The sequence below is a fragment of the Streptomyces silaceus genome (assembly GCF_001419745.1).
GTDB classification, from domain to species: domain Bacteria; phylum Actinomycetota; class Actinomycetes; order Streptomycetales; family Streptomycetaceae; genus Streptomyces; species Streptomyces silaceus.
In genome coordinates, this window is record NZ_LIRJ01000101.1 from 1 (window position 1) to 56,171 (window position 56,171).

Genomic DNA, 56,171 nt, shown 5'->3' on the forward strand with positions numbered 1-56,171 from the left:
GCCCCTGCCCTCAATGACCCCGCGCCGCCCCGGCGCCCGGCGATCCCGCCGGAAGTCCCGCTCGTGCACGCGCTTGCCGCGCGGAGTCCTCCCGCGCGGCCTGCTCGGGGTGGCGGCGCCGCCAGTAGGGGTTGTCGTGGGGCAGCTTGCTGGAGACCCGTCCGTACATGCCGAACGTCAGGATCATCAGCCCCATCACGAAGCTGAACACGACGTTGGACATGCCGAAGTCCAGGAAGTTCGCCGGACGGTCCAGGGTGAACACGTGATAGAAGCCGCTGATCAGGAACAGCGTCCCCACGGTCATGTTCAGGTTCGAGGCGAAGCCTCCTCCCACGATTCCCCCGACCACGAGGGCCGCCCCTACGGCCAGCGAAATGATGCTCAGGGCCGTGTTGGTGGTCAGGCCGGCGACGCTCCCGCTGGTGCTGAACGGCGTCAGCGCGTCAGCCAGGCCGAGGCAGCCGAAGATGATGAGCACCACGCCACAGAAGGCGGCGCCGTAGCGGTACACGCCTGCGAGGTGGTGATCAACGGGAAGTTCCTCCTGCAGCTTCATCTCGGTCTCCTTCCGCCGGCCGCCCGGCTGGTAGCGAAGGGCTGTGGCGGCATGGGACCCGCATCGGGCCTGCCACCACCCGCGCACACTGGTCCGCAATGTGCGTCATGACCGTTTCCGGCGGATCTGGCTCAGCGGATGCACGGCCGCCCGAAATCCTGGACGGCCGCCTGCGCCGTCTCGGCTGCGGCCCCGCGGTCAGGCCTGCGCGGTGGGGCGGACGACGATCTCGCTGACGTCGACGCCCTCGGGCTGTTCGATCGCGTAGCCGATGGCGGAGGCGACCGCGCAGGGCGGCATGGCGATCGCATCGCGCTGCTCGGTCAACGCGGCCGCGACCTCGGGGCCGGCTCCCTTGCCGACGCCCTCGGTGTTGGTGAAGCCGGGCGAGACGAGGGTGACGCGCAGGTCGGGCCCCGATTCCTGCCGGAGGCCCTCGGTGAGCACCTTCACCGCCGCCTTGGTGGCCGCGTAGACCCCTTGGGGGGACTTGACGACGTAGGCCGCGGTGGAGGCGACGTTGACGAACTGGCCGGAGCCCTGTCGGCGGAAGACGGGCAGGGCCGCCCCGATGCCGTTCAGCAAGCCGGTGATGTGGGTGGCGACCATGGCGTCCCAGTCGTCCTGGCGCAGCTCGTCGAACGGCGAGACGGCCATCGTGCCCGCATTGGACACGAGGACGTCGAGCCGGCCGTACTGACTCAGGGCAGTACGCGTCAGGCGCTGGAGGTCCTCACGACGTGTGACATCGACGACCAGGCCGGTGGCGGTGCCTCCCTTGGCCGTGATGCTGTCCACGACAGCGTTCAGCCGGCCCTCGCGCCGGGCTCCGAGCACGAGCCGGGCACCCTTCTCGGCGAGGTAGACCGCGGTCGCCTCGCCGATGCCGCTGCTGGCACCTGTGATCGCGATGACCTTGCCGTGGATACCCGACATCATCAGCTTCCTTTCGCGGGGCGACGGGGCCGCGGGATTGCGCGATTCCCGGATTGCGGGATTCCCGAGTTGCGGGATTCCGGGATTGCCGAGTGTGCGCGGGCCCCGTGCGGTGACCTACAGTGCAAGTGGGGGTGCCCCCACTTGACTCGATGCTAAGTGGGGGCTCCTCCGCTTAACAAGGCGAGGATCTCCGCACAGGAAGGCGAGCACGGATGACTGACGGAGGGCTTCGCCCGTTGCGGGCCGACGCACGGCGCAACCGAGAGAAGATCCTCACGGCTGCCGTACGCGTGTTCACGACGGAGGGGTTGGACGCGCACCTGGAGCGCATCGCCAAGGAGGCGGGCGTAGGGAGTGCCACTCTCTATCGCAACTTCCCCACGCGAGAGGTCCTGATCGAGGCGGTGTACCGCAACGAGGTCGCCCACCTGTGCGACGCGGCCCCCGCCCTGCTCGCGCAGAAGCCACCTGTAGAGGCCCTGCGCGCGTGGACCCGCCTCTTCCTGGACTACGTCACCGCCAAGTACGGCATGATCGACGCCCTGCGCGCCATCGCCGCGACGGGCAGCAATCCCTATGGTCACAGCCGGGAGATGATCCAGGCCGCCATCACCTCGCTCATGGACGCCTGCACGGCCGCCGGCGCGATCCGTACCGATATCCGGCCCACCGACATCAGCGCCGCACTGGAGGGCATCGCTCTCACCTCGGCGGGCGCCGAACACCGACAGCAAGCAGAGCGCCTGCTCGACCTCACGTTGGATGGCCTCACGATCCGCCCATGAGGACACACCTGTGCGGTGCTGAACGGCGCAATCTCCACCAGGCGTGAGTGCAGTGCGCGACGCGTCGCTACCGTGGGCGACACCACCGCCGCTCAGCCCGGGTGGGCCTACTCCACCGCCCTGACCGGTACATACCTGTTCGCCAGTTGGGGCCTTTCAGTCTCCGCTACCTCCAGTCAGCCGCTCGCCTTCGCCGGTTCCGAACGCTGCGACGGCTCCGGCCCTCGGAAAGGGATCTCGCCCCCCAGCCTCAACGGCACGATTACCCGTGACAGTTCGTTTACCGGGACCCGCACCATCGCCAAGAACTGCACCGGCACCCTCACCGTCGGCGCCTCCCTCCACTTCGATCTCTACATCGCGCCCAGCGGAGACTCCTTCGCCTACGTCCAGACCGACCCCGGTTCCGTCAGCGCCACCACCGAACAGCGCGCCACCCGCGTCTGAAACGCAGACGGATGGAAGGGCACGTCCGCTGAACGGACGTGCCCTGGCGCACGTCAAGGAGAGGGTCGGCGGCTCGCAGCAGGCGACTCCTTTCCCGATCGGCTATCGGCTATCGGCTATCGGCCAGGCCGCTTCGGCCGTACGAAGGGAGGCAGCGCGTCCACTCGGCACAGTGCCGCCGGTGCGCCGTCGCGGCAGATGCCCTCGTCGGCCAGGGCCGCCCACTCCGGGCGCCAGGCGGGCGCCCGGGCAGCCATCTCGGCCCGGACCGTGCCCGGCAGGGCCGCGACCAGACTCCGCGTGGCAGGCCACCAGTGCGGCAGGCAGTCGTAGGCCCGCTCCACCGTGCTGCCGTCCTCGGTCACCGTCACCCGCATGTACAACCAGCGACCGCTCTCCTGGTCGGCCTCCGCCTCCCGCACCGCGGTCAGCAGCTCCAGTACCTCACCGAACAGGCGTCGGCGCAGCACGTCCTGGAACCCGTCCTGTCCCTGCCCGTAGTGCGGGTCCCTGCTGTCGACGAAGGCCGCCGCCAGGACCGTGCGCCCCTCTTCCGGTACGCCGTGGTCCCGTACCCATTCCACCAACCGCTCCCGCTGCGCCGCGCCGCCCGGCGGCTCCGCGCGATCCCGCTCGGCAGCGCCCCTCATTCCCGCAGCGAGGACCGCGGCGTGCTGCTCCGGCAGATCGCACGGCACCCTCCGGTCCGACGGCTCCCCCTGGCCCGCCGGCAGCACCGGCCGATCGGCGAACGAGGCGGCAGCCGCACGGCCGTGCGCCGCCCTGCTGTCGGCCACCCGAGCCGGATCGGCACCGTCGTCCACCAGAGCCGCGCAGACCTGCTCGACCGGATCGTCGTCCACCGGCACGATGCTGCCCACGCCGTCGTCGTGCGCTTCCGGAGGGTACGGTGCGTGCGCCCATGCGCCGCCGTCCCACCAGTACACGAAGCCGACGACTTCCGTGGTGATGAGGCGTTCCAACCACGGCCACGGCAGCCAGGCCGGGCCGCCTGCCAACAGGTCCAGGGGCGGGCTCAGGCTGATCGTGTCGCTGTAGTCGTTGTCCAGGCCGTACATGACGGCTCGTCCGCCCTCGACCCAGGACAGGGCCCACCAACCGTTGCCCACGTCCTCGGAGCGCACTCCCACGCTGTCGACGGCGTAGTTGTGCTCGGGCAGCACCTGTTCCGTGCCCCAGGCGGCGAGGGTGGCCGCACGGTGCCACAGCACCTCGGGCGAAGGCAGTTCCGCCGCACGGTCGTTGCTCATCGTGCACCACCCACGGCGGACACGGTCATGGGGCCGGAAAGCCTGGTTGTACGCATCGCAGCAGCGTACGCAGACACGCTGGGGCTCCGTGCTCCGGCTCCCGGCCCACGCGGGCACACCAGACGCCGATGCCAGGGGCTCCCCGGGCGTGGACACCACAGCTGGGGCAGGCCGGGTCGTCCCTCGCCATCACGGCATTCTCTGGCGCGCCGTGATGGCGGGCCCGCCTCACTCCGCGAATTCACTGGTCGACGACTATGCGTCTACGGTGGTCGACCGGGGCGACGGAGGGCTGCACATGATCGGCGCCGCCTCCTCGATGACCGGGGAGTGGGAGGCCGACTACCGCGTCCGGATACGCGGGCTGCCGGTGCACACCGCGGTGGACGATCTGCACCACGCGATACGTGAAGCCGCCGCTGCGTACGGATGCCTGCACGCTGCGCGGACCCTGCGCCAGAAGCTGCCGGCGCTGTCGCCCGCGCAGGCCATCGAGTACGCGCAAGGCTTGGCGGACGGGGAGGCCCCGGCGCACCTCGTGGCCGTCGCCACCGAAGAGCTCGTGAAGCCTCTCAACCCGGTGAGGGCCGTAGAGACCGTCCGGCACGGCACGCCGCCCAGCCCGCCCGACTGACCTTGGGCCGACGGGCCGACGGGCCGACGGGCCGACGGGCCGGGGAAAGCATCGGGACTCCCGAGCGGGCATCTCCACCCTCGATTCCACCCATGGGTCCAGGTGTCGCGAGCCGCATCGCAGCAGTCTGGGGGCATGACAGCAACCGAGTGGATCGCCGACATCGCCCTCATCCTGATCGTCTTCCGGCAGCTGCGGGAGGACCGTCTCGACCACAAGACCTTCCTGCTCCCGCTGGGGATCGTGGCCTTCGTGGCGTACTCGTACCTGGACTCCGTCCCCACCGCGGGCAACGACCTCGTCCTGATCGCGGCCCTGATGGCCGTGGGCGCCGCGCTCGGCATCGCCGGCGGCATCTACACCCGGATCCGCGCCCTCGACGGGCACCTCCTGATCAAGGCCGGTGCCGTGTCGGCGATCCTCTGGGTCGTGGGCATGGGAGCGCGGATGGGCTTCCAGATGTGGGTCGAGCACGACGGCGGCGCCGACGACGTCGCCCGTTTCAGCCTCGCGCACCACATCACCAGCCAGCAGGCATGGGTCTCTGCCTTCGTACTGATGGCTCTCACCGAAGTCGTCACTCGGGTGGCCACGATCTTCGTACGCAGCCGGGCCCTCAAGGCGACCCGCCCCGTGGCCGTCCTCGACCGTACGGCCTGACCGTGCAGTATGTTCGGCCCGTGCCCGCAGACCAGAGCGCCCCGCCCCTCAGCAAGGACACCGGCCAGGGGGCGGGACCGCGGCCCGTCCCCGGCCAGGACCCGCGCGTGCAGTGGGTGGTGACCCTCGCGGTCGTCGTCGTGGGCATGCTGACGATCCGGCCCATGGGTTTCAGCGGCCGGGGGCTGGCCGTGGCCGTCCTCTTCGTGGTCAACGCCGTGGCGCTGCTGGCCCGGCGCCTGCCCGAGCACAAGGTCTCCGCGCGCCTCGCCCTGATCTGGCTGACGCTCGGCATCGTCGCGGCGGCCGCCCTGATCGGCGTCAGCAGGAGCGGAACGAGTTACCTCTTCGCCTTCTTCCTCGCCGGTCACATCGGATACCGGCTGGAGACCAAGCCGGCACTCGTTCTCGCGGGATTCTGCAGTGTGCTCTGCGGCGCCGTCCTGTACTTCCGGCTCGGCCCGGGACACGACGTGTTGCCGTGGACGCTGGGGCTCACCGCCGGCGCCCCGGTCCTGGTCGGCATCGTCAACCGCACGCAGCGCCAGGCCGTACGGGCCGCGATCGAGGCGGCGGAGTCGGCCGAACGCGCCGCCCGGGCCGAGGCCCGCACCGCCGTGCTGACCGAGCGCAGCCGGATCGCCCGGGACGTGCACGACGTACTGGCGCACTCGCTCGCCGGGATCAACATGCAGCTGGAACTGGCCGACGCGCTGATCGACACCGGTGATCTGGAGAAGGTCCGGGAGGCCCACGGCAAGGCGCACGGCCTGGTCAAGGAGAGCCTGAAGCAGGCGCAGTGGACCGTGCACACGCTGCGTGAGGACGCGCTGCCGCTGCTGGAGACCCTGACCGCGATGGTGGAATCCTCGGGTCACCGCGACGTTCTCACCGTCACCGGCACCGTACGCGACGTGCCGGCCCGGGCGGCCCAGTGTCTGCTGCGGATCGCCCAGGAGGCCCTCACCAACGCGGCTCGGCACGCTCCCGGGGGCGCCGTCGACGTCGAGCTGACGTTCGCCGTGGCATCGACCACACTGAGTATTCGCAACCGCCCCGCCACTCGTGAAGTGACCGCCGGTGTCGGCAGCGGGATGGGACTGATCGGTATGCGCGAACGCGTCGCCCTGTTGGGCGGAACGGTCACCGCCGGCCCGGTCACCGAAGGGCCGCACCAGGGCGGCTGGCAAGTGGAGGCAGTGATCCCGGGATGAGTGAACAGCCGGAGAAGCAGCAGCAGTTGCGGGTGGTCGTCGCCGACGACCAGGCCGCCGTCCGGGAGCCCCTCGCCGCGGTGCTCGCCCTGGTCGAGGACATCGACGTCGTCGCGGCCGCCGCGAACGGCGGCGAGGTGCTGACGGCTGTCGCCGCAGGGCCGGTGGACGTGGTGCTGATGGACCTGAGAATGCCCGTGATGGACGGGATCGAGACGACACGCCGACTGGCCGAGGAACACCCGCAGGTGGCGGTGGTCGTCCTGACCACCTTCGCCGACGACGACTCGATCCTGGGCGCGCTGGCCGCGGGAGCCCGCGGATACCTGACCAAGAACGCGGGACGCCAGGACATCACCCGCGCGATCCGGGCCGCGGCCGCCGGTCAGTCCGTACTCGACCGCGAGGTCCAGGACCGCCTGCTCGCCACCGTCAGGACCAAGGCACCCGCGCCGGGGCAGACCGCCCTGCCCCAGGACCTCACACCCCGCGAACGCGAAGTGCTCGCGCTCATCGGGCAGGGCCTGCCCAACCGGGGCATCGCCGAGAAGCTCTTCATCAGCGAGGCCACGGTCAAGACGCACATCAACAACCTGTTCGCCAAGGCGGACATCCGCGACCGCGCGGACGCCGTCCGCCGGGCCATCGCAGCGGGCCTCGCGTGACCGGCAGCCCGGCAGCGGACAGCCCCGCAGAGGCAGACCGGGAGCAGCTGATCGCCGCGGCGGCCATCGGGCTTCAGGACCGTGCCGCTCTCTGGAGCACGGGCGAGACCGGCGCAGCCGACGTCGTCGCTGCCGCCTGTGATGCGCTCGTTGCCGGGCTGGACAGTCCTGCGCTGCGGATCTTGGCGGCGTGCACGCGCGCGGAGGCGGATTACGACGTACCCGATCTCCTGCCCCCGGCACTCGACGAACTGGGCCTCACCCTCCACACAGGGGACAGCGTCGACGGGCGGGAGGCGGCCGTACGAGCGCTTGCCGCCCGGATGTTGGCCGGCGAGCTGACGGCACGCGAGCTGGTCTGGCGGATCCACCAACACTTCGGGCACGAACTGCCTCTGGCCGGACGACTGGTCGAGCTGGACGACGAGTACGACGCCCTCGAATACAGCGACGGGACACCGGCGCAGATCGACGCCGAGGTCACGGCCGAAGCTCGGCGGCTGGTCCGGCGTCCTCGCGCTCCGGCCGAACCCAGGGATGAGCCGTGCTGAGGCAAGCCGGTGGCCCCGGGAGCAGGCTGAAGAACCTTGGGGCCGCCGCCAGAGGCAGCCGTCTACCCTCTCGTCATGCAGCGCATCGATGTCAACCGGGACGACGGCACGTGGGTGGGCCTGTCCCTGGACATCCGGGACCGTAGCCAGCCGGGGCTGTGCGTGTTCGCTGCCGGGCCGCGGCTCCTCCTCTCCCAGCTGTCGCGGCCCGTGCTGCTCGCTGTCGTCGACGCGCACCTCCACGGCGTGGACTTCTGGCGCACCGACGCGTATCGCTCATGCGTCCCGCCGTTGCGCGCCGACACGGCGCGCGCCCTGGCGGGCAGCCCGCGACGGTGGGCCCACCGGTTCGCCCAGAGCCTCACCGACGCACCGGGCAGCCCGTTGTACGAGGGTCGATGGCTGCTTTCGTGCGAGAGTCCGATCCAGCGCTGGCGCCATTCCGACACCTCGCATGCCGAGTACTGGAATGCGGTGCTCGTCGAGGGCCAGCCCGACGGATTCATCGACTGGTTCATCCATTCCGGTTCGTGGGAGGTCCTGCCGCTGCGGCCGATGCCCGGTGCTGACGACGGCCGGGTCAAGGCGTACCGCAAGCAGGCGCGTGACGGGACCCTCCCGCCCGTGCTGCTGTGGTGGGTCAGTGGCCTGGACTGCCATCTGATCCTGGACGGTCACGCGCGGCTCGCCGCGGCGATCGCCGAGTCCGTCGAGCCTCCGCTGCTGCAGTTGCACCGCACGCTGCCGCGCGACGACGTGGCCGCGCGCACTGATGAGGCCGTGGGCTTCTACGCATACGAACTGGCCCGCTTCGCACAGCTCCGCGCCGTCCACGGCCCCACCGTCCCGGACGGAGCCGCCACGGCCGGGCCTCAGCTCGCGCGCCTCCTCCACGACCTGAACACCGCGCAACAGCCCACCTGGGCCTGGCCGCTGCCCGGTGGGGACGATCAGTGGCGTCGTGTCGCACGCGAGGTGACAGCCCGCCAGGACTGGCCCCGTATCTGACTCCTGCCGACCCTCTCCCCCGCCGGCCCTCGCGTCCGGGCGCACCGCCCGGGCCGAACCGCCGGTTGGTGGTCGCTCAGGGTGATCGAGGAGTCGATGCTAACCGCCTGGCTGCCGTTTCGGCGGGGTGCCACTTCGCCTGTCACCCTGGCCGCAGGCAGTTCAAGCCAGGTTGTCGGGCCCCGGAATCCGGGCCGTGACGCCGTCGTTCAAGAATCCTTTCTTCTGGCTTACCCGCAGGTCATCGGCTCACACCTACGCGGATCCGAGCTGCCGCACAACCGTCTCGGGTTGTCCGGATCATGGTGCGGTCCGCCGCGGATTGTCAGTGGCGTGGGCGAGGGTTCCGTCCGCAGATCACTCACCCCGCACCGGCCTTCTGATCAGGTGCGCCGGTCGAGTGCTGTGACCGTTTCCCGCTCCCGAGGAGGATCCGTGAATCCCGTCCGCGTGCTCGCCGCTCTTCACCCCGTGTTCGAGAACCCTCCTGCGCAGGCCCCTCGGGCCCTCGCGTTCCGACGCCCCGTCGACCTGCGCCGCGTCCTCGCCTGCGCATCACGACCGTCATCGGGGTGGGGAGCATGACCGACCCGCACACGCCCGCCCCGCCCGCTGCGGACCTGCTCGCGGGGGTCGGCCGGGCCCTCGGCGCCCGATCGACCGTCCGGGACGCCGTCCCTGCGCGGAAGGACTCCCACGTCTGGCGCCTCGCTCTCCCCAACGACGTCCACTTCTACCTGAAGGTCTGTCGGCACCCGCTGGCGTATGAGGGCGAGACGTTCGCCCTGCGGACCGCGGCGGACGGCGCAGAGAACCATCTGCGCGAAGCCGAGGACCGCGTGACGTCGCCCCAGCAGCAGCTGGTGCGTGATCTGGCCGCTGACCTGCGCGTCCTTCCAGCGCTGCCGCTCGCGTTCACCCACGGCGATGCCTGGGACCGCAATCTCCTGTGGTCGCGGAGCCGGAGACAAGCAGGCTGGATCGACTTCGAGAGAAGCCATTTCGCCCCCGCTGTACAGGACTTCGTCATGTTGGCCTGCAGCACGTGGGTGGATCGACCCGAGCTGCGGACGGCCTGCCTGCAGGGCTACGGCCGTGACCTCACGCCCGAGGAGGAGCACGCGCTGAGGTGCCTGGCGGCGCTCGACGCGGTCAGCTGTCTCCACTGGGGCCCGCGGCTCGGCGACCACGAGGTCACCGCACGCGGCAAGCGCACTCTTGACCGGCTCACGACGGGGGTGTTCGCGTGAGGGCACCGCAGGAGAAGACAACCGCGACGGACACCGGCCCAGCAGACGCGCCCGAAGCGCCCGGGGCCGTTCCGGCGGCCCGGGCGGGGGCTCCGCAGCCGTCCGCACCGCCGGAACTCGACTACAACGGGCGCCCGCACCGGCTGGCGATGGACCAGACCACGTTGTGGGACATGGCCCGCCGTATCCCCGCGGCACTGGCCCAGACCGCACGCCTGGCCTGGACGGTTGACCGGCACATGACCCTCACCATCGTCGTGTGCCAGCTGCTGTCCGGCATCGGAACGGCCGTGATGCTCGGCTCGGTCTCCCGGGCACTGCCCCAGCTCATGGTCTCCGACCCCCGTGCGGGCCTGGCGCACGCCTGGCCCGCGCTCACCGTCGCCGTCGTCGCGATGGCGACCGGGGCGAGCATGTGGATCCTCGCGGACTGGGCGACCCGGCGTCTGAACCCCCAGATCGCCTCGGCCGCCGACCTGCAGCTCGTCGACCTGCACATGCGGGCCGAACTCGCCGCGTACGACGCACCGGGCTTCGCCGACCGCAGCCAGGCGGCGGAGCTCGGCGCGCTGCGCGCCGTCGACCTCGCCGACGACGCCAAGACGTTCACCAACGGATTCGTCCAGCTCGCTTCGGCGGCCGCGGTACTGACCTCGCTGCACCCCCTGCTGCTCGGTGTGCTGTTGCTGTCCGTGCTCCCCCGAGGTCTGGGCGGTGTGATCGCCGCGCGCGTCGACTACCGGGTGCACGACCGGACCGTCTCCGCCCGCAACGTCCGCGGGATGATGCGCTGGTGGCTGACGACCGAGACGCTCAGCGACGAGCTGCGGGCCAACACGATGCGCCCCTACCTGCACTTCTGGTACCGGAGCATGAGTGATCGCATCAGCCGCCGCGAGGTACAGGGCGCTCAGCCCTACCTGCGGATCACGCTGCTCGCCGCGACACTCGGCGGCCTCTTCACCTTGGGGATGTGGGCCTCGCTGGCCGCGCTGGTGCTCACCGGCGCCATGTCCACGGCGATCGCCGGCACGGCCGTCGTCGCCTCCCAGACCGCCGGCCGCTCCCTGAACGCGGTCATCAGATACAGCACGGTCATGTTCCATCACGGCCTCTACCTGTCCGACTACCACGAGTTCATCGACGAGGTCCGCGCGATGACGACGGCCCGCGGTGCCACGCGGGCCGCGGCCCCGCGGCAGATCCGCCTGGAGGGCGCCTCCTACACCTACCCGAGCAAGGACACCGCGGCCGTACGGCCCATCACCCTCACCCTCAACCGCGGCGAAGTCGTCGCGCTGGTCGGGGAGAACGGCGCCGGCAAGTCCACGCTGATCCGGATGCTCACCGGGCTGACCGTGCCCACCGACGGCAAGGTCCTCTGGGACGACGTCGATCTGGCCACCACCGACGCGGAGTCGGTCTGGCGCCATGTGGGTCTGGTCCCGCAGAAGAACGGGCACTGGCCTCTCGCCGCCCGCGAGAACATCACCCTGGGCCAGCCGCGCGAGCACGGCGACGAGCGGATCTGGGACGCCGCCGAACGCGTCGGCATGACCAAGGCGCTGCGCGAACTGCCCGACGGACTGGACACGTTGCTCGCCCGCTCCGTATGGGGCGGCCACGAGCTGTCCGGCGGCCAGTGGCAACGTCTGGCGTGCGCACGGGCGATGTACCGGGAGCCGGCCGTCCTCGTCCTTGACGAGCCGACCAGCGAGATGGACGCCCGCGGCGAGCACCAGATCTTCCGTGAGCTGCGGGCCATGGCACCCGACCGGATCACCGTGGTGGTCACGCACCGACTGGACAACGTCCGGATGGCCGACCGGGTCGTCGTCCTCGAACACGGCCGCATCCGCGAGCAGGGCACCTTCGACGGCCTCGTCGCGACCGAAGGGAGCCTGCTGGGCGAGCTCTACGCGCTGGCCCAGGACCGCTGAGCACCCCTCCCACCACGCCTCACCGTGGGACCGCGCAGTCGGCGCGGTCCCACGGTTCCCCCGTCAAGCTGTATCCCTCATCATCAAGCGGGACGTCCGCGGCCAGGCGATCCGGGGCTCCAGGACAGCCATTTCATGCGGCAGCACAACGCATACCTCAGCTCGGGTACGTTCTTCGCATGCGCTGGTCGTACTCGGCTGTTGTGTCCAGACCCATCGCGGCGCGGCGTTCGTCCAGCTGCTCTGGATCGTGGACAGGTTGAGGCCGCAGGCTGGTGCACGGTGGCTCCTTCAAACTGCAAGGGCGCCGGTTGGCCCGGGGACGGACGGCACGGCTATCTCGCCATCCTCGACGGCCACCAGCAGGGGCCGGGCCGCGCTCGCGCTGGGCCGGATGCTGCCTCGCGAGCTCTCCCGGCGCGGCTTCCAGCGTCTCTGGGCCCGATAGCGCGCCGGCCCCTATGATGCGGGCCCGGGCCTTCGACATCCTGGGAGAAATGGCATGAGTGACGCGAGCACCGGCACCGGCGACAGTGCCGGCGGCGGCAAAGTGGTCGTGAACAGGGTGATGTCGCTGGACGGGTTCATCGCCGGGCCCGACCACGCGATGGACTGGTTCTCCGAGTATCTGACCGCGGACACGTTCCCGGAGGTCATGGCGGCCACGGGCGCCATGCTCGTGGGCCGCGGCACCTACGACGTCGCCCAGGGCATGGCCGAGCAGGACACCGACTACGACGGCGGGCCTCAGTTCGTCCTCACCCACGAGCCTCCCGACAAGCCGGACTCCGGCGTCACCTTCCTCACCTGCGACATCGAGGAAGCCGTGGCCACGGCGCGCGCCGCCGCGGGCGACAAGAACCTTGAGGTCCTCGGTGCCGACGTGGCCGCCCAGTGCCTGCGGCGCGGGCTCGTCGACGAGATCCTGGTGTACGTCGTACCGGTGCTGCTCGGCGACGGAGTCCGGTTCTCGCCGCCCGGTCTCGGCCGGATCGACCTGGAACCCTTCAGCAACACCCAGTCGGGTGCCGTCACGATGCTCCGTTACCGCGTACGGAAGTAGACGCGCACCTCCAGCAGTTGGCACCGGCACGCGCGGACCCCCTGATCCCCGGCTCGCGTCGAACAGTGGATGGCGTCACACGTCCCACGGCCCGGGTCGCGGCGGCCGGAGACCCGCTCCGGACGCCGCGCCCGGGGCGTCCACTATCCCCAGCTGCGGGCGCGGGGCGGGAGCACGAAGGACAGCAGGAAGACCAGGGCCACGGCGCCCGCGGCGCACCACAGGGTGCGCTGGATCGCGAGGGTGAAGTCCTCGGCCCTGCTCCCGCCGGAGGGGGCCCGCCGACGGCGAGCGACAGGTTCGTGTCCACCATCGACGCCACGGAGGTGAGATTGGTCTGCAGCAGGTCGTCCCACACGTCCCGCGCACCGCGCCCACCAGCCGTGTTCCTCGCCATGTCCTTCACCGACAGGTCCATCACGCCTCCGCACCCACCGACAACGAGCTGTCCCGCCAGACTCCCGGGGCCACCTGGAAGGCTCCTGGCACACGGCTCACCGCGGGGTCACATCTCCCACGCGCCTGCCTGCCTCGGCTGAACAGGACGCCCCTGAACCACCCGATCAAGGCACCACTAGGCTCCTCGGCATGGATTCTCAGGGGGCCGCAGGGCCGGTTGACGTCTCATGTCCGGGGTGCGGCAGCACCGACGTGCGGACGGTCGAGCAGGCACAGACAGGGAAGCGCGCGATACGCGACGGTCTGCACAGCAGACTCGCGCCGGGGCCCGACAAGACCGGCGACGGATGCATGCACTTCGCGGAGGGCATGGTGCTGACCGCTCTTGGCGTCGGCCTTGTGTACACGGGCGTTCAGCAGGAGAAGCCGCTCTACGTGATCGGCGGCGCGGTCCTCGCTCTGGTCTGCTTCTTCGGGACGTTCTTCGTGGTGCGCGGCGATCGCGGGGAAAAGGCCGCCGCGCTGGCCGGGATGCCCCTTGCGGAGCCGCTGTGGCAGCCCGCTCACTACTGCGTCGGCTGCACCTCGGTGTTCTGCCCCGGCAACACCCCGTGGCGCGGAACGCTCACTCCCGAGCAGTTCAAGAAGCTCGTGTGGACCCAGGCCGGCTACGCCGACCAGCTCCCGGCGGGAGACAAGGCGAAGGACGCGCAGATCCCCGAAGGGGTCCTGCCGAACGCGTAAGTCGGAGGCATCTCGCACCGAGACGTCGTGGCTCGCGGGGCGATGGTCGCCGATCTTGGGAACTGCCCGCGTCCACCGCGAAGTTGATATGAGAAGCTGCCGCCAGTCGTTGGCGGGCGAGACCGTGGTGGTCGGCGGGAGGAGTGCAGGGTGAGGCAGGACGGGGGCTTTCACGCCGAGGAGATCGACACCAGCAGGCCGCACCCGGCGAGGGTCTACGACTACTTGCTGGGCGGCAAGGACAACTACGAGGTGGACCGCCTCGCCGGTGACAAGCTCGCGGCCGCGGCGCCCGAGGCCCGCGTCGGCGTACAGGCCAACCGCGACTTCCTCAGGCGTGCCGTCCGTCACGTCGTCGGTGACGGCATCCGTCAGATCCTCGACATCGGCACGGGCCTGCCCACCTCGCCGAACGTGCACGAGACCGCCCAGGAGACGGCGCCGGGCGTACGCGTCGCCTACGTGGACAACGACCCGATCGTGAACACGCACGCCAACGCGCTGCTCGACGGCGCCGGCGGCACCACGACCGTGCTCGCCGATCTGCGCGATCCGCGGGCCATCCTGGACCACCCCGACGTGCGGCACCTCATCGACTTCGATCAGCCGGTCGCGCTGTTCCTCGTCGCCATCGTCCACTTCCTCACCGACGCCGAGAAGCCCGAACAGATCGTCGCCACCCTGCGCGACGCACTGCCGGCCGGAAGCTATCTGGTGCTCTCGCACGCCACCGGCGACTTCGCCGACCGCAGCGAGGCGCAGGCCGTCTACAACCAGGCCACCGCCACCCTGAACCTGCGGACCCGTGCCGCGACCCTGCGCTTCTTCGAGGGCTTCGAGCTGGTCGAGCCCGGCCTGACCCAGGTCCCGTTCTGGCGCCCGGACGCCACCCCACCTGCGGGCTCCGACGCGATCGGCATCTACGGGGGCGTGGCGCGCAAGTCCGACTGATCCTGAGTGGTCCTCGGGTGGTGACGTTCGTTGATCCCTGCGGTAGGTCGGAACTATGCGGCTTGCGCGGGGTGGTGGGCGTGTCGGATGAGGTGGCCCGGTCGGGGAAGGGGCGTCTGGACGGCAAGGTGGCCTTCGTCACCGGTGCGGCCGGAGGGCTCGGGCGCAGTCACGTCCGGCGGCTGGCCGAGGAAGGCGCGGATCTGGTCGTCGTGGACATCTGCCGGTCGGTCGAGACCGTGCCCTATCCGCAGTCGACGCCCGAGGACCTCTCCGAAGCGGTCGAGGAGGTCGAGGGTCTGGGACGCCGTGTCGTGGCGCGTGAGGCAGACGTGCGCGATCGGGACGCGCTTCAGGAGGCGTTCGACGCCGGGCTCGACGCGTTCGGGCGGGTCGACGTCGTCGTCGCCAACGCCGGCATCGCGCCGCTCCTGGTGGACGACCAGGTGCAGGCCTGGCACGACGCCATCGACGTCAACCTCACCGGCACCTTCCACACCATCGAGGTGGCCATCCCGTCGATGATCGACGCCGAGCAGGGCGGCTCCATCGTGATCGTCAGTTCCACGGCCGGGCTGGTCGGCATCGGCGGGGGCAGCAACGGCGGTCTCGGGTACGCCGCCTCCAAGCACGGTGTGGTCGGGCTGATGCGCACGTACGCCAACAACCTCGCCCAGCACAGCATCAGGGTGAACTCCGTGCATCCGACCGGCGTGGCGACCCGCATGGTCGTGGACCCGGCCATGGTCGAGTTCGTCGCCCAGGACCCGATCCTGTCCGAGGGGTCGCCCAACGCCCTGCCCGTGGACACCATCGAGGCGATCGACGTGTCCCACGCCGTGCTGTGGCTGGCCTCGGACGAAGCCCGTTACGTCACCGGTGTCACGCTGCCCGTCGACGCCGGATTCATCAACCGCCGCTGAGTCACCGAGCCGGAGGTCGCGCGCCATGACCGATCAGTACGCCGACACGATCCTGGTGGGTGGGCAGGTCAGGACGTCGTCGGGCTGGGCCGACGGGCTCGCCGTGCGCGCCGGGGTCATCGAAGCGGTCGGCGGTCGCGACGACGTGCTGCGACGGCGCGGACCGGACACGCGGGTGGTGGACCTCGCCGGCGACACGGTTCTTCCCGGCCTGCACGACCTGCACGTGCACCCGATCTACGCGGGAGTGCGCGAACGGCGCTGCAAGGTCCCGCAGGGCTCCAGTCTGGACGCGACCCTCCGCATCGTGGCCGAGCACGTGTCCCGGGCCGCCCCCGGGGCCTGGGTGCTCGGCGGTCAGTGGGACGCGTTCGCCCTCGGCGGCACCCCGGACCGGACCCTGCTCGACGCCGTCTCCCCCGATCATCCGGTCATCCTGGAGGACACCAGCGGACACAGCTCATGGGCGAACAGCGCGGCACTGCGGGCAGCCGGCATCCACTCCGGCACACCTGATCCGCTGGGCGGCTTCTTCGAGAGGGACGCGGCGGGTCATCCGAGCGGCATACAGCGCGAGACCGCCGCCGACCTGCTCGCCGCGTCCGCCCCCAAACCGACCGACGAAGAGGTCGAGGCGGCGCTGGAGTGGGCCCTCGACGAGATGCTCTCCTACGGCATCACCTCGTTCACCGAGGCCGCGGTCGGGTTCACCGCCGGGCCGCAGGCCGAGCTGCGCGCCTACACCCGGCTCGCCGCACGCCGGGCCATCAGGCAGCACGTGCGCCTGTGTCTCGTGTGGTCGCCCTACGACCCCCTGTGCGAGGACGTGATCGCCCACCGCAACCTCTACGCGAGCGACCACCTCGCCCCCGACTGCGTGAAGATCTTCCTCGACGGCGTGCCGACCGACAGCCACACAGCGGCGATGATCGACCCCTACAAGGACACGGAGGAGGGACGGGACGACGCGGCGGGCCGGTACGGGATGCTCGCGATCGCACCGGCGGTGCTCGACGAGGCGGTGACCCGGTTCGACCGGATGGGCATCACGGTCAAGTTCCACGCGGCCGGCGACGCGGCGGCCCGCGCGGCGCTCGATGCCATCGAGGCGGCCCGCACGGCCAACGGCCACGGCCCGCACATGCACAACGTGGGTCACTGCTCGTTCGTGACGAAGTCCGACATCGAGCGCGCCGCGCGGATCGGCGCCACGTTCGAGGTCTCGCCCTACCTGTGGCGGCCCTCCCCCATCTGCTCCGACATCACGGCCGCCGTGGGCCTGGAAGCGGTCGAACGCGCCTGGCCGGTGCGCGAGATGCTGGAGGCACGCGCGCTGGTCGTGGCGGGCTCGGACTGGTGCGTCGTGCCGTCGGTGAACCCGTGGGCCGCCCTGGAGTCGCTCGTCACCCGGCAGGAGCCGGGCGGCAGCGCCGACTCCTTGGGCCCGTCCCAGGCCATCACGCTGGAGCAGGCCTTCGATCTGTTCACGGTCAACTCCGCGCGCCAGGAGGGCATGACGCACCGCGTCGGCCGCATCGAACCGGGCATGCTGGCCGACATCGTCGTCGTCGACCGGAATCCCTTCGCGGTGCCGATCACCCAAGTGCACCGCACCGAGGTCAGGATGACCTTCGTGGAGGGTGCGCCGGTCTTCGAGGCAGGGGCGCACCGCTCCAAGGACTCCCCGCGGTGACGGCCCCTGGCCTCTCGGTCAGGCGAGTGCCGTGACACCGGGGCTGAGCAGCGACAGCAGCCGGCTCGCCACCTCTCGCGCGTCCGTCCCGGCCGCGTACACGTAGTGGTCGGGGCGCACGGCCACGGCGGTGGCGCCCAGGTCGTCGAGCCATCGCCGGTACGTGCCGTCCAGATCGGCGACCACGGCACCCGCGGCCGTAGCGCCGAGGCCGACGACGGTGATACCCACGTCCCTCAGCGAAGGCACGTCCAGCAGGGGAAGGTCCTGCTCGGCGACCAGGAGGCGGAAGCCACCGCCTGCGAAATCGTCCAGCAACCCGGTCCTGCGGCCGTCGCTGACACGCCCCTGGACCGACAGCCGGCCCCCGCCCGTGTCGAACATGCCGGGGCCGAGATCCGGCAGCCGCATGCGTTCGGGCTCCTGAAGCGCGGCTCGGCGGGCCAGGAGTGCGCGGTCGCGCTCGCGGGCCAGCTCGGGGTCGCGCAGCGTATGTTGGCGACCGAGCTCCATGCTCGCGAGCGTCACAGCGCGCACGTGCGGATCCCGCTCGCTCTGGTAGGTGTCGAGCGCCTCGGCGCCCTGTACTCCCCTGAGGACGAGATCCAGCTTGAAGGCGACGTTGAGTACGTCTCGTATGCCCGCGCACAACCCCTGGGCCAGGAAGGGCGGCATCTGGTGTGCGGCGTCCCCCGCGAGGAGGATGCGCCCCTGGCGCCATCGTGTGGCGACCAGTGAGCGGAAGGTGTAGGCGGCGACGCGGGCGATCTCGGCGTCGTCGCGGGACAAGTAGCGCTCCACGCGGGCCCAGACGCTGTCCGCCGCACGTTCCCGCTCGACGTCGCCCTCGTCGAGCATGAAGCAGAACCGCTGATGGTCGGCGGCGGTGGTGATGATGGTGGTCGGTTCGGCGGGATCGCCGATCTGCAGCATCGGCGGCAGTCCCAGTTCGGCGGCGGGCCGCCGGAGCGCGAAGTCGCAGACCAGCCAGGGCTCGGAGAAGCCGAGGTCGTCCTGCTCGATGCGGAGGGCCTCGCGTACGAAGCTGTTGCCGCCGTCGCAGCCGACCACGTACCGCGCGGAGAGGGCGGCGCCGTCGGCCGTGTCGACGGTGACCTGGTCACGGTCCTGGGTCAGGCCGACGACTGTCGTGCCGAAGCGGATGTCGACGTTCGGCAGTGACGCGCACAGCGAGTGGAGGGCCTTCTCCAGGTCCGGCTGGTGGAACATGTAGAGGTCGGCCCAGCCGTTGGTGCCGACGCTCCGGAACTCCTGCCGGATGAGGAGTTCTCCCTCGCCGTTCCGCCATTCGTACGCTTCCCGCTCCTGTAAGAGGGGCGCCAACTCGTCGGCCAGGCCCAGCCCTTGGAACGCTCGCATGACCTCGCCGTCGAAACTGGCGGCGCGGGGAAGGCCGTACGGGGCGGGGTAGCGCTCGCACACCACGACCGAGCGCCCGGCCCTGCCGAGCAGCGCGGCGAGGGTCATGCCGACCGGTCCGGCGCCGATCACGGCGACGTCGACGCGGGGCGACGTCTTGTTCGCCGCCTGTTTCTCCGTGGTTCCGTTGGCCATGGTGTCTCCGTTCTCCTGTTCCAAGGGCGGGGTCGTCGCGTGGGGATGAGGGCCCGCGGTCACGGGACGAGCACGAGCTTGCCGGGGGCGTGACCGGCGATTCCGGTCTTGTGGGCGAGGGCGGCCTCGTGCAGCGGATAGCAGGTGTCGATGAACACGCGCAGCTCGCCCGCGCCCGCGCGGGCCGCGAGGTCGGCGCGCGCGGCGTGCCGGATGTCGGTTCCCATGTCCTGGCCCGGCCCGTTGCCGATCACGTGGATGCCGGCGTGGACGCGTCGGTCGGTGCCGGTGATGGAGGCGATGCGCCGCCGGTCGGCGACCAGTTCCAGGGAGGTGTCGAGCGCTTCGTCGGTACCGGCGCAGTCGACGGCGGCGGTGACGCGGTCCGGTGCGACGGCGCGTACACGGTCGAGCAGGCCGGGGCCGTAGGCGATCGGGACGGCGCCGAGTTCGCGCAGCAGACCGTGATTGCGGTGCGCGGCGGTGGCGAGCACGGTGGCGCCCTGCGCGACCGCCAACTGGACAGCCATCAGGCCCACTCCGCCGGAACCGCCGTGCACGAGTACGGTGTCGCCCCGGCCCAGGCCGACGGCGTGCAGCGTGTGCGTGGCCGTGGTGCCCGTCAGCATCAGCCCGCCCGCTTCGGGCCAGGTCAGGGTGGCGGGCTTGGGGATCAGGGAGGTCACGGGGGCGGTGACGTACTCGGCGTAGGCGGCCGTCACGGGGTAGACGATCACTTCGTCGCCGATCCTGGCTCCGGTCACGTCGGCGCCGGTGGCCGTGACCACTCCCGCGCACTCCAGACCGAGCGCGGGCAGGCTGTCGAGAGAGAGACCGAATGAGTCCTGGTTGCTGTCGTCCACCGCGTGGAACGTGCCGCTGTAGAGCTTCCAGTCGATGGGGTTGACGCCGGCGGCGTGGACGCGGACGAGGACCTCGTCCGCGGCGGGGCGCGGGATCGGCTGTTCGAAGACGCGGAGGACGTCAGGGCTGCCGTACGCGGTGGGTCGCACGATTCCGGGCATGGGTGATCCTTCCGAGTGGGGTGTGGTTCGGTCCCGTCGGCGCGGGGGTGACGTGGCGGCGGCACGGTCAGGTGCCGTCGTCCCCGTGCCGAGGGTCGGTGGACGGCCTTGGCGGCTGCGGTCACGGCGCTGCGGTGACCTCGACGACCTCAGTCTCGAACGCCCCTGGCTTGATGTCTATTGCATACTTCGCACAGGTAGCTTGCGTCAGACGCAATTGAGGGGGGTCCGCTCGGCCGGGCGGACGGCTACGGACCCGCTCCCCGCTCCTATGCGCGGTACAGGGCTTGGGCCCGCTTCAGGTCGGCGGGGAGGTTCTGGCGGCCGAGGTCGAAGAAGTGGTCGACCTGCCATGCCTGGGTGCTGCGGGCCTGCCGGTTGGTCGTGGTCACCCACGGCGGATAGACGCGGAATCCGCGCTTCCCGCCGGAACCGTCCCGGGAGACGATGCCGCGCTCGCACAGCACCTCGCGCGGGAACACGAACTGCCCGAAGCCTTCGTCGTCGTGACTGCTGATCACGAAGAGGTCGACCCCGTCGTCGGTGTCGAAGGGCCGGATCGGCCCCTGCTCGGAGCGCTGCCACACGGTGACGAACTGACCCGCCTTCGTCGGCGTGGTCTTGCCCACGCGGAACCGGACCGAGCGTCCGTCGAGCGTGAAGGCGTACGCCGCGTACTCGGCGCCCTCCGGCTCGGGCACCGGCAGCGAGCAGACGAAGCCGCTCGGGTCGTACACCGACGCCTTCGCGGCCAGCAGGTCGTCGTGGAGCGCTGACCACGGCTGATGCGTCACCATGCACTCATCCTGCCAGCGCTTTCGTACGTGCTCGTCGTCGGCTCGGCCTGTCGGGGGCGCGCCAGGCTCCTTCGGGAGCGGCGTCCGGACTCAGGCGTAGCGGTCGAAGAGTGCCTGGACGTACTCCTCCAGCCGCCGGGTCAGCAGGGCGCGGGTCAGGGCGGTGCGGCCCACCTCGCGCCAGGGAACGGCGACCTTCTCGGCGTCCGGGGCGAAGGCCAGGGCGTCCAGCAGCCGCCAGTAGAGGTGGGCGGCCCGATCCTCGGCCAGGGTGCCGCCCGCCGCCGTGTAGCGGTCGGCGAAGTCCATGCCCGTGAGCACGCCGTGCAGCAGCGCCAAGGCCGTGGAGCAGTGCGCCACGTCCAGGTCGGCGGGCCCCAGGAGGTCTCCACCCAGTCGACGACGCCGCTGATCCTCATGCCGTCGCCGTCTCCCGTGAAGAGGACGTTGCCGGGGTGGAAGTCCCGGTGCAGGAAGCACGCCCGGTACGTCGGTGGCCGGCGGCGGATCACCTCCACGGCCCGTCGCCACAGCTCGGGGCGCGCGGTGTCGTCGGGTGGGCTCACCCGTTCGGGAGAGGTCCACGCCTGGTAGTCGCGCGGCCGTGACGCGGCGGGCACCGACAGCCGGTGGATGCCGAGGAGTTGCCGGGCCAGCAGCTCGGTGCGCCGGGCGGCCCCCTCGTCGTCCGGGCGCACGGTGCCTGGCAGCAGGGACATGGGCAAGGAGGGGTGATCGCAGTGCTCCGCCGTGGGGTCCACGGCCACCGGACCGGCCGCGGGCACATCCGCGCCGTCGAGCAGGCGCAGCACCTGCGCCTCGCGGTTCAGCAGACCCTCCGCGTGCCGGACGTAGAGCGGCTTGACGAATGATCGGAGGACCAGCGAGCGCCGCCCGCGCGGCCCGTCGATGTCCAGGCGGCGCATCTCCGAGGTCCAGCCGCCGCGCAGCCTCGCGGCCTTCTCGATGCGTTCCCCCTCCGACAGTCCCTTCTCCACCCAGGCGCGTGTCGCGCCCCATCCCTGATCCTCAAGATCGGCGCCGACGTGCCCGGCCCCCTCGCCCGTCACCATGGAGGGAGGCTGTCGATCACGTCGACGTACGTGATCGACTGCCCCTCCCGGTCGAGGAGGACCGGGGTTCTCCGTGTGGGCGCGCCCGTCACCCGAACAGATTCCAGTGCGAGCTCGCCCCGACGAAGCCGCCGGCGCTGGCGATCCAGCCCATGAGGGTCAGGGACATCGACAGCCGGAGGTGCCTTCCGGCGTCCACGCGCAGCCCCTGGCGTCCCACGGTCAGCTGCCACGTCGGCCTCGGCTGCTCGCTCTTCTTGTGTGCGCTCACGGCTTCTTCCTCTTCTCCGTTTCTCCGCGCTTCCTGGCAGCCCCGATTGCCGGGCAGGACGTGCGGCTGGTGACTCCATGTCATCCCGGCCGTTCTTCTCTGATCCAGGAATCGGGCCGGACCCGTACGAGATCGAATGACGGCGGTGAGCCGCCGAAAGACGCGGAATGTGACCGAACTTCGCCGAGGTTCCCGAAGATTCGAGAATGTTCGCCGAACGTCGGGATTGTTCGACGGCGCGCGCCTACGCTTCTCCTACTCAAGGGAGGGGACGCGACCTTGCGGGACGATTCTGTGGAGCAGCCGGACGCGGCTGAACTGGTCGCGGCTCACGAGCGCGCCCTGAGCGGGTTCGCCGAGGCGCTCGGCCTTCTGCACATCGACTGCGGCGCGCCGCCGCGCTCCGCGCTCACCAAGGGAGCGAGGGCCGCAGGCCGCTGCTCGCTGCCCGCGTCCTCCCTCACCGAGGTGTTCCAGGGCCGACGGCTGCCGAAGCTCGACTTCACCATTGAGCTGGTGCGGCAGTTGCGTCCGGGTGACCCGGACCTCCTGGACGAATGGCGCGACCGCTGGCGGGACGTCAAGCGGGCGGAGCACAGGGCGGCGTCGGCGCGGCGCGCGCTCAAGGCCCGCCCTCAGGGCGGAGCACCCGCCGTGCCCACCGTCCCTCACGAAGTCGAACAGGAGCGGGAACGGGACCAGGACCGGCCGGCGTCAAAGAAGGACCAGTCCAAGAACAACAGCTCTCGGCGCGCCCTCAAGAACAAGAACAAGGGCAGCCGCCGTGCGGAGGACGCTCCGCTCTGTCCGGTGTGCCGTCTTCCGACCCATCGGGACTTCGCGGAGGTCTGGGCCTGCGACGGCTGCGGAGGGATCAGCAGATGGGACGCGAGCGGCACGGTGATCCTCATGGACTCGTCCCGCGGAAGATCCTCCTCCGAGACCAACGCCTACATCTGCACGACCTGTGACCTGCTCGTCCACCCCCTCAAAATGCAGGGCGACCTCTGCCCGCGGTGCGGCACCAACCTCGTGACGGGTGAGCGGGCGAGGGACGACGACGCGGTCTGGTGACGACGTCGGGCCTGCCGTTTCCGTCCGGCTCGCCGCGCACCGCGGCGACCGCGGGCAGGCCTCAGTCGGCCCGGCCCGTAGCCGCCACCGTCACGCCCAGGCCGATCATCGCGAAGCCGCCCGCACCGCCGACCATCGAGAGGCGGCGGTCCGAGCGGGCGAACCAGTTGCGGGCCGCTGAGGCGCCCAGGCCCCAGAGGGTGTCCGTGACCAGGCCGATGGTGACCGGGACCAGGCCCAGCACCATCATCTGGAGCGGGAGACGGCCCGCCGCGTGGTCCACGAACTGGGGCAGGACCGCCGCGAAGAAGACGATGCCCTTCGGGTTGGTGACGCCCACGAAGATCCCGTCCAGGATCGTGCGCAGATCTCCGCGCCGCTCCCCCGCCGGGGCCTGGATGTCCGCCGCACGCATCTCCTTGCGGTGACGGAAGGCCTGCACGCCCAGGTAGACGAGATACACCGCTCCTGCGAGCTTCACGCCCACGAACACCGCCGCCGAGCTCTCGACCAGCGCGCCGAGGCCCCATGCCACGGCGACCACCAGGAAGTACGAGCCGATCAGGTTGCCGAGGACCGTGGCGAGCGCGGTGCGGCGGCCGTGGGCGAGGGCCCTGCCGATCACGAACAGCACGCTCGGCCCCGGAATCACGATCACCAGCAGCGACATCGCCGCGAACGCGAGAACGCGGTCCGTGGACACCATGCCCGTCACCTCCCGAACTACGGCCGGAGCCATGCAGACAGAGGGCCATACAAACAGATGGTGGACCGCCTTCTCCAGGCTCGCCCCCTACCGATCCGACCGCGGCGGCAACGACGGGCGCCCCTTGATGTGCCCCTCAGGGCAGGGGCCGCTCGGCGGCGGGCTCGGCGGCGGCGTAGGACGTCAGGCGATCGGCGAACGCGGCGAGGAGGGCGCGCAGTTCGTCGGGACGCTCGATGACGAACGGGCGATCGAGCGAGGCGAGCACCGGAGGCAGCCAGTCGAGCCGCTCCGCCCGCAGCTCGACGCGCAGCCAGCGCGTGGCCTCCCGGTCCTCGCCCGACGCGGGCACGCACTCCTCCAGGGTCGCGACACTGGCGGGAAGGCGGGCGCGGATCTGCTCGGCCGTCCCGTGGATCCGCAAGGTCACCGCATGCCGGTACTCGGCTGTGGCGAACCCCGACAGGACGCGCTGTGCCGGATCGTCGTCCACGGGCGGCTCGAAGGAACCGGGCAGGACCCGCGCGTCCGCGATGCGGTCGAGCCGGAAGGTGCGGTCCTCACCGAGGCCGGCGTCCTCGCCCGTGACGTACCACCGGCCCGCGTGGGCGACGATCCCGTACGCGTGCAGCGTGCGTTCGCTGCGGCGTCCGTCGCGGTCGGCGTAGCGGATCGAGACCGGCCGGCGGTGGCGCACCGCGTCGGCGAGGGTCAGCAGGACCCCGGCGTCCGGGGTGTCGACGTCGCCGGGCTGATCCGTGAAGGCGAGGGCGTCCAGGAGCGTGTCGAGCCGGCCGGCGATGTGCCGGGGCAGCACCCGCCGGATCTTCGCCGATGCCGTCTCGCTCGCCGTGCGTTCCGTCGTCGTCATCCCCGCGCGGCGGCCGGCGATCAGGCCGAGCAGCACGGCCAGGGCCTCGTCGTCGCTGAGCATGAGCGGAGGCAGGCGGTACCCGGGACCGAGGCGGTACCCGCCGTAGCGGCCTCGCACCGATTCCACGGGCACGTCCAGGTCGATCAGCTGGTCCACGTACCGCCGCACCGTGCGTCCTTCGACACCGAGCCGGTCGGCGAGTTCGGCCACCGTCCGGGTACCGCCCGACTGCAGCAGTTCCAGAAGGGTCAGTACGCGGGCGGTGGGTCGAGGCATGGTCGCAGCCTAATGCGGATACAGGACCGATTCTGTCCCCTATTTCTCCTAGCCTGCGACGTGCACGCCTCCCGCACAGCCAAGGAGATTCCCATGGACTTCGTCTCGATCCGCATCATCACCGGTGACGTGGCACGCCTCGTCGCGTTCTACGAGCGGGCCACGGGCGCGCGGGCGACGTGGGCCACAGAGGACTTCGCCGAGCTCAGGACCGCCGGCGCCACGCTCGCGATCGCCGGCACCCGCACCGTCCCCCTGTTCGCCCCGGGCTCCGCCCGCCCCGCGGCCAATGACAGCGTGATCACCGAGTTCCTCGTCGACGACGTGGACCGGGTGCACCAGAACCTGACCGGCTTCGTCACCGACGTCGTCGCCGGGCCCACCACGATGCCCTGGGGCAACCGGTCGCTGCTGTTCCGCGACCCCGACGGCAATCTCGTCAACTTCTTCACGCCCGTCGCCCCGGCGGCCATCGCGAAGTTCGCCGACTCGGTGTGACGAGGGTTCCGAGCCGCCGCGCCCAGGACGTGTCCGTCGATTCGGTCGTCAGGTCAGCGGTCCACCCAGCCCGGCACCCATGTGTCGTGCGGGGCTCGAGCGCCTGCGGTGCTCAGGCCGAAGGCCGCGATCCGCCTGGAGGCCGCCTGTTGGCTGATCCCCAGCTCGTCGGCCGCAGCCTGGAACTGGCCGGCCTCAGCGACGGCCACGAACGTCCGCAGCACTTCGACATCCACGCTTCCACCCTGCTGACACAACCATTGGTTGTGGGTGGTGTGGTGCCGGGTTGTTTGATCGAGCGTTCCGCGCGGTGGTGGGATCAGCGCATGTCCACTCGCACAGAGCAGGTTATGTACGTCCAGACGGCCGAGTTCGCGCGCCATGCGGAGCGGATCGCGGAGGTGACCGATGCGACGTCTCGACTGAACGTGCTTCCGTTCAGCGACGCCGAACGTCGCGCGGAACTACTTTCCGTTGTGTTCGGTGGCCCGCTGTCGGAGTCGGTGGTGATCTACCCGCCGTTCTTCACCGAGTGCGGGCTGAACACGACGTTCGGGGAGAACGTCTTCGTCAACCAGGGATGCACCTTCATGGACAAGGGAGGCATCCGTATCGGGAACGGCGTCATGATCGCCCCCAAGGTCAGCCTCATCACCGGAGGCCATCCGTTGCCCCTGGCCGAGCGCCGCGAGTACCTCTCCTTCGCCCCGATCGTCATCGAGGACGACGTCTGGATCGGGACGGCCGCCGTGATCACGCAGGGGGTGACCGTCGGTGCCGGTGCGGTGGTCGCCGCCGGTGCGGTGGTCACCCGGGATGTCCCTGCCGGTGCCGTGGTCGCGGGAGTGCCCGCCCGGGTGATCAAGACGATCGACTGAGCCCGCCGCAGCCCGAGGGCAGGGCCCGACGCCCACCGAGAGCCCGCCGGGCACGCTGTCGGCCGCCTAGAGCGGCGACGGGGCGATGACCTGTTCCGTCCAGATCGTCTTGCCCCGGGCCCCGTACCGGCATCCCCAGCGCGCCGCGAGCTGGGCGATCAGGAAGAGGCCGCGGCCGCCCTCGTCCGTGATGAGCGCGCGCCGCAGCCGGGGCTGGGTGTAGCTCGGGTCGGAGACCTCGCACACCAGCACGGGCCCGCGGATGAGCCGGAGCCCGATCGGCCCGCCCGCGTAGCGGATGGCGTTGGTGACCAGCTCGCTGACGATGAGTTCGCTGGTGAACTTCAGGTCCTCCAGGCCCCACGCCGTCAGCTGCTCGGTGACGTCGGTGCGGGCGTCGTGCACGGCCGCCGGGTCCACCGGGTACTCCCACAGCACGGTGTCGCTCTCGGCGACGGCCCTCGTGCGGGCGAGGAGCAGCGTGACGTCGTCGACCGGCCGGTCGTGGCTCGGATGACTGGCGATCATGTCCCGGCCCACCTCCTCCAGTGGGCGCTCGGGCCGGCACAGGCGCGCCAGGTTGGCGAGCAGTTCCTCGCCGCCCCGGGTCACGTCGTGGTCGTAGTCCACCAATCCGTCGGTGTGCAGGGCGAGGACGCTCCCGGGCGGCAGGGTCACATCGGCGACCTCGAAGGGGTTGTCCCCCACGCCGAGCGACGGCCCCGGGCTGAGGTCGACGAACTCCGCGCCTCCGTCGGGCCGGACCAGCGCGGGCGGGGGATGTCCGGCGGAGGCCATCTGGCACAGCCGGGTCACGGGGTCGTAGACGGCGAACAGGCACGACGCCCCGAGGACGTCGGGCTGCTCCGACTCGGCCTGCATGCGCTGGACCAGGTCGTCGAGGTGCGTCAGGAGCTCGTCCGGCGGCAGGTCGAGATCGGCCAGCGTCTGGACGGCGGTGCGGAGCCTGGCCATGGTGGCCGTGGCCTGCAGACCGTGGCCGATCACGTCGCCGACGACGAGTCCGATCCTCATCGACGACAGCGGCAGGGCGTCGAACCAGTCGCCGCCGACGCTGACGCTCCCGCTGGCGGGCAGATAGATCCCCGAGGTCTCGGCGGCCGCACTCGTGGTCACCGCCGGGGGCAGCAGGCTCTGTTGCAGGGCGAGGGCCGTCCGGTGCTCGCGGATGAACCGGAAGGCGTGGTCCAGCATGGCGGCGGTGCGGTCGCAGAGGTCCTGCATGAGCTTGACGTCGGCGTCGTCGTACGGCTCCGGCGTGCGGGTGCGGTAGGCGAGGACGTAACCGAACAGCCTGGCACGGTGGTAGAGCGGGCAGCCGAGCGCGCTGTGCATGCCCTCGGGCATCATCCGCGCCATCAGGTGCGGATCGTCGCCGACGGCCGCACGCCCGGTCGCGGCGTCGAAGACCCGCACCCCGCCGACCGCGACCGTGCTCTCGTCGTTGGGCGGGAGGGGGATCGGTTCGCCGGGCTGCACCATCTCCACCGGCCAGGTGCCGCTGACGGACTTGACCGCGACGCGGCGCGGACGCGATGCCTCCGCCCCCGGGTAGCCGAGCACGGGGTCGCGTCCCTGGAGCACGTCGTCCGGGAAGTCCACGCAGGCCATGTCCGCGAGCCCGGGAACGAGCACCTCGACGAGGTCGCGGGCCACGTGCACCACGTCGAGCGACTCGCCGATCTCGAAGGCCTGCCGGTACGCGTCGGCGAGGCGCCGGTTGGCGCGCAGCCAGGCGGTCACGTCCCCCACGGCGGCGGCGACCCCCACCGGCCTTCCCCGGGCGTCGTCGACCGGGAAGCAGGTCAGCGAGACCGTCAGGTCCGCGTCGGCCGGTCCGACGCGGCAGTCCACGCCGATGACCGGTGACCGGTGCTCGGCGACGCCGGCGAGGATGGCCCGCGCGGACGACCGCCCCTCGGCGTCCGCGGCGATCAGCCAGTCGGCCTCGGCGCCTTCCGGGCGCAGGGCGTCGAAGGCGGCGTTGGAGCGCACGAGCCGCAGATCCCTGTCGAACTCGGCGACGCCCGCGCCGTTCTGCGCCAGCAAGGACCGGCCCAGATCGCCGTCCCGCCGTGCCGCGTCGGCGGCGGCGCGCGGCCAGGCGAGGGCCAGGACCCGGTCCGAGGAGTGCGCGGCGGCCACCCTGACGTCGGCCGGGACGGAGCGGCCGGAGCGGTGGCGCAGTCGTACGCGGAGGCGGCGATCCGGCAGGCCGCGAGCCGGGGCGGGCCCCCCTTCCGTCGGCCTGGCGATGCCCAGCAGGTCCGCGGCGGTCAAGGACGTCGCTTCCGCCCCGGTCCAGCCGAGCAGCTCCTCCGCGGCGGACGACCACCAGACCACCCGGCCCGCGCCGTCGAGCAGCGCCGCCGCCCCGTCCGCTCCGGCGTCGGAGACCGGCCCGCGGTCCGCTGGACTCACTTCGTACCTCCTCATCGGGACGGGCAAGGAACGGACCATCGCAAGGGCCCCCACCTCAGCATGCGCCGCCACGGACGGCCGGGCACCCGGAAGGAAGCGGCCGCCACAGCTCGGACTTGTCGATTATCGATATGCTCCCCTAAGCTTGGACCTATCGAAAAACGATAAGGACGGGGCGCGGTGAACACGCGACTGACGAGGACCCTGGCCTCGGTGACCTTTGGACTGGCCGTGCTCTGCGGGCTCGCGTTCTTCGGCAAGGGGATCACGCACATGCTCGACGACGGGGCGATCTGCGTGGAGACGGACTTCTGGAGCAACGCCGCACTGGGCCCGGACGCCCTGCCGATCAACAAGGGCGTGGAGGCCACCAGCAATGCCACGCGTCTCTGCCAGGGAGATCCCTCCGCGGCTCAGCGCGCTGCCGAGCTCGGCGGCCAACTGCCCTGGCTGCTGTTCGGAGCGCTCGCGCTGTGGCTCTTCTCGCGGCTGCTGGATGCCGTCGTGGAGCGGGGACCGTTCACCGAAACGGTGTCGCATCGGCTCACCGTGCTCGGCTGGTTCGTCACCTTGGGTACGCCGCTGACCGGGCTCGTCGACGGCTGGTCGCACTCCTGGCTCGTCGGCAGCATGGCGCCGATCGTGGGGTCCGGACCGGCGGTCTCCCAACCCCAGGCACTCATCCTCGCGGGTCTCGCGGCGGTCATCATGGGGAAGATCATGCGCGAGGGCGTGCGCATGCGAGAGGACCTCGAAGGCACCATCTGATGCACGGACCCGAAGGGACCATCTGATGCCCGAAGAGGAACTCCACTCGATCCGGATCCACCTCGACCGGATCCTCGCCGAGCGGGGCATGACGCTCACCGAACTGTCCGCGCAGGTCGGCATCACCGTCGTCAACCTCTCCGTACTCAAGAACGGACGGGCCAAGGCCATCCGCTTCTCGACCCTGTCGAGGATCTGCGATGTCCTCCAGTGCCAGCCGGGAGACCTGATCACCCACGACCCCGCCGGCCCCACTGGGCCGACTTAGGCAGTCTTCTGGGTCCGGATTCCTGTGCTCGCCCCGCACGATGATGATCAAGGTGTGGGGCGAGGGGCCGCCCTGCGGTTGCACCTTCCGTAGCGGCATGTGGTCCGGTGGACCTACGTCCCGATCCCCTGCGAAAAGGTCCCTGCTCATGCATTCGTCTTTCATGCCGCCCCGCCAGGTCAAGATCGGTGACGCGGCGGCCTTCGTCGGCAGCACGCCGCGGGCGATTCGCCATTACCACGCGATCGGCCTGCTCCCCGAGCCCGAGCGGGGCGGCGACGACCGCCGCCGCTACGGGTACGACGACATGATCCGCCTGCTGTGGATTCGCAGGATGGCCGACGCCGGGATCGCCCTGGACGACATCCGTGACGCCCTTACCACCGGCAGGGATTCCACCGGTGCGGACAGCGGAGACGGTATCGCGGACGTCCTGGCGCGGTTGGAGGAAACCCTCGCGGAGCAGGAAGCGGAATTGCGGCGGCAACGGACCGCCGTGCAGCGGATGCGCACCGAAGGCAGCCGGATGGGCCTGCTCTCCGAGTTCGTCACCGAACGCCTCAAGGGCCTGCCCGAGGGCTCCCTGCGCCAGGCGGACCTGGACAGCCTGCTGGTCACTGAGCGGATCTTCGGCTCGCTCGGCGCGGCCGTCCAGGCCACCCGCTTCATCGCCCTCGCCACGCATCCCGCTCTGCGGGAGGATTCCGACCGCATCGACGCCGCCGAGGAGGCACTCGACGACAGCGTCGCCGTCGATGATCCACGGGTGGCTCAAGTGGCCGTCGAGCGGCACGTCTTCGAATGCGCCCTGCAGGCCGTCATCGAGGAGTCCGGCCTGGGTGAGGACGACGATGCCCTCTGCGACGCCTGGGACGCGTTGCACCCTGCTGCCGCCGATGACGGCGAGGACGAAACCGACCTCAGCTCCGGCAGGCGGGAAGCCGACTCCATGAGCGCGCTCGAAGCCATCGGCAAGATGCCCTACGACTTCTCCCCAGCCCGCCTGCGCTGTTTGGAACTGGCCGAAGAGCTGTCCGCCCAAGACTCACCCGCCGCCCAGAACACGGTCTAGGGCTCCGGCCGGGAAGGCGCACCGGGTCGTGCCGGTGGCGGGCCGGGTCGTGCCGGTGGCGGGCCGGTCGGCGGGAGGATGTACTCCCATCCGGGCTGCCAGTGAGCCGGAGCCCGGACGAGATCTTCGAGGCGGGCGCCGGTGAGCAGGCAGTCCAGGGCCCACCGGTTGGCCGAGTGGGCGATCAGCAGAATACGGCTGCCGTCCCGCTGGGCAGCGAGGTCGGCGAGGAAGTCCTCGGTGGCGTCCAGAACATCGCGGTAGCTCTGTCCGCCCGGGAAAGGCTCGTCGATGTACCGGCCCCGCAGCGGGGCAAGCGCGGCCTGCGGGCAGCCGTTGAGGCGCCCGTAGTTGCATTCACGCAGGCGGGGGTCCTGGTGGAGCGGCACCGTGGTGCCCGCGAAGGCGATTCACGCGGTGTCCACGGCACGGTGCAGGTCGGAGGTGAACACCGCCGCGATGCCGTCGTCACGCCGGCGGTCGCCGAGTTCCCGGGCCTGTCGACGGCCGGCCGTCGAGAGTGCGCCCGGCAGCCAGCCGGTGGCGATTCCGGCTTCGTTGTCGGTGGTGGTGGCGTGGGTCTCGTAGACAAGCCGGATCGGCAGCTTCTCCTCGGTCACGTCTGGCTCCCTTCGACCAGGGCGACTTACAGCAGTACTCACAGCAGTGACGGCACATGGCTCGTCAACTGCACGCGCGGCGCTGTTACATGCGTCATACCGGCTTGAACCTCACATCGATGTCAAGGAATAGCTTGGCGACGTCTTCGGCCGAGAGGCGGGCGAGGGCAGCGTGAGAGGAATCCGCGATGAGCACAGCCCTGGGGTACCGCAGCTTCGGTGGCGCCGAGGTCCACGAGTTCTTCGACCGGCCCGTTCCGTCGCCCGGTCCCCTCGAAGTCCTCGTCCGCGTCGCGGCCACGGGGGTCAACCCGCTCGATCACCTGCTCCGGTCCGGACACGTCCGGGAGTTGAACGGCCACGTGCCCTTTCCGCAGGTGCTGGGGATGGAGGCGGCCGGCACCGTCCTCGCGGTGGGTGACGACGTGACCGGGCCGGCCGTCGGCGACCGCGTCACCGGCTTCGCCCTGACCGGTGCCGGAACGTACGCGCAGACGACTCTGCTGCTCGCCGAGTCCACGGCCCGCATACCCGACGCCCTGTCGGAGACCTGGGCGGCGACCATCCCCGTCGCCGGCACCACCGCGCTCGACGTCCTGGACCAGCTCGCGCTGCCCGGTGGGGCGTCGCTGCTCGTGAACGGCATCGGCGGCGGCGTCGGGATCGCCCTCTCGCAGATCGCACGCGACCGCGGCCTGACCGTGGTCGGCACGGGCAGCGCGGCCAAGCGGGATCGCGCGACGGCGACCCGAGCGACCTTCGTCGACTACACCGCGGGCGATGTCGTGGCCCGGCTCCGGGCGCTGGCCCCGGACGGCTTCGACGCCGTGGTCGACACGGTCGGCGGAGACTCCCTGCGGCGCGTCGCCCCGCTGGTGACGAAGCCGGACGCGCTGATTTCGGTGGGCGACCCGTCCGTCACCGAGCTCGGTGGCGCGATGGTCCACCGCCGTCTCGACCGGCCCAGCCTCGATCGTGTCGCCGAACTGATGGTCACCGGTCGGCTCGATCCCCACATCACCGCGACCTATCCGCTGGCGCGGGCCGAGGAGGCGCTGGCACTCGTCGAGTCGGGCCACGCGTCGGGGAAACTCGTCATCGACATGCGGCTCTGATCTCACGCTTCGCAGTGACGACCGTCCCCGGCCGGAACGGAACCGCGCCGGCCCGCACCGAGCCGGTGCCGGGTGTTGGCCTCGATCAAGGCATTGAGGGAGTCCCGCGTCTCGACGAGTTGGGTGATGTCGGCGGTCAGGCGGTCCCGTTCCCTGACCATCGTTTCGAACGCTTCCTCGTGGACGTCGGCGTCGTCACTGTCCACACAGGGGAGCAACTGGGCGATCACCTTGCTCCCCAGTCCCGCGTCGAACAGCCGCCGGATGAGCCGGACCCGCGCGACCTCCGTCGCGGCATAGTGCCGCTGGCCGCCACCGGACCGCGCGCTGTGGATCAGGCCCTGCTCCTCGTAGTACCGCAGCGATCGGGCGCTGGCCCCCGTCAGCCGGGCCACTTCCCCGATCCGCATCGTCGCAGGGGGCGTCGTCGAGGTCACGAGGCCCCCGTCCCACGCGTCAACCAGTGCCGCATGGCGACAGCTTAGCCAGCACGCAGCCTTGCTTCGCCGCCTGCGCCGACGCCGGCCGAGGAACCCGGAACCTCCTCTTCCCTGTACGTGATCGGTAACAGAGCCGCGCGGCATGTCGGGTGAGGAGGCCAGGCGGGGCACACTCTGCTCAGCATCGAGTGCTGAGCCGAACGCTGACAGCCATCGCGCTCGGCCGACCACGGGGGATCGACATCATGCATACTCCTGCTCGCAGGAATCAGCGGCGTTCCAGGGCCTGGAAGCCATACGTTCTCGGGACGGTGACGGCCGTCGCGCTGCTCGCGGCCACGGCGTGCGAGCCGGGCGGAGACGACGGTTCGGACGACTCCAAGCCCTCGGGCCGGTCGAGCGCGACGGCCTCGGCGAGGCCGGGCGGCACTTCGGGCGACAGCGGCAAGAACGACGGGAACGGCAACAGCGGCGGAAACGGAGGCTCCGGCGGGAACGGAGGCTCCGGCGGTAAGAAGGCCGTTGCCGCCTGCACCGAGGATGTTCTCTCGGTCTCCGCCACGAAGGAACCGGCGGACAGCAAGGACGCCCGGCACCTCCTCATCACCGTCCAGAACGCCGGTGAGAAGAAGTGCGATCTCTACCGCTACCCCTACCTCCAGCTCGGCGCCGACGCCCAGAGCACGGTCCCGGTCATCAAGGACAGCGACCCGGACCCCGGCAAGCCCGTCACCATCGCCCCGGGCGAGGAAGCGCACGCCGCTCTGCTCGTGAGCGGCGGCGGCCGGGACGAGTACGAGGCGACCACCATCTCCCTCAGCCTTCAGGGCAGCAAGCCCGGCACGCAGTCCAGCGAGCCCATCGACGTACCTCTGCCGGTCGACACGCTGTACGCGGACGACGGGCAGCTCGTCACCTACTGGACGACGGCTTCCGGCATGGCTCTGGACTTCATCATGTCGAAGTGACGGGCCTCGGGGCGCCCGGCGGCCCCGTGCCGTCCCGCGGTACTCCGCGGGCAAGGAGGACGCCCGCCGCCAACAGCGCGGCGAGCGCCCCGTACCCGTAGGTGAGGGTGGCCACCGTGGCCACTCCGGCGACGAGCAACGGGCCGCCCGCGTCGCCCAGTTCACGGCCGAGTTCGGCGGATCCCATGGTCTGGCCCATGCGTTCCTCCGGCGTGGAGGCGGCCAGCGCGGCGAAACCGAGCGGGGTGATCAGGCCGGTGCCGATGCCGGTCAGGGCGGCGGCGACGAGTACGCCGGCCAGGCCGGGCAGCATCGCGGCGGCCAGTCCGGCCGCGGTGACCAGGAGCCCGACGAACAGTCCGGTACGGATGGTCAGGCGTCCGGCGTCCAGGGCGCGCCCCGCCTTCGGCTGGACGACGGCGGCGGACGTGGCGAGGACGGAGACGGCGGCGCCGGTCGTGACCGTGCCCAGTCCCGCCGCGGCGCCGGACACCGGCAGGAAGCCGACGCCGACGGAGAGCGCGGCGGTGGCGGCCGCGAGGGAGGCGGTGGGCCCGAGGAAGGACGGGTCGGCAAGGCGCCGGGCCAGGTCGGCGATGGTCTGCCGCTTGCGGGGCAGCGGCGGTACGACGGGAACCACGAGGGCCGCCCACGTGGCCACGGCCGCGCCGCACACGGCCATGACCGCGAAGAGCAGCCGCAGACCGCCGGCCCAGACCAGGACTCCGCCCAGCAGCGGGCCGAGGGTGTAGCCGATGGACTTGTGGAACCCGTAACTGCCGAAGGCACGGCCGCGTGTGGCGGCCGGGTTGAGGCGGGCGACAAGGGCGGAGGCCGAGGGTGAGAACGCGGAGGCCGCGGCGCCCTGGCCGAGGCGGGCGGCCCACAGCCAGCCGGGGCTGTCGGCGACCACGTACAGCGCGGAGGCGACGGCGAACGTGATCAGGCCGCCCAGGAGCACCGGTTTGCCGCCGATCCGGTCGGCCAGCGAGCCGAACACCGGCTTGAGCAGGACCTCGGCGCCGTCGTACAGGGCGAGCAGCCCGCCCAGGACGATCAGCGAGGTGACGGCGTCCTCGGAGAAACCGCCGAGGTTGGCGGCGATGCCGTGCGCGCCGAACGCGGTGGTGAATCCGGCCGCGTACAACGGCCACATGACGCGTGCGAGCGCGGCCGGGGGTGCGGGTCCATCGGGACGATCGGCTCGGTCGGGTCCCTCGGCGTTCGCCACGGGCGGGAATGTAGCAGCCGACACCTGTGGACGTACCTACGGTGGCGTGGCGTCGGGAATCAGCGCCTGGCCTGAGGCGGTCGGTCCAGCGCGCGCGCCGCCAGCCCCGCGAAAGCACCCAGGACGACGGCCCGAGCATCATGTGAACATGGACCCGATCCTCTCCCAGCTTCCGGACCGCTTCTGGACCGTCAGGTACGACGGTTCACGCTTCCCCGGTGCGGCGACCGTGACCGACCGGCCCGGCCTTGCCGCTGGCGCCAACTGCCAGCTGTTCGCGTACGAAGTGCTCCGGCACTTCGGTCTGGCGCCCGAGCCCCTGCGCTCCAGCGACCTCTGGGACGACACGCGGTCCACCACCCGCGTCACGGCTCCCGAGCCGCTCGATCTGCTGCTCTTCAACGCATCGGAGGACGCCTACGGTGCCCACGTGGGCGTCTGGGTCGATGACGACGCGGTCCTCCATCTCTGCGCCGAGGTCGGGCAACCGACCGTGTGGACGCTGTCCGACTTCGCGGAAAGGGAGCGCTACCGGGTCCTGGTCGGCATCAAGCGCGTGTCCGGTCGAGGAGGACGCTAGCCCGCAGGACCATCCGGGCCGAGAGGTACCGCGGTCATCCCGACGCGCGCAGTGCGGCGCACTCCTCCGTCCGGCGTGCCGAAGCCCGCCAGGGCCACGCAGTAGGCCGAGCCCGCGCAGCAGACCTCGCTGGCCAGCAGGAGGTCTCCCAGGCGCCGGCGGAACTCCGTTCGGCCGGAGACGGCGATGAGCCAAGCGGCGGTCCTGCGTTCACGCCAGCCGCCTTCGAGGAGTACGCCGAGCTCGTGCGAGGTGATGGCTCCGGCGTCGTCGGCGAGCGAGCGCGCCAACCGGTCGTACGCAGGCTCCTCCAGCCGCAGCAGGCTCCCGCCGAGTTTCATGTAGCGCCGCTCGGGCGCGACATAGCGACGTATCAGTTCCCGCAGCTCGGCATCTTCGTGGGCTTGGCGCACCACGTGATCGTGGCGCACTGGAGCGCAACCGGACGAGTTGTTTTCCGGGACCCACGTAGGGTGCCGAGTGCCTGTCGGCACCGCACCACGCGTCAGGGAAGGTCGGTTGTGTCGAAACTGCACATCGTCACCGGGGCTCCGGGGGCAGGGAAGTCCACGCTCGTACGGCACCTGGGCGCATTCCCGTTCGCCACCGTCGATTTCGACGAACTGCCCGACACGGACGGCAGTCTGCTCGGCATCGACATCACCTCGCCCTCGGCCGGTGCCGTGTGGCCCGCCTACAACAGGCTCTGGGTGAAGATCGCGGCCATGCTGCTGCGGAGCGGGCAACCGGTGCTGGTCTCGTGTCCCTTGACGCCCGGCGAGTGGGCGAGCGCGAGCGAAGGCGCGGTGGACGCGCCGCTCGACGTCGTCTGGGCCCGGCTCGACTGCGCGGACGCCGACAGGCGCGCCCGGCTTGCCGCCCGTGGGTGGGAGACCGGCGACATCGAGGACGCGCTCAGGGACGCGGAAGAGCTCCGCCATGAGGTGGACCGGGAATTCACCACCAGCGGCCGCGGTCCCGGCGAAGTCGCCGCGGCGGTCGCCGACTGGGTCGGTTCGGTGCGCGGTTCACCGGCTTCCGCGGGCCCGGCGGTGTGAGCCGGACCCGCGGAAACCACCGCCGCCTCCGGGGGTTGCTTCAGCCTCCGTACACGCACTCCGCGATCGTCGCGTGCTTCTGCCAGCCCAGCGTCTCGTAGAGGGCACGGCCCGCGTCGGTCGCGCCGAGCACTCCGAGGTGGGCTCCCGCGTCCAGCGCGTGGTCGCCGAGGACGTGCATCACGTACCGGCCCAGTCCGCGCCGGCGGTGCGCCTCCTCGGTCACGATGCGGTCGGCGACCGCCGCCTCTCCGAGCAGCGCCATCTGGCCCTGGGCCGCCGGTCCGCCCGCCGCGTCGCGCACGCGGACGTGGAGGACGGAGTCGATGGTCTCGACCGTCGTCGTGTACCCCTCGGGCGCGACCGGGTTCGTGCGGGTGAGGTCGGCGGCCATCAGGTGTCCGGTCTCCTCGTAGGCCGTCCTCCACCCCCGGGGCAGCCAGGGCTCGATGTCCTCCGGTTCTGCGGGCGTCTTCATCCAGGTCCGCGGGGCGGTCACCGAGGCGGCGGCCCGGCGGACCAGTGACTCGTCGGCCTCGGGCAGGACGTGCCGTGCCGTTTCGACCGCGTTGCCGGCCACCTCGATGAAGAAGCCCCACGGCATCTTCGTCGGCGGCGGAGTCCGGCGTGACGCGGCCCAGCCCGCCGCCCATGTCCCGACCATGTCCGCAACCCTCAAGCCCTGCCGCATCGTCATCAGCCGCACCCCCGTCGAGTAATGGTCCTGTACCAGCAGCGCATATTACGGCGTCGGTCGGCGACCGGCATCTGGTTCTGCGACCCGGTCAGGGGCCAAAGGCGCCTCCCCGTCGCCGAGTTATCTTGCTCGGGCGGGAGAGGGCCGTCCCGGCGGTCCGGCCGGACATCACAGGGTGGGAGTTGACGCGTTGACCATGGGTGCTCAGGACGCGCTCGGCACGGCGGAGCGGCTGCGGGCCATCAGCCGTGAGCTGGCGGACCGCTTCTACGAGCGGGACGACGTGGTGCGGACGCTGGTGGTGACCCTGCTGGCCGGGCAGCACTCGCTCGTGCTCGGCCCTCCCGGTACGGCCAAGTCCGAGATGGCCCGCGCACTCACCGGCCGGATCGACGGAGCCTCCTACTGGGAGATCCTGCTGTCGAAGTTCACCGCGCCCACACGGATGTTCGGCCCCATCGATGTCGCCGCGCTCGCCCGGGGCGAGTACCGCCAGGTCTACGACGGCCGCGCCACGACCGCCCATGTCGCGTTCATCGACGAGATCTTCAAGTGCTCGACGGCCGCCCTGAACGAAACCCTCGGCTATCTCAACGAGCGCATCTACCACCCCGAGAGCGGCGGCGAGCCCATCCGCTGCCCCCTCATCGGGGCCATCACCGCGAGCAACGAACTGCCCTCAGGGGAGGAATCGGCCGCGATCTACGACCGGCTCCTCGTGCGGATCGAGGTCGGGTACCTGGAGGATCCCGCGAACTTCGCCGCGCTCGTGCGCTCCGCCGTCGGCCGCCCGGCCCCACCGGCTCGCACCACCGTCGACCTGGCCGCACTGCGGCACGCCGTCACCGAAGCCGTACCGGCGGTGGACGTCCCCGATGCGATCGTGGACGCGGTGTGCACGCTGCGGGCCGCCCTGCGCCGCAAGGAACTGGTCGCCTCGGACCGGCGCTGGCGCCAAGCGGTGGGCCTGCTGCAGGCCTCCGCCTACCTCGACGGCCGCCCGGCCGTCACCGAGGGCGACCTGTCGGTCCTGACCCACGTGCTGTGGGACTCCCCCGCCGAGCGTCCGACCGTCGAGCGCGAGGTGCTGAACCTGGTCAATCCCGACGCCAAGGAGGCCCTCGACCTGGCGGACGTCATCGCGGAACTGGAGACCCAGCTCGACGCCATGGCCGGGCAGTCCCGCGAGGCGCTGAGCGACTGGGTCATCAAGAAGGCCCACAACAAGCTCGCCACGGCCGGCAAACGGTTGGAGACGCTCCGCGAGGAAGCGGTGGGCGCCGGGCGCTCGACCGCCACCATCGACCGCGTCACCGGCCGCCAGCGCGCGGTCCGCGCCCGCGTCCTCACCGAGGCCCTCGGGATCGACGCGAGCATGGCGCAGGCCCAGCTCTGACCATGGTCGAGTGGGAGGAGGATTCGGAGGGGGCACTCGACGGACCAGGGGGCACACGCCTCGGGCGGCGGTACTCCACGGCCGTGGTCGCGGATCCGTTCGAGCGGATCGCGTGGCGTGATACGTACGAGCAGTCGGCCGGACTCCGCGACCTGGTAACGGAGTTGACCGGGCGGCACGCCTACGCCGCCGACCTCCTCACCGACCTCTTCCTGGCCTCCTACAAGACCCGCCCCCGCTTGCGCGAGCGCGCGGAGATGGCACCCTCCCAGCTGGTCAACCACCAGATCGTCGCCTCGCTGATGGAGACCTCGGAGTTCGCCGAGCTGCGCCGGGAGACGGCCGGCGACGCCTACGCCGCCGCCATGGCCGTCCTCGCGCAGGCATCGGCCGTGCGCCGGATGCTGGAGCGAACCCGGGCCGCGCAGGAGCAGGCCGAGCGGGCCGCGCGGGCCCAGCGGCTGGCCGACAGCGCTACGGACGGCGTGGTCGAGGCGCTCCAGTCGGCCGCTGACGCAGCGGACGAGGACGGCTCCTCGTCGGCGCGAGGGCAGCACTTCGGCGACGGCGCCGGGCACACCACACAAGCCGTACGGGAAGCCATCGAGGCCGCCGAGGCCGCGGAGACCGCCGCGCAACAGGCCGCGCAAGGGGCCGCTCAAGCCGTCACGATGGCGGCCCCGGGGCTGCGTGGGTCCGCGCGGGACGCGGTGACGGAGGCCACCGGGGCCGTGCGGGCCGAGGCTTCGCTCATGCGGGCGTGGGGCGTCGGGTCCGGCGAGCTGGAGCGGATGTCGTTCGACGAGCGCGCCCGGCTCGCCGAGCGGTTGCGCACCAGTCGGCTCGCCGAGTGGGCCGACCTGATCGGCCGTTTCCGGCAGATGGCCGAGGGCGAGCGGGCCCGCAAGGTCGAGGGTGCCGCCGGAGAGCTGGTCGGGGTGACGCTCGGCGACGACCTGTCCCGCGTCATCCCGTCCGAGCTGGCGAATCTCGGCCTGCCCGAACTGCGTGCGGTCTTCGCCGCGCGGTACGCCGCCGGGGAGTTGATGCTCTACGACCACCGAGGGGAGCAATCCACCGGCCGGGGAGCCGTCATCGCCTGCGTCGACACCTCGCACTCCATGTACATGGAGGGGCCCGGTGGCGGTACCCGGGAGGCATGGGCCAAGGCGTGCGCCCTGGCGCTCCTGGACCAGGCGCGCCACGCCAAGCGGGACTTCGTCGGCATCCTGTTCTCCGCCGCCGACAAGATCCGCGTCTGCCGCTTCCCGGCCGATGAGCCGGTGGGCATCGACCAGGTGCTCGACTTCGCGGAGACCTTCCTCGGCGGGGGCACCAGCTATCAGACGCCGCTGACGGCGGCCGGTGATCTGCTGGAGGAGGAGTTCGACGACGCCTCCCGAATGCGCGGCGACATCGTGATGCTCACCGACGACGAGTGCGACGTCACCGAGGAGTGGATGCGCGGCTGGAACGACGCGAAGCACCGGCTGGGCTTCCGCGTCTTCGGCGTGGCCATCGGCGCTCCGCCCGCCGCCGAGGCCGGGTCGGTCCTGGACGCGCTGAGCGACAACCTCCGCTCGGTCGAGGACTTCACCGACGTCCACGCCGCCGCCGATCTGTTCCGGGTGATCTGATCGGTTCCGGGTGCTCTGGCGCCCCGGGCCCCTCCCGTCGTCGATCAGGCCGCTCGGGATCAGTCCACCTTCTCGTCGGCGATTCCCCGGCCGTCCGCCTGATCCCCCATCGGTGCTTACCTGGATTTCCGGGATTACCGGCATTGAAGGGCGTTGCTGGCACTACTGGCGATACCGGCATTGCCGACGATCCATCAGCGCTTCACAGTTCCTGTCCAGTTTTCACACCTGGCCATGAGGGGCACGACAGCCCCCGACTGCCCACTCGTTCAACTCACCGGGAAATACACGCTTTTGCCGAAACTGTCTGATGTGTTGACCAGGTGTTGATGGGCTGTTCGCGCAGTTCTCCGAACCACCTGGCCAAACAACTGACGGGTAGGACAGGATATCGTTTGCGGACGGCAGCCAACCGGCTTTGTTTTTCGGCATGTTGGCTGAAAAAGTGTGTCGTCGGAAGTCCGCTGTGATCGAGAGGAAGCCAGGAAGTGCTGATGAGTACGGTGAGACAGATCGGGCCCTCAAGGCGGCCTCGATGCGCCCACTGGCTCGGCTCGCCCACGGCTCCCTCCTTCCGGCCGACCCCTGGGACCGCACGCCGAACCGTGCCGTGGTCCTCGTAGTCGACCCGCTCCCTCACCCGACGGTCCTCCCCCACCAGGCGGCGCATTCGCTCCGGCCGCCCGAGACCGTCCGTGTGTCCGCGCGGCCGTCGAGCGGGCCATCCCCGTTCAGCCGATCGCGGGCGGCGCGTTCCGTGTCGGGCCGTTCGCCCCGTCGGCCGCAGCCGGCACTTCTCCCCGCACGTGTTGCCGTCACTCCGTCCGTTCGGCGGCGCCCGGCTGCCCTGCTCCCCCATTGACACCTGTAAGAGGACGTGATGACAGACCTGATACAGGCCACCTCGGTGGTTCCCTCAGTTCTGGCCCTGGCCGCCGGCGGCGCGGCCTGGCGGTTCTGGGACCAGTACCGGGGCGAGCGCCGTACCGGCGACCGCCTCCGTGAACAGGCCGCGGAGCTCGCCGGGCGCCAGCGCGCCACCGAAGACGTGCTGATGCAGCTCGCGGGCGGTGTGATTCCCGGACTCGGGGCCGAGGCCGCGCGTCAGGGCACCGGCCGCGGGGTCGACATCGAGCTGCCCCCGGCGCTGGTGAACACCGTCCTCGCCCAGCGCCTGACGGAGTTGGCCAACTCCGCGGCGCACACCGTACGCAAGGTGCAGTACGACGCGCAGACCAGCACGAGCGCCCAGATCACCGAGGCGCAGCAGACCGCGCAGGACGAGACCGACCGCGCGCGGGTCTCCGCGCAGGAGTCCAGCCGCGCCGCGGTGCGCGCCGTGTCCTCCGCCATGGTGGGCATGGCGTCGAAGCTGAGCCAGCGGGTCAGCCAGGGTGTGCGGCGGCACGAGGGCGACGAGGCGTACGAGACGCTCGTCGGCATCGACCACCCCACGCAGCAGATGCTGCTCGTCGCCCAGAACTACGTGGTCCTGTCCGGCGGCAAGCTGTCGCGCCGGTGGCCGGCCACCCCGATGACCGATGTGGTGCGGGCCGCGATGGGCAGCATCGAGGAGTACGAGCGGGTCGAGCACCAGGAGCTCGACGTCGCGGTGACGAGCCGGGCCGTCGGGCCCATCGTCCACGCGCTCGCCGTACTGCTGGACAACGCGGTCCGCTACTCGCCCTCCACGGCCCGCGTGCACGTCGCCTTCCAGGAGGGGCACCACGGAGTCTCGGTCATCGTGGACGACGCCGGTCTGCGCATGAACGACGAGCAACTCACGTGGGCCCGGGCCATTTTGACGGGTGCTCAGCGCGACGACATCAACCAGCTCGGCGCGCACCCGCAGACCGGTCTGCGGGCCGCCGCCGCCCTCGCCGGGGACTACGGTTTCCGGATCGACGTCGAGGCTCCCAACCCGTTCGGCGGGACCCGCGTCTACATGTTCGTACCCAAGAGTCTGCTGACCTCCGCACCCGTGCCCAAGCCCCGTTCCGCACCCGCGCCCGCACCCGCAGCCACTCCCGCGCCGGCGCCCGCGCCCGCTCCGGCACCCGTCGCGGCGGTGCCCGCCGAGCCGGTCGCCGAGCCCGTCGCCGCGCCGCGCACCACCGCCAGCGGGCTGACCGTCCGGACGCGGACGCGTCCCACGCCTCCCGCGGCCGAGCGGCCGGCCGCCCCCTCCGAGGACACCGCGGGCCCGGCGGCCCCGGCCCCGGGCCGTCCCTCCATCGCCGCCGCCTGGGCCAAGGGCACGCGCAGCGCGCGTACCCCGGACCCGTCCACCACCACGCACGAAGGAGCCCAACCGTGACCACCGGCAATGAACTTGGCTGGCTGCTGGACCGTTCACTGGGGACTCTGGAAGGTGTCAGGCACGCGGTCCTGATGAGCTCCGACGGTCTGCTGCACTCGCGTACGTCCGACATCGAGCAGGACGACGCGGAGAAGTTCGCCGCGATCACCGCCGCGGTCCGGGCCGCCGCGCTGGCGTACGACCAGGAGACCGGCGGCGGGGGCACCCGGCAGGCGCTGATCGAGCTGACCAACCACGTGGGTCTGATCACCCAGGCCGGCGGCAACACCATGCTCTCCGTGCAGACCACGGGTCCGGACGCCGACATCGGCCTGATCACCCATCACATGCTGGAGCTGGCCCAGCGCGTCGGTCACGAGATGAAGGTCGCCCCGCGGCAGCCTTCCGTCGAAGGCCTCCCGACGACGTGAGCGGGCCGCGGCGAGACCCGGACCTGGTCAGGCCCTACGTCCGTACCGACGGGCGTACGCGTGCCCATCCGGATGTGCGCCTGGAGACCGTGGTGCTCGCCGCGAGCGGCCCGCGCGAGGGTCTGAGTGCGGACGCGCGGCGGGTGATGAGCCTCTTCGGCAACGCCAGGGGCGGCGGTCTGGCGGTCGCGGACATCGCGGCCGCCCTGGAGTTCCCTCCCTCCACCGTCCGCATCATCGTCTCCTCCCTCATCGACGAGGGACTGCTGACCCGGCCGGTCCCCGCCGGCGAAGACCAACCCGAAACCGATCTGCTCCAGGAGGTACTGCGTGGTCTCCGCGCCCTCGTCTGACGGCCTCATCTATGTGCCCCCCGGCGTGACCCGCTCCGCGAAGATCGTGATCTCGGGAAGTTTCGGTGTCGGCAAGACGACGTTCGTCGGGAGCGTCTCCCAGATACCGCCGCTGCGCATGGAGGAGCGGATCACCCAGGCCAGTGCGGGAGTGGACGACCTGGCGCGGACGCCGCGCAAGACGACCACGACGGTCGGTCTGGACTTCGGGCGGCTGCACCTGAGCGACGCCCTCGTGCTGTATCTGTTCGGCACCCCCGGTCAGGACCGCTTCCGCCCGCTGTGGGCGGGGCTGACCGAGGGTGCGCTCGGGGCGCTGGTGCTGGTCGACACCCGCAATCTGGAGGCCTCCTTCGAGATCCTCGCCCTGCACGAGGCGCAGGGCACGCCCTACGCCGTGGCGATCAATCTGTTCGACGGCGCCCCGTACTACCAGCTGGACGAGATCCGTCAGGCCCTGGACCTGGACCCGCACACGCCGCTGACGACGTGCGACGCGCGTGAGGGCAGCTCCGGCGTCATGGCCCTGATCACCCTCTGCGAGTACCTGTCCGACCTGAAAGCACCTGCCTTGGAGCCGCGCCCGTGACCAGCCCGACCACGATCCCCGAGGCGCCGGTGCGCCGGATCGCCCTGTACGACGCCGAGTTCGCGGCCGATCCGCACGCCGCGTACGAGCGCATGCGGGCCGAGTTCGGACCGTTCGTCCCGGTGGACCTCGTCCCCGGGGTCCCGGCGACCCTCGTCATCGGTTACTCCCAGGCCCGGCGGATCCTCAACGACCCCCTGCGCTTCCCGGCCGACCCGCGGGTGTGGGAGCAGTCCGTTCCGCAGAGCTGCCCGGTCCGTCCCATGATGGAGAGCCGCCCCAACGCGCTGCGGTCCACCGGTGCGGCGCACACCCGCTACCGGTCGGCGAACACGGCCGCGATCAACGGCGTCGACCAGCACGAGCTGCGCACCCTCGTCGAGCAGGTCGCCGATGCCACGATCGCCGAGTTCCGGGCGGCCGAGGGCGCGGACCTGCTGGTCCAGTACGCCTGGCCCATCGCCTTCCGGGTGCTGAGCGCCCTGCTCGGCTGCCCCGACGAGATCGGCCGCCGGATCGCCGACGGCATGGCCAAGATCTTCGAGGGCGTGGACGCCGCCAGCGGCAACGAGATCCTCTCGCAGGCCGTCGCCGACCTGGTGAACCTGCGCCACCAGCAGCCCGGTGACGACATCACCTCCCGGCTCCTGGCGCACGCCGCGCAGCTCGACGACGTCGAGATGGCCCATCAGCTCGTCACGCTCTACGGCGCCGGCATCGAACCGCTCACCAACCTCATCTCCAACACCGTCCTGAAGATCCTCACGGACGACCAGTTCTCCGGCGATCTGCACGCCGGCGGCTCCTCGGTCCGCGAGGCGCTCGACACGGTGCTGTATACCGACCCGCCCCTGGCCAACTACTGCATCAGCTATCCGCCCAACCCCGTCGACGTCGACGGGTTCCTGCTGCCCGCGCACGAGCCGGTCGTCATCTCGATGGCCGCCTGCAACAACGATCCCGTCCTCGGGGAACAGCGCATCGCCAGCAATCGCGCGCACCTGTCCTGGAGCACCGGCCCGCACGCCTGCCCCGCGCGTCCGCACGCCTACCTCATCGCCGAGACGGCCATCACCCATCTGCTCGACGCGCTGCCCGAGATGGATCTCGCCACGGCGCCGGGTGAGCTGACGTGGCGTCCCGGGCCGTTCCACCGGGCACTGGCCGCGCTTCCTGTCGTGTTCCCCGCCGCATCAGCCTGAAGGGACCTCCGCCATGTCCTCGACCACGACACCGATCACGCTCGACCCGACCGGGTTCCGCGCCCACGACGAGCACCGGGAGCTGCGCAAGCACGGCAGCGCGGTCCGCGTCGACATTCTCGGCGTGACCGCCTGGTCCGTCTCCGATCCCGCTCTCCTCAAGGAGTTGCTGACCAGCGCGAACGTCTCCAAGGACGCGCGCGCCCACTGGCCGGAGTTCCAGGAGACGGTCCAGCGCTGGCCGCTCGCCCTGTGGATCGCGGTGGAGAACATGTTCACCGCGTTCGGCGCCGACCACCGGCGTCTGCGCCGCATGGTCGCCCCCGCCTTCAGCCACCGCCGCATCACCGCCCTCCAGCAGAACATCGACACCATCGTCACCGGCATCCTCGACGACCTCGCCGCTCTCGCCCCCGGTGAGACGGTCGACCTGCGCGAGCGCCTCGCCTACCCGCTGCCGATCGCGGTGATCGGCGACTTGATGGGCGTACCGGCCGGCCAGCGGGACGCCTTCCGTCAGGTCGTCGACGGCGTGTTCGACACCACGCTCACCGCCGAGCAGTCCGAGGCCAACACCGCGGCCCTGTACGGGGCGCTGCAGAAGCTCATCGACTCCAAGCGCGCCGAGCCGGGCGACGACATGACCTCGCTCCTGATCACCTCGCGCGACACGGACGAGGAGGGCGGCCTGTCGGAGGACGAGCTGCGCGACACGCTCCTCCTGATGATCAGCGCCGGGTACGAGACCACGGTGAACGTCATCGACCAGGCGATCACCCAGCTGCTCACCCACCCCGACCAGCTCACCCTCCTCCGGACGGGCAAGGTCGACTGGAACGACGCCGTCGAGGAGACCCTCCGCTTCGAGCCGGCGGTCCGGCATCTGCCGCTGCGGTACGCGGTGACCGACATCGAGCTGCCCGACGGCCAGACCATCGCCCGGGGCGAGGCGATCCTCGCCTCCTACGCGGCGGCCAACCGGCACCCCGACTGGCACGGTGACAGCGCCGACGCCTTCGACATCAGCCGCCCGCTCAAGGAGCACCTGGCCTTCGGGCACGGCGTCCACTTCTGCCTGGGCGCCCCGCTGGCCCGCATGGAGGTCGCCACGGCCCTGCGCCTGCTCTTCGACCGCTTCCCCGACCTGGAACTCGCCGTACCGATCGAGGAGTTGCGGCCCCTGGGCTCCCTGATCAGCAACGGCCACCAGACGGTGCCGGTCCGGCTCGGACGGGGCACCGCCTGAGCCTGCCGTGACCCGAGCAGACCGGGGTGCGCCCTCGGCCTGCTCAGGCGTGGACACGATGTGTGGCCGCTTTTGAGGAATGCGGTGCCGCCGACGCCGGTTGCTGCAGAGCATGAAGGCTATTGGTGTGGAAGAGTTCGGTGGTCCGGAGGCTCTGCGGGTGCTGGAATTGCCCGTACCCCAAGCCGGGCCCGGCGAGGTCCGTATGCGTGTGCATGCCGCCGCCGTGAATCCGACGGATGTGCTTCTGCGTACCGGTGGGCACGCCGTTCGCATGCCCGACCGGCGGCCCCCGTTCGTACCCGGTATGGATGCCGCAGGTGTGATCGACCAGCTCGGGCCCGGGGCCGATGACCGGCTCGCCGTGGGCCAACGGGTCGTCGCCATCGTCATGTTCGCCGGTCCGCACGGCGGGGCCTACGCCGAGCGGATCGTGGTTCCCGCCGCATCCGTGGTCCCGGCACCCGAAGGCGCCGGCTTCCCCGCCGCGTCGACCCTCCTCATGAATGCCATGACCGCCCGCATCGCCCTGGACGCGCTGGCCGCACCGGCGGGCGGGACGATCGCCGTGACCGGGGCGGCCGGTGCCGTCGGCGGGTACGCGGTGCAGCTCGCCAAGGCCGACGGCCTCACCGTGATCGCGGACGCCGCCCCGCACGACGTCGACCGGGTGCGGGCGTTCGGCGCGGACCACGTCGTCGAGCGCGGTTCCGATGTCTCGGCCCGTATCCGCGCGTTGGTGCCCGACGGCGTCGCCGGTCTCGTGGACGGCTCGATGCAGACCACCGAGGTCGTGGCCGCCGTCGCCGATGGCAGAGCGGTCGCCGAACTCCGGGGCTGGCAGGGCCCGGCCGAGCGCGGGATCCGCGTCCACCCGGTGATGGTGACGGACGGCATGACCGACACCGAAGGACTCGACAAGCTTCGTCGACAGGTCGAGGCGGGAGTCCTGACGCTGCACGTCGCCGACGTGCTGCCCGCCGAGGAGGCCCCGAAGGCCCACCGCCTCCTCGAAGCAGGCGGCCTCCGCGGCCGGTTGGTGCTGGACTTCTCCTGACGGCCGGCGACGGCACGCACGGCTGACAGCCCTGTGCGGCGGCTTCGTTAATGTGCTCGGGTGAGCACCGATCTGACCCTGCTGCCGCGCGTCGCCCATCGCGGGCAGGAGGTCACCGCACCCCGGCTGTGCGCCCTTCTCGCCCTGCTGGCCACGGATCTGCGCGCGGGGTGCAGCGTCGGGCGGATCGTCGAGGGGCTGTGGCCGGAGGCGCTGCCGCAGCGGCCGGGAAAGGCCGTGCAGGTGCTGGTGTCGCGGGCGCGCGCACAGTTGGGCGCCTCCGTCGTGGTCGGTACGCCGGTCGGATACCGGCTGGCGCTCACCGAGGAGCAGGTCGACAGTTCCGCCGTTCTGCTGTTCGCCGAGACCAGTGCGGAGCGTGCGCGGGGCGGGGACCACGCGGGGGCGCTGGCCGCGGCCGACGCCGGGCTCGCGCTGTGGGAGGGCGTCCCGGACGTCGTCGGCAGCGGCACGCCCGGCGATCCGGTCGTGGCGTTGCGGGCCGCGCGCGCTCCCGTACGCGATGCGCTCGTACGGGCGCGGGGGCTCGCGCTGGCCCGGCTCGGACGGCACGCGGAGGCCGCCGGGCCGCTGGCGACGGCGGCCGCGCGCCATCCGCGCGACGAAGAGGTGCTGGCCGAGTCGCTGCGGGGCCAGGCCGTCACGGCGAGTCCGTCCGCGGCGCTGGAACGGTACGAGGCCTACCGCCGTGAGCTGCGCGACGAACTGGGGACGGACCCGGGCCCCGGACTCCGGGCCGTGCAGCGGGAACTGCTGGGCGGCGGGGCGCCCGTGGTGCGGCGCGGCGTGCTCCAGGAACCCAACCCGCTGCTCGGCCGGGACCAGGACGTGGCCTCGGTCGTCCAGCTGCTGCGGGATTTTCGGGCCGTGACCGTCGTGGGCACAGGAGGGCTCGGCAAGACGCGGCTCGCGCATGCCGTCGCCAGGCGCGCCGGGCGGCGCGCGGTGTACTTCGTGCCGCTGGCCGGCGTCACCGCCGACGAGGACGTGCCCGCTGCGGTGGCCTCCGCGCTCGGCGCGGGACGACACGCTCCGGGGCGCCCCGGCGGGCCGGTCGTCCACGGTCCCGCCGATCCGGTCTCCGGTGTTCTGGGCGTGGTCGGTCCGGGGCCCGCCCTGCTCGTACTCGACAACTGCGAGCAGGTCGTCGAGGGCGTCGCCGACCTCGTCCGGGCCCTGGTGTCGTCGTCCGAGGACCTGCGCGTGCTGGCCACCAGCCGGGCTCCGCTGGACCTGCTGTCGGAATCCGTGTACGCGCTGGGCGAGCTGGGGCTCGACACGGCGGTCGAGCTCTTCTCGCAACGGGCCCGGGCGGCACGCCCCGGCGTGGAGCTGCCGCCGGGCGCAGTGTCCGACCTGTGCCGTCACCTCGACGGCCTGCCGCTCGCCGTGGAACTGGCCGCCGTGCGCGTACGAGTCCTGTCGGTCGCGGAGATCGCCCGCCGCATCGGCGACCGGTTCGCCCTGCTGCGCGGCGGGCCACGGGACGTACCGGAGCGGCATCGCACGCTGCACGCCGTCGTGGAGTGGAGCTGGAACCTGCTGGGCGAGGACGCCCGCGCCGCGATGCGCCTCCTGTCCGTCTTCCCCGCCGGGTTCTCCGGCGAGGCCGCCGAACGGGTGTGGGGCCCGGACGCGCTGGGCGTACTGGAACAGCTCGCCGGTCAGTCACTGCTCACGGTCACGGACACCCCGGCCGGAGTGCGGTTCCGGATGCTGGAAACGGTACGGGAGTTCAGTGCGGCCCGCCGGGCGGCGGCAGGCGAGGACGAGACAGCCGTGGCTCATCTCCTGGCGTGGGCACAGGACTTCGGGCTCGCGCATCACGAGTCGCTCTTCGCACCCCGGCTGTCCGCCGAGCGCTGGGGGCGGATCAGGGCCGAGCAGGACAACCTGGTCCTGGCCCTCCGGCACGCGCTGGTCCGCTCGGACGGCCCCACCACGGCCGCGGTGACCGCCCTCCTCGCCGCCTTGTGGTCCACCGACTCCAACTATCCCCGCCTGACCGCCCTCGCCTCCGCCACCGCTCCCCCGCTCTCCCACTACCGCCCCGACCCTCCGTACGTCGAGGCCGCCCGCACCGCGGCGGTGCTCTGCGCGGCGGGCCTGTCCATGAGTTCGGGACCGCGCCACCCCGGCGTCCTGCGCTCGCTCGTCACCCTCCGCCGCCTGCCTCCCGCACGGCCGGACACTGCTGTGCGTGCCTTGGCCGTGGTCCTCGCGGCCGTCCCGGAGACGGTGCCGCCCGAGCACCATGTGCTGCGCGGGCTCTGCGCCGACGCGCGGCCGCTGGTCGCCGGGATGGCCGAGTGCGTGGCCACCTACGTCTGGGAGTACGAGCACGACGTGACCCGCGCGATCGCCGCGGCACGGCGCACGGTCGACGCACTGGTGCCGGGTGCCCCGCAGTCCTTCCAGGTGGTGGCCCATGCACGGCTGGGTGAGCTGTGCCTGCGGACGGAGCAGGGCGAGGTCGCGTACCGGCATCTGACCGCGGCGCTCGACGTGCTGCCGCGTCTGGGCGACGAGCACGACGCCATCGGGATCCGCCGGGGCCTTGCGCTGGCCTGTCTGCAGCGCGGAGAGGCGGACGAGGCGGAGTGCTGGCTGCGGGACGCCGACAGCGGTGCCGCTGTCACCGCTGGCGTCGAGGGCGGCGGTGTTCCGCGGCAGGACGCCTACTACAGCCCCGGCCTCGGTGAACGCGCCGAGGTCGCTCTCGCCCGCGGACGGACGGAGGCCGGTCTGGGGCTGTGGCGCACGGCGGTGGAACAGCTGACGTCGGCCGGTCCGTCGCGCGGGGACGGGGAACGGCTCGATCCGTGGGAACTGGAGGTCCGGTCGGTGGCGGTGACGGCTCACGCGCACGCCGGGCGGCCGGAGCTGGTGACGGAGTCGGTCGGCCGACTGGAGCGGCAGCTGCGGGACCTGCTTCTGGGCCCGGCCGGTACGCCCATGGATCTGCCGGTGGTGGGGACGGTTCTGCATGCGCTCGGCATGGCGGGGCTCGCGGCCACGACCGGTCGGCGAGCCCGCCCGGTACGGATGATCGCGCTGGCCGAACGGCTCCACGTGCTGCGGCAGTTCCAGCCGACGATGTCCACGGCCCGTGCCCGTGAGGCCGCCCGGAACGCCGACGCGGCGGCGTACGCCGAGGCCGTGTCGGCGTACGCCGCTCTGGGGCGGGCGGAGTTGGGCGAGGCGGCCCGCGCCCTTATGCCGGATCGCGGTTGAACAGGGACGTGGACCAGACGTATCCGACCGCGGCCAGGACCAGGCACCACGCGAGCGTGAGCAGTCCGTTGTGACCGATCTCCGTGCCGAGGAGCAGGCCGCGCAGGGTCTCGATGGCCGGGGTGAAGGGCTGGTACTCGGCCACTGGCCGGAACCAGCCGGGCATCTGGTCGACCGGGACGAAGGCACTGGAGATGAACGGCAGGATGACCAAGGGCACCGCGTTGTTCCCGGCCGCCTCGCCGTTCGGGCTGATCATGCCCACCGCGATCGCGACCCAGGTGAGCGCCACCGCGAGCACCACCATCAGCCCGAGCGCGGCCAGCCACTCCAGGGCGGAGGCATCGACGGAACGGAAGCCGATCGCCACGCCGACCGCCCCGACGAGGACCACACTGGCGACCGCTTGCAGCACGCTGCCCGCGACGCGTCCGATGAGCACCGATCCACGGTGGACGGCCATGGTGCGGAACCGGTCGATGATGCCCTCGGTCATGTCGTTGGCCACGGACACGGCGGTACCGACGAGGGTCGTGCCCAGTGTCATCAGCAGGATGCCCGGAGTGAGGTAGGCGACATAGGCCGCGCGGGAGGTCGCCTCGGCGCCCCCGTCGGCCGTACCGCCGGCGGCGATGCCGGCGCTCATCACGTCGCCGAAGACGTACACGAAGAGCAGCAGCAGGACGAGCGGCGTGAGCAGGAGGTTGAGGGTGAGGGAGGGATAGCGCCGCACGTGCAGGAGGTTGCGGCGCAGCATCGTGGCCGAGTCGCGCACGGCGAGGGAGAGGGCACTCATCCGGCGGCCTTGTGGGACGGGGCGGTCAGGGCGAAGAAGACGTCGTCGAGGTCGGGCGTGTGCACGGTCACCTCGTCCGCCTCGGCGCCCGCCGCGTCCAACCGGTCGAGCAGGGTGCGCAGTTCGCGCTGGCTGCCGCCTCCGGGTACCTGGAGGACGAGGGAGTCGTCGTCCCGCGCGCTGCCGTGCAGGGCGGCGGCGGCCGACCGGTACGCGGCCGGGTCGGTGAAGCGGAGCCGGACGTGTCCGCCGGGGATGAGGCGCTTCAGCTCCTCGGCGGTGCCTTCGGCGGCGATCCCGCCGTCGTTCAGGACCGCGATGCGGTCGGCGAGTTCGTCGGCCTCCTCCAGGTACTGGGTGGTGAGGAAGACGGTGACGCCGTCGGCGACCAGCTCGCGGATGATCTGCCACATGCTGTGGCGGCTGCGCGGGTCGAGCCCGGTGGTCGGCTCGTCGAGGAAGATGATCCGCGGGTCGCCGACCAGCGTCATGGCGATGTCGAGCCGCCGCTTCATGCCGCCGGAGTAGGTGGCCGCGGGCTTCTGCGCGGCCTCCGTCAGGTCGAACCGCTCCAGGAGCCCGGCGGCGACCCGCCGCCCCTCCCGCCTGGACAGGTGGTTCAGGTCCGCCATCAGGAGCATGTTCTCCTCGCCGGTGATCAGACCGTCGACGGCGGAGAACTGCCCGGTGACACCGATCGCGGCCCGTACCGTCCGGGGATCCGCCCTCAGGTCGTGTCCGGCGACGCGCAGGGCGCGGGCCTCGGCCGTGACGAGGGTGGAGAGGATCTTGACGGCGGTGGTCTTGCCCGCGCCGTTCGGGCCGAGCAGGGAGAAGATCGTGCCCTGCGGCACGGCGATGTCGATCCCGTCCAGGACCACCTTGTCCCCGTAGGCCTTGCGCAGCCCCCGGGCCTCGATGGCGAGCGGGGACGGCGGGGATGTCGTCTTCGTTGTCATGCCGCAGAGGGTGGGGGATGACGGATTCAGCGCGGTTTTACGAGGGTTTCAGCGCGCGCCTGCAGGACACCCTCCACCTCGTGGACGACGAACGCCGCGATCCGTGGGTGCCCTCCGCTGGGGCCCGGGAGCTGATGGTGTCCGTCTTCTACCCGGCCCGGCGCGGCGACGGCAGCGGCGACCGTGCGCCGTACCTGGCGGCCAAGGAAGCCGCCCCCCGCATCCGCGCCGCCGCCAACCTGGACGGCACGTTCTTCGCCCCGGTCCCGTCCACCGGCACCGGCCGCCCCGTCCTCATGCTCGGTACCGACAAGAAGCACCACCCCCGGGCCGACGACACCACCTGGCTCCGCGAATGGCGTCGGCTGGACGGCTGGAAGCGCTGGTTCACGGTCGCGGACTCGGGCCACTTCACCTTCACCGACCTGCCGGTACTGGGCGGTCAGCTCGGGATGACCGACCCGTCGGCCCCGCTGTCCGGCACGCGCTCGGGACAGATCACCAACGGGTACGTCACGGCCTTCTTCGACCGGCATCTCCTCGGTCGGCACCGCCCCCTGCTGGACGGCCCGTCGAAGGACGACCCTGAGGTGACGTTCCACTCGCCCTGACGGCCGACACACCGTGCGCCACCAGGGATCAAGCCTCTTCGGCACCGGCAAGAGCATGATCGAGCCACTTCGGATCCCGCCCGATGAGTTTTCCCGGCCGCGGCGGTCTCATCATCGTCAACCGCTTCGGAGGAGTCACATGGAACAGCTGCTGAGGGTGCAGAACTTCACCATCTCGCAGGACGGCTTCGGCGCCGGGGAGGGCCAGAGCCTGGAGCGGCCGTTCGGCCACGCCGACCCCGGGAGCATGTTCTCCTGGGCGGGGGCGACGGCGAGCTGGCCCGGACGCACGGATCCCGGCGGCAGCCGCGGTCTCGACGACCACTTCACGCGCGACTACGCCCGCAACATCGGTGCCGAGATCATGGGCCGCAACAAGTTCGGTCCCCAGCGCGGCCCCTGGACCGACCACGAGTGGCAGGGCTGGTGGGGCGACGAGCCCCCCTTCCACACCCCCGTCTTCGTGATGACCCACCATCACCGCCCGTCCTTCACGCTCTCCGACACGACCTTCCACTTCGTCGACGGCACCCCCGCCGACGTCCTCAAGCAGGCGCGGGAGGCGGCCGAGGGCAAGGACGTCCGGCTCGGCGGCGGGGCCACCACGATCCGGGAGTTCCTCGACGCCGATCTGGTCGACACCCTGCACGTCGTCGTGTCGCCGGTGACGCTCAGCTCGGGCACCCGCCTGTGGGAGTCGCCCGACGAGCTACTCGACCGCTACCACCGCGACGTCGTGCCCAGCCCCAGCGGTGTGACCCACCACCTGTTCTGGCGGCGCTGACGTCAGGGGCGGCCCCTGTGCCGAGGGCAGCCCCTCACCCTCGTACGCCGTCCCCGCTGCCGTAGGGCGCGTACAGGTCGAGCAGGCGGATCCTGGCCGCCTGCAGACGGTGTGCGAGGACCCGGCCGACCCACTGGCCGACGACCGCGCCGAGCGCGGGGTCGTCCTCGCACATCAGCCGGACCGCCTGCGCGTCGAACTCGTCTGCCCGTACGGGGCTCTGCGCCGCCGCGCCGAGCTGCCACACGTACGGCGGGAACAGCCAGGACCAGCCGACGAGTTCGCCGTGCCCGAGGGTCTCGATCACGGGTGCGCGGCGGCCGGGTACGTGCATGTCCAGCGCGATCGATCCGGTGCGGACGATCCAGAACCGGTCGGCGTGCCCACCCTCCTCGAAGAGGCGGGTGCCGGCCGGGAAGGACACCTGTCGCGCGATCCTCATCAGGCGCTCGCGGTGCACCGTCGGCAGGGCGCTCAGCATGGTCGTGTTGCTCATCTTCCGCTCCTTTCCAGCGCAGCGCTCCTCTTCCGGCGCTCCGTCTTCAGGGGTCCGTCTTCAGGGGTCCGTCTTCAGGGGTCCGTCTTCTGTTTTCTGCCGAGGCCCTCGTCGCCGTCGTCCGATCCCCGAGGGCCTCGGCCGCTTCGCCCCCGTCCCTCAGGTCCTGCGGCCGCTCCACCTCGGCCCGGTCAGCTCCCAGGCCCGGTCCCACTCGGCCATCCTCCGACGCCGGGACAGCGCCCGCACCGCGAGCCACGTCCCTCCGCCGAAGGCCGAGACCGTGAACACCGTCCCGACGCCCGCGGCCGTCGCGGCACCCCAGAGCTCGTCCTCGTCGAAGGGTGCGGAGGTGACCCGGCCCCGGGCGTCGAGCCACACGTCGGCCCTGCTTCCGGCGGGGGCTCCGGCCGCCGCCTTGACCGTGGCGGTGCGGGTCCTGGTGGCGTGCGTCGCGCTGTCGCGTTCGGTCCAGCGGACGGTCACCAGACGGGTGCCGCGGACCTCGGTGCCGTCGGCGCCGACCGCGGGCGGCGGGGCGTCCGTGATGAGGGTGGCCCGCACGACGTGGCGTTCGGCCCGTTGGCGTTCGGCCTTCGCCTCGGTGCTGTCGTACGTGGCGGAGCCGACGAGCGCTCCCGCCAGGGGCACGCCGATCAGTGTCACCGCTCCGAGCAGCAGCGTGGTCCACGCCTCGACGACGTCGCTGCGGCGGCGCAGCGGGTTGCGCCGCCAGCGCCATCCGCGGACCCGGGTGCCCGGTCGGCCGGCCATGGCGTCAGTACCCCTCCGCGCGGCCCGCGAGTTCGCTCTTCAGCGTGGCGGCCACCCGCCGGGACCAGTCGGCGATCTGCTCGAAGTCGCGGTAGTCGCCGCCCTTGCCGGACTTCAGGATCATGCGGGCGATGTGCCCTTTGGCGCCGTCCCGCAGGCAGCCGCCGAAGGTGACGTGCTCGTGGGCGCCGACCACGGTGAGGACGCGGTGCACCGCGGGCACGGGTGCGATGTCCCGTTCGCTCGCCGAGGCGTCCAGCGGTCCGCTGCTGAAGAGCCACACC

At 71.4% G+C, this 56,171-nt stretch carries 55 protein-coding genes and 4 pseudogenes (1 of these 59 running past the window's edge); 37 read left to right on the forward strand and 22 right to left on the reverse strand.

Features of this window, described 5'->3' with window-relative positions; translation table 11 throughout:
* Positions 1-10 precede the first annotated feature (10 nt).
* A complete protein-coding gene (locus AOK22_RS11645; protein ID WP_055698528.1) occupies positions 11-559 on the reverse strand; it encodes a DUF4383 domain-containing protein in 549 nt (182 codons plus the stop codon).
* 198 nt (positions 560-757) lie between these two features.
* Complete coding sequence (locus AOK22_RS11650) at positions 758-1,495, reverse strand: SDR family oxidoreductase (protein ID WP_055698529.1); 738 nt, start codon at positions 1,493-1,495, stop codon at positions 758-760.
* A gap of 215 nt (positions 1,496-1,710) precedes the next feature.
* Here AOK22_RS11650 and AOK22_RS11655 point away from each other — a divergent pair, with 215 nt between their 5' ends.
* Both AOK22_RS11655 and AOK22_RS11660 read left to right on the forward strand, forming a co-directional pair.
* On the forward strand, positions 1,711-2,283 hold the full coding sequence (locus AOK22_RS11655; RefSeq protein WP_055698530.1) for a TetR/AcrR family transcriptional regulator: 573 nt from the start codon (positions 1,711-1,713) through the stop codon (positions 2,281-2,283).
* A gap of 72 nt (positions 2,284-2,355) precedes the next feature.
* The gene (locus AOK22_RS11660; RefSeq protein WP_157872218.1) at positions 2,356-2,730 is read left to right on the forward strand and encodes a hypothetical protein; all 375 of its coding nucleotides are present in this window, start codon (positions 2,356-2,358) and stop codon (positions 2,728-2,730) included.
* A gap of 116 nt (positions 2,731-2,846) precedes the next feature.
* Here AOK22_RS11660 and AOK22_RS11665 read toward each other — a convergent pair whose 3' ends face one another.
* Complete coding sequence (locus AOK22_RS11665; RefSeq protein WP_055698532.1) at positions 2,847-4,001, reverse strand: hypothetical protein; 1,155 nt, start codon at positions 3,999-4,001, stop codon at positions 2,847-2,849.
* Positions 4,002-4,149: 148 nt separating this feature from the next.
* On the opposite strand from AOK22_RS11665, the gene AOK22_RS11670 reads away from it, so the two are divergent.
* The 13 genes from AOK22_RS11670 to AOK22_RS11730 all read left to right on the forward strand — a co-directional run bounded on the left by AOK22_RS11670 (position 4,150) and on the right by AOK22_RS11730 (position 17,696).
* Positions 4,150-4,635 (forward strand): hypothetical protein, encoded by a 486-nt coding sequence (locus tag AOK22_RS11670; protein WP_157872219.1) that lies wholly within the window; start codon positions 4,150-4,152, stop codon positions 4,633-4,635.
* Positions 4,636-4,770: 135 nt separating this feature from the next.
* Complete coding sequence (locus AOK22_RS11675; RefSeq protein WP_055698534.1) at positions 4,771-5,295, forward strand: hypothetical protein; 525 nt, start codon at positions 4,771-4,773, stop codon at positions 5,293-5,295.
* A gap of 2 nt (positions 5,296-5,297) precedes the next feature.
* Complete coding sequence (locus tag AOK22_RS11680; RefSeq protein WP_055698535.1) at positions 5,298-6,509, forward strand: sensor histidine kinase; 1,212 nt, start codon at positions 5,298-5,300, stop codon at positions 6,507-6,509.
* Positions 6,506-7,174, forward strand: a complete 669-nt coding sequence (locus AOK22_RS11685; RefSeq protein ID WP_055698536.1) for a response regulator transcription factor — start codon at positions 6,506-6,508, stop codon at positions 7,172-7,174. Before AOK22_RS11680 ends, AOK22_RS11685 begins: the two co-directional genes overlap by 4 nt.
* Positions 7,171-7,725 (forward strand): hypothetical protein, encoded by a 555-nt coding sequence (locus tag AOK22_RS11690; RefSeq protein ID WP_244164742.1) that lies wholly within the window; start codon positions 7,171-7,173, stop codon positions 7,723-7,725. Before AOK22_RS11685 ends, AOK22_RS11690 begins: the two co-directional genes overlap by 4 nt.
* A 75-nt stretch (positions 7,726-7,800) precedes the next feature.
* Positions 7,801-8,733 carry a hypothetical protein gene (locus AOK22_RS11695; protein WP_055698537.1) on the forward strand — a complete coding sequence of 311 codons (933 nt, stop codon included), beginning with the start codon at positions 7,801-7,803 and terminating at the stop codon, positions 8,731-8,733.
* Between the two features lie 581 nt (positions 8,734-9,314).
* A complete protein-coding gene (locus tag AOK22_RS11700) occupies positions 9,315-9,983 on the forward strand; it encodes a phosphotransferase (RefSeq protein WP_063795241.1) in 669 nt (222 codons plus the stop codon).
* A 173-nt stretch (positions 9,984-10,156) separates the two neighbouring features.
* Positions 10,157-11,923 carry an ATP-binding cassette domain-containing protein gene (locus AOK22_RS11705; RefSeq protein ID WP_244164744.1) on the forward strand — a complete coding sequence of 589 codons (1,767 nt, stop codon included), beginning with the start codon at positions 10,157-10,159 and terminating at the stop codon, positions 11,921-11,923.
* A 502-nt stretch (positions 11,924-12,425) separates the two neighbouring features.
* Positions 12,426-12,986 carry a dihydrofolate reductase family protein gene (locus tag AOK22_RS11710; RefSeq protein ID WP_055698540.1) on the forward strand — a complete coding sequence of 187 codons (561 nt, stop codon included), beginning with the start codon at positions 12,426-12,428 and terminating at the stop codon, positions 12,984-12,986.
* A gap of 588 nt (positions 12,987-13,574) precedes the next feature.
* A complete protein-coding gene (locus tag AOK22_RS11715; protein ID WP_055698541.1) occupies positions 13,575-14,129 on the forward strand; it encodes a hypothetical protein in 555 nt (184 codons plus the stop codon).
* Positions 14,130-14,279: 150 nt separating this feature from the next.
* The gene (locus tag AOK22_RS11720) at positions 14,280-15,080 is read left to right on the forward strand and encodes an SAM-dependent methyltransferase (RefSeq protein WP_055698542.1); all 801 of its coding nucleotides are present in this window, start codon (positions 14,280-14,282) and stop codon (positions 15,078-15,080) included.
* Positions 15,081-15,160: 80 nt separating this feature from the next.
* Complete coding sequence (locus AOK22_RS11725) at positions 15,161-16,003, forward strand: mycofactocin-coupled SDR family oxidoreductase (protein ID WP_237773156.1); 843 nt, start codon at positions 15,161-15,163, stop codon at positions 16,001-16,003.
* Positions 16,004-16,028: 25 nt separating this feature from the next.
* Entirely contained in the window at positions 16,029-17,696 is a 1,668-nt protein-coding gene (locus AOK22_RS11730) for an amidohydrolase (protein WP_055698543.1), read from the forward strand.
* Positions 17,697-17,714: 18 nt separating this feature from the next.
* Here AOK22_RS11730 and AOK22_RS11735 read toward each other — a convergent pair whose 3' ends face one another.
* The 5 genes and pseudogenes from AOK22_RS11735 to AOK22_RS11755 form a co-directional block, all read right to left on the reverse strand.
* Positions 17,715-19,271 carry a bifunctional 3-(3-hydroxy-phenyl)propionate/3-hydroxycinnamic acid hydroxylase gene (locus AOK22_RS11735; RefSeq protein ID WP_055698544.1) on the reverse strand — a complete coding sequence of 519 codons (1,557 nt, stop codon included), beginning with the start codon at positions 19,269-19,271 and terminating at the stop codon, positions 17,715-17,717.
* A gap of 59 nt (positions 19,272-19,330) precedes the next feature.
* A complete protein-coding gene (locus AOK22_RS11740; RefSeq protein ID WP_055698545.1) occupies positions 19,331-20,296 on the reverse strand; it encodes an NADP-dependent oxidoreductase in 966 nt (321 codons plus the stop codon).
* A gap of 269 nt (positions 20,297-20,565) precedes the next feature.
* The gene (locus AOK22_RS11745) at positions 20,566-21,093 is read right to left on the reverse strand and encodes a MepB family protein (RefSeq protein WP_055698546.1); all 528 of its coding nucleotides are present in this window, start codon (positions 21,091-21,093) and stop codon (positions 20,566-20,568) included.
* A 90-nt stretch (positions 21,094-21,183) separates the two neighbouring features.
* Positions 21,184-22,166 (reverse strand): annotated as a pseudogene (locus tag AOK22_RS11750) (phosphotransferase family protein).
* Positions 22,167-22,254: 88 nt separating this feature from the next.
* A complete protein-coding gene (locus AOK22_RS11755; RefSeq protein WP_055698547.1) occupies positions 22,255-22,437 on the reverse strand; it encodes a hypothetical protein in 183 nt (60 codons plus the stop codon).
* A gap of 279 nt (positions 22,438-22,716) precedes the next feature.
* On the opposite strand from AOK22_RS11755, the gene AOK22_RS11760 reads away from it, so the two are divergent.
* Complete coding sequence (locus AOK22_RS11760) at positions 22,717-23,511, forward strand: hypothetical protein (protein ID WP_141753721.1); 795 nt, start codon at positions 22,717-22,719, stop codon at positions 23,509-23,511.
* A 61-nt stretch (positions 23,512-23,572) separates the two neighbouring features.
* Here AOK22_RS11760 and AOK22_RS11765 read toward each other — a convergent pair whose 3' ends face one another.
* Together AOK22_RS11765 and AOK22_RS11770 are read right to left on the reverse strand one after the other, a co-directional pair.
* Complete coding sequence (locus AOK22_RS11765) at positions 23,573-24,217, reverse strand: LysE family translocator (protein WP_055698549.1); 645 nt, start codon at positions 24,215-24,217, stop codon at positions 23,573-23,575.
* 136 nt (positions 24,218-24,353) lie between these two features.
* Positions 24,354-25,367 carry a helix-turn-helix transcriptional regulator gene (locus AOK22_RS11770; RefSeq protein WP_055698550.1) on the reverse strand — a complete coding sequence of 338 codons (1,014 nt, stop codon included), beginning with the start codon at positions 25,365-25,367 and terminating at the stop codon, positions 24,354-24,356.
* Between the two features lie 93 nt (positions 25,368-25,460).
* On the opposite strand from AOK22_RS11770, the gene AOK22_RS11775 reads away from it, so the two are divergent.
* A complete protein-coding gene (locus AOK22_RS11775; RefSeq protein WP_055698551.1) occupies positions 25,461-25,865 on the forward strand; it encodes a VOC family protein in 405 nt (134 codons plus the stop codon).
* A 122-nt stretch (positions 25,866-25,987) separates the two neighbouring features.
* Here the strand turns inward: AOK22_RS11775 and AOK22_RS39640 are convergent.
* Positions 25,988-26,101: pseudogene (locus tag AOK22_RS39640) on the reverse strand (helix-turn-helix domain-containing protein); the annotation flags it as partial.
* A 114-nt stretch (positions 26,102-26,215) separates the two neighbouring features.
* Here AOK22_RS39640 and AOK22_RS11785 point away from each other — a divergent pair.
* Complete coding sequence (locus AOK22_RS11785; protein WP_107101919.1) at positions 26,216-26,743, forward strand: DapH/DapD/GlmU-related protein; 528 nt, start codon at positions 26,216-26,218, stop codon at positions 26,741-26,743.
* Between the two features lie 66 nt (positions 26,744-26,809).
* On the opposite strand, the gene AOK22_RS11790 is transcribed toward AOK22_RS11785, so the two are convergent.
* Positions 26,810-29,185 carry a SpoIIE family protein phosphatase gene (locus AOK22_RS11790; protein ID WP_079036498.1) on the reverse strand — a complete coding sequence of 792 codons (2,376 nt, stop codon included), beginning with the start codon at positions 29,183-29,185 and terminating at the stop codon, positions 26,810-26,812.
* Between the two features lie 180 nt (positions 29,186-29,365).
* On the opposite strand from AOK22_RS11790, the gene AOK22_RS11795 reads away from it, so the two are divergent.
* From AOK22_RS11795 to AOK22_RS11805, 3 genes are all read left to right on the forward strand, one after another.
* Complete coding sequence (locus tag AOK22_RS11795) at positions 29,366-29,953, forward strand: DUF2975 domain-containing protein (protein WP_055698554.1); 588 nt, start codon at positions 29,366-29,368, stop codon at positions 29,951-29,953.
* A 25-nt stretch (positions 29,954-29,978) separates the two neighbouring features.
* A complete protein-coding gene (locus AOK22_RS11800) occupies positions 29,979-30,221 on the forward strand; it encodes a helix-turn-helix domain-containing protein (protein ID WP_055698555.1) in 243 nt (80 codons plus the stop codon).
* Positions 30,222-30,369: 148 nt separating this feature from the next.
* Positions 30,370-31,293 carry a MerR family transcriptional regulator gene (locus AOK22_RS11805; protein WP_055698556.1) on the forward strand — a complete coding sequence of 308 codons (924 nt, stop codon included), beginning with the start codon at positions 30,370-30,372 and terminating at the stop codon, positions 31,291-31,293.
* Here AOK22_RS11805 and AOK22_RS41860 read toward each other — a convergent pair.
* Positions 31,290-31,955 (reverse strand): annotated as a pseudogene (locus AOK22_RS41860) (histidine phosphatase family protein). The gene AOK22_RS11805 and the pseudogene AOK22_RS41860 overlap by 4 nt on opposite strands.
* 146 nt (positions 31,956-32,101) lie before the next feature.
* Here AOK22_RS41860 and AOK22_RS11815 point away from each other — a divergent pair.
* Positions 32,102-33,028, forward strand: a complete 927-nt coding sequence (locus tag AOK22_RS11815; RefSeq protein WP_055698557.1) for an NADP-dependent oxidoreductase — start codon at positions 32,102-32,104, stop codon at positions 33,026-33,028.
* A gap of 2 nt (positions 33,029-33,030) precedes the next feature.
* On the opposite strand, the gene AOK22_RS11820 is transcribed toward AOK22_RS11815, so the two are convergent.
* Positions 33,031-33,438: a MerR family transcriptional regulator gene (locus tag AOK22_RS11820; RefSeq protein ID WP_055698558.1), complete on the reverse strand. Its 408-nt coding sequence runs from the start codon at positions 33,436-33,438 to the stop codon at positions 33,031-33,033.
* A gap of 341 nt (positions 33,439-33,779) precedes the next feature.
* Here AOK22_RS11820 and AOK22_RS11825 point away from each other — a divergent pair, with 341 nt between their 5' ends.
* Positions 33,780-34,436 carry a DUF4232 domain-containing protein gene (locus AOK22_RS11825; protein WP_244164745.1) on the forward strand — a complete coding sequence of 219 codons (657 nt, stop codon included), beginning with the start codon at positions 33,780-33,782 and terminating at the stop codon, positions 34,434-34,436.
* On the opposite strand, the gene AOK22_RS11830 is transcribed toward AOK22_RS11825, so the two are convergent.
* Positions 34,423-35,592 (reverse strand): MFS transporter, encoded by a 1,170-nt coding sequence (locus AOK22_RS11830; protein WP_055698559.1) that lies wholly within the window; start codon positions 35,590-35,592, stop codon positions 34,423-34,425. The genes AOK22_RS11825 and AOK22_RS11830 overlap by 14 nt on opposite strands.
* A 223-nt stretch (positions 35,593-35,815) precedes the next feature.
* Here AOK22_RS11830 and AOK22_RS11835 point away from each other — a divergent pair, with 223 nt between their 5' ends.
* Positions 35,816-36,247 carry an NlpC/P60 family protein gene (locus AOK22_RS11835; RefSeq protein ID WP_055698583.1) on the forward strand — a complete coding sequence of 144 codons (432 nt, stop codon included), beginning with the start codon at positions 35,816-35,818 and terminating at the stop codon, positions 36,245-36,247.
* 74 nt (positions 36,248-36,321) lie between these two features.
* Here the strand turns inward: AOK22_RS11835 and AOK22_RS11840 are convergent.
* Positions 36,322-36,660, reverse strand: a pseudogene (locus tag AOK22_RS11840) (DUF6000 family protein); the annotation flags it as partial.
* Positions 36,661-36,768: 108 nt separating this feature from the next.
* On the opposite strand from AOK22_RS11840, the gene AOK22_RS11845 reads away from it, so the two are divergent.
* Complete coding sequence (locus AOK22_RS11845; protein ID WP_055698560.1) at positions 36,769-37,305, forward strand: AAA family ATPase; 537 nt, start codon at positions 36,769-36,771, stop codon at positions 37,303-37,305.
* 40 nt (positions 37,306-37,345) lie between these two features.
* Here AOK22_RS11845 and AOK22_RS11850 read toward each other — a convergent pair whose 3' ends face one another.
* On the reverse strand, positions 37,346-37,969 hold the full coding sequence (locus tag AOK22_RS11850) for a GNAT family N-acetyltransferase (RefSeq protein WP_244164746.1): 624 nt from the start codon (positions 37,967-37,969) through the stop codon (positions 37,346-37,348).
* Between the two features lie 229 nt (positions 37,970-38,198).
* Here AOK22_RS11850 and AOK22_RS11855 point away from each other — a divergent pair, with 229 nt between their 5' ends.
* The 10 genes from AOK22_RS11855 (at position 38,199) to AOK22_RS11900 (ending at position 51,467) form a co-directional block, all read left to right on the forward strand.
* Positions 38,199-39,398: an AAA family ATPase gene (locus AOK22_RS11855; RefSeq protein ID WP_055698561.1), complete on the forward strand. Its 1,200-nt coding sequence runs from the start codon at positions 38,199-38,201 to the stop codon at positions 39,396-39,398.
* Between the two features lie 2 nt (positions 39,399-39,400).
* A complete protein-coding gene (locus tag AOK22_RS11860) occupies positions 39,401-41,035 on the forward strand; it encodes a VWA domain-containing protein (protein ID WP_055698562.1) in 1,635 nt (544 codons plus the stop codon).
* Between the two features lie 880 nt (positions 41,036-41,915).
* Positions 41,916-43,352 carry an ATP-binding protein gene (locus tag AOK22_RS11865; RefSeq protein WP_055698563.1) on the forward strand — a complete coding sequence of 479 codons (1,437 nt, stop codon included), beginning with the start codon at positions 41,916-41,918 and terminating at the stop codon, positions 43,350-43,352.
* Entirely contained in the window at positions 43,349-43,765 is a 417-nt protein-coding gene (locus AOK22_RS11870; protein WP_055698564.1) for a roadblock/LC7 domain-containing protein, read from the forward strand. The genes AOK22_RS11865 and AOK22_RS11870 overlap by 4 nt, the downstream gene beginning before the upstream one ends.
* Positions 43,762-44,118 (forward strand): DUF742 domain-containing protein, encoded by a 357-nt coding sequence (locus tag AOK22_RS11875; RefSeq protein WP_107101921.1) that lies wholly within the window; start codon positions 43,762-43,764, stop codon positions 44,116-44,118. Before AOK22_RS11870 ends, AOK22_RS11875 begins: the two co-directional genes overlap by 4 nt.
* A gap of 25 nt (positions 44,119-44,143) precedes the next feature.
* Positions 44,144-44,707 (forward strand): GTP-binding protein, encoded by a 564-nt coding sequence (locus tag AOK22_RS11880; RefSeq protein ID WP_237773152.1) that lies wholly within the window; start codon positions 44,144-44,146, stop codon positions 44,705-44,707.
* Positions 44,704-45,909: a cytochrome P450 family protein gene (locus tag AOK22_RS11885; RefSeq protein ID WP_055698566.1), complete on the forward strand. Its 1,206-nt coding sequence runs from the start codon at positions 44,704-44,706 to the stop codon at positions 45,907-45,909. The genes AOK22_RS11880 and AOK22_RS11885 overlap by 4 nt, the downstream gene beginning before the upstream one ends.
* Positions 45,910-45,922: 13 nt before the next feature.
* Entirely contained in the window at positions 45,923-47,155 is a 1,233-nt protein-coding gene (locus tag AOK22_RS11890; RefSeq protein WP_055698567.1) for a cytochrome P450 family protein, read from the forward strand.
* 112 nt (positions 47,156-47,267) lie between these two features.
* Complete coding sequence (locus tag AOK22_RS11895) at positions 47,268-48,212, forward strand: NADP-dependent oxidoreductase (protein WP_055698568.1); 945 nt, start codon at positions 47,268-47,270, stop codon at positions 48,210-48,212.
* A 60-nt stretch (positions 48,213-48,272) separates the two neighbouring features.
* Positions 48,273-51,467, forward strand: a complete 3,195-nt coding sequence (locus AOK22_RS11900) for an ATP-binding protein (protein ID WP_055698569.1) — start codon at positions 48,273-48,275, stop codon at positions 51,465-51,467.
* Here the strand turns inward: AOK22_RS11900 and AOK22_RS11905 are convergent.
* Together AOK22_RS11905 and AOK22_RS11910 are read right to left on the reverse strand one after the other, a co-directional pair.
* Positions 51,448-52,263 carry an ABC transporter permease gene (locus AOK22_RS11905; protein WP_055698570.1) on the reverse strand — a complete coding sequence of 272 codons (816 nt, stop codon included), beginning with the start codon at positions 52,261-52,263 and terminating at the stop codon, positions 51,448-51,450. The genes AOK22_RS11900 and AOK22_RS11905 overlap by 20 nt on opposite strands.
* Complete coding sequence (locus AOK22_RS11910; protein ID WP_055698571.1) at positions 52,260-53,222, reverse strand: ATP-binding cassette domain-containing protein; 963 nt, start codon at positions 53,220-53,222, stop codon at positions 52,260-52,262. Before AOK22_RS11910 ends, AOK22_RS11905 begins: the two co-directional genes overlap by 4 nt.
* A gap of 80 nt (positions 53,223-53,302) precedes the next feature.
* On the opposite strand from AOK22_RS11910, the gene AOK22_RS11915 reads away from it, so the two are divergent.
* Together AOK22_RS11915 and AOK22_RS11920 are read left to right on the forward strand one after the other, a co-directional pair.
* Complete coding sequence (locus tag AOK22_RS11915) at positions 53,303-53,833, forward strand: hypothetical protein (RefSeq protein ID WP_208606390.1); 531 nt, start codon at positions 53,303-53,305, stop codon at positions 53,831-53,833.
* A 139-nt stretch (positions 53,834-53,972) separates the two neighbouring features.
* Entirely contained in the window at positions 53,973-54,617 is a 645-nt protein-coding gene (locus tag AOK22_RS11920; protein ID WP_055698572.1) for a dihydrofolate reductase family protein, read from the forward strand.
* 34 nt (positions 54,618-54,651) lie between these two features.
* On the opposite strand, the gene AOK22_RS11925 is transcribed toward AOK22_RS11920, so the two are convergent.
* From AOK22_RS11925 to AOK22_RS11935, 3 genes are all read right to left on the reverse strand, one after another.
* A complete protein-coding gene (locus tag AOK22_RS11925; protein ID WP_055698573.1) occupies positions 54,652-55,113 on the reverse strand; it encodes a Crp/Fnr family transcriptional regulator in 462 nt (153 codons plus the stop codon).
* Between the two features lie 159 nt (positions 55,114-55,272).
* A complete protein-coding gene (locus tag AOK22_RS11930) occupies positions 55,273-55,887 on the reverse strand; it encodes an Rv1733c family protein (protein WP_055698574.1) in 615 nt (204 codons plus the stop codon).
* A gap of 4 nt (positions 55,888-55,891) precedes the next feature.
* Positions 55,892-56,171 carry the 3' portion of a flavodoxin domain-containing protein gene (locus tag AOK22_RS11935; protein WP_055698575.1) on the reverse strand. Its footprint extends 242 nt past the window's final position, so the window shows 280 of its 522 coding nt (coding positions 243-522); the start codon falls outside the window, past its right edge; its stop codon occupies positions 55,892-55,894.

Coding starts and splice junctions, on each gene's coding strand:
- AOK22_RS11645 (WP_055698528.1), bottom strand. CDS start 559: ATGAAGCTGCAGGAGGAACTTCCCGTTGATCACCACCTCGCAGGCGTG.
- AOK22_RS11650 (WP_055698529.1), bottom strand. CDS start 1,495: ATGTCGGGTATCCACGGCAAGGTCATCGCGATCACAGGTGCCAGCAGC.
- AOK22_RS11655 (WP_055698530.1), top strand. CDS start 1,711: ATGACTGACGGAGGGCTTCGCCCGTTGCGGGCCGACGCACGGCGCAAC.
- AOK22_RS11665 (WP_055698532.1), bottom strand. CDS start 4,001: ATGAGCAACGACCGTGCGGCGGAACTGCCTTCGCCCGAGGTGCTGTGG.
- AOK22_RS11675 (WP_055698534.1), top strand. CDS start 4,771: ATGACAGCAACCGAGTGGATCGCCGACATCGCCCTCATCCTGATCGTC.
- AOK22_RS11685 (WP_055698536.1), top strand. CDS start 6,506: ATGAGTGAACAGCCGGAGAAGCAGCAGCAGTTGCGGGTGGTCGTCGCC.
- AOK22_RS11695 (WP_055698537.1), top strand. CDS start 7,801: ATGCAGCGCATCGATGTCAACCGGGACGACGGCACGTGGGTGGGCCTG.
- AOK22_RS11700 (WP_063795241.1), top strand. CDS start 9,315: ATGACCGACCCGCACACGCCCGCCCCGCCCGCTGCGGACCTGCTCGCG.
- AOK22_RS11705 (WP_244164744.1), top strand. CDS start 10,157: ATGGCCCGCCGTATCCCCGCGGCACTGGCCCAGACCGCACGCCTGGCC.
- AOK22_RS11710 (WP_055698540.1), top strand. CDS start 12,426: ATGAGTGACGCGAGCACCGGCACCGGCGACAGTGCCGGCGGCGGCAAA.
- AOK22_RS11715 (WP_055698541.1), top strand. CDS start 13,575: ATGGATTCTCAGGGGGCCGCAGGGCCGGTTGACGTCTCATGTCCGGGG.
- AOK22_RS11730 (WP_055698543.1), top strand. CDS start 16,029: ATGACCGATCAGTACGCCGACACGATCCTGGTGGGTGGGCAGGTCAGG.
- AOK22_RS11735 (WP_055698544.1), bottom strand. CDS start 19,271: ATGGCCAACGGAACCACGGAGAAACAGGCGGCGAACAAGACGTCGCCC.
- AOK22_RS11740 (WP_055698545.1), bottom strand. CDS start 20,296: ATGCCCGGAATCGTGCGACCCACCGCGTACGGCAGCCCTGACGTCCTC.
- AOK22_RS11745 (WP_055698546.1), bottom strand. CDS start 21,093: ATGGTGACGCATCAGCCGTGGTCAGCGCTCCACGACGACCTGCTGGCC.
- AOK22_RS11765 (WP_055698549.1), bottom strand. CDS start 24,217: ATGGTGTCCACGGACCGCGTTCTCGCGTTCGCGGCGATGTCGCTGCTG.
- AOK22_RS11770 (WP_055698550.1), bottom strand. CDS start 25,367: ATGCCTCGACCCACCGCCCGCGTACTGACCCTTCTGGAACTGCTGCAG.
- AOK22_RS11775 (WP_055698551.1), top strand. CDS start 25,461: ATGGACTTCGTCTCGATCCGCATCATCACCGGTGACGTGGCACGCCTC.
- AOK22_RS11785 (WP_107101919.1), top strand. CDS start 26,216: ATGTACGTCCAGACGGCCGAGTTCGCGCGCCATGCGGAGCGGATCGCG.
- AOK22_RS11800 (WP_055698555.1), top strand. CDS start 29,979: ATGCCCGAAGAGGAACTCCACTCGATCCGGATCCACCTCGACCGGATC.
- AOK22_RS11805 (WP_055698556.1), top strand. CDS start 30,370: ATGCATTCGTCTTTCATGCCGCCCCGCCAGGTCAAGATCGGTGACGCG.
- AOK22_RS11815 (WP_055698557.1), top strand. CDS start 32,102: ATGAGCACAGCCCTGGGGTACCGCAGCTTCGGTGGCGCCGAGGTCCAC.
- AOK22_RS11820 (WP_055698558.1), bottom strand. CDS start 33,438: ATGCGGATCGGGGAAGTGGCCCGGCTGACGGGGGCCAGCGCCCGATCG.
- AOK22_RS11830 (WP_055698559.1), bottom strand. CDS start 35,592: ATGTGGCCGTTGTACGCGGCCGGATTCACCACCGCGTTCGGCGCGCAC.
- AOK22_RS11835 (WP_055698583.1), top strand. CDS start 35,816: ATGGACCCGATCCTCTCCCAGCTTCCGGACCGCTTCTGGACCGTCAGG.
- AOK22_RS11850 (WP_244164746.1), bottom strand. CDS start 37,969: ATGGTCGGGACATGGGCGGCGGGCTGGGCCGCGTCACGCCGGACTCCG.
- AOK22_RS11855 (WP_055698561.1), top strand. CDS start 38,199: ATGGGTGCTCAGGACGCGCTCGGCACGGCGGAGCGGCTGCGGGCCATC.
- AOK22_RS11860 (WP_055698562.1), top strand. CDS start 39,401: ATGGTCGAGTGGGAGGAGGATTCGGAGGGGGCACTCGACGGACCAGGG.
- AOK22_RS11865 (WP_055698563.1), top strand. CDS start 41,916: ATGACAGACCTGATACAGGCCACCTCGGTGGTTCCCTCAGTTCTGGCC.
- AOK22_RS11890 (WP_055698567.1), top strand. CDS start 45,923: ATGTCCTCGACCACGACACCGATCACGCTCGACCCGACCGGGTTCCGC.
- AOK22_RS11895 (WP_055698568.1), top strand. CDS start 47,268: ATGAAGGCTATTGGTGTGGAAGAGTTCGGTGGTCCGGAGGCTCTGCGG.
- AOK22_RS11905 (WP_055698570.1), bottom strand. CDS start 52,263: ATGAGTGCCCTCTCCCTCGCCGTGCGCGACTCGGCCACGATGCTGCGC.
- AOK22_RS11910 (WP_055698571.1), bottom strand. CDS start 53,222: ATGACAACGAAGACGACATCCCCGCCGTCCCCGCTCGCCATCGAGGCC.
- AOK22_RS11920 (WP_055698572.1), top strand. CDS start 53,973: ATGGAACAGCTGCTGAGGGTGCAGAACTTCACCATCTCGCAGGACGGC.
- AOK22_RS11925 (WP_055698573.1), bottom strand. CDS start 55,113: ATGAGCAACACGACCATGCTGAGCGCCCTGCCGACGGTGCACCGCGAG.
- AOK22_RS11930 (WP_055698574.1), bottom strand. CDS start 55,887: ATGGCCGGCCGACCGGGCACCCGGGTCCGCGGATGGCGCTGGCGGCGC.